General features: G+C 39.5%; 37 protein-coding genes and 1 pseudogene (1 of these 38 running past the window's edge). 1 reads left to right on the forward strand and 37 read right to left on the reverse strand.

The annotated features are described in order from the left end of the window. Positions 1-846: 846 nt before the first annotated feature. The 23 genes from ACRD6K_RS03795 to ACRD6K_RS03905 form a co-directional block, all read right to left on the reverse strand. Entirely contained in the window at positions 847-1,572 is a 726-nt protein-coding gene (locus ACRD6K_RS03795; RefSeq protein WP_430972143.1) for a P-loop NTPase family protein, read from the reverse strand. After that, positions 1,496-2,548, reverse strand: a complete 1,053-nt coding sequence (locus ACRD6K_RS03800; protein ID WP_430972144.1) for a hypothetical protein — start codon at positions 2,546-2,548, stop codon at positions 1,496-1,498. The genes ACRD6K_RS03795 and ACRD6K_RS03800 overlap by 77 nt, the downstream gene beginning before the upstream one ends. Then, complete coding sequence (locus tag ACRD6K_RS03805) at positions 2,548-2,841, reverse strand: helix-turn-helix domain-containing protein (RefSeq protein WP_430972145.1); 294 nt, start codon at positions 2,839-2,841, stop codon at positions 2,548-2,550. The genes ACRD6K_RS03800 and ACRD6K_RS03805 overlap by 1 nt, the downstream gene beginning before the upstream one ends. A gap of 240 nt (positions 2,842-3,081) precedes the next feature. Then, positions 3,082-3,330 carry a hypothetical protein gene (locus tag ACRD6K_RS03810; RefSeq protein WP_430972146.1) on the reverse strand — a complete coding sequence of 83 codons (249 nt, stop codon included), beginning with the start codon at positions 3,328-3,330 and terminating at the stop codon, positions 3,082-3,084. Between the two features lie 33 nt (positions 3,331-3,363). Further along, positions 3,364-4,200: an RteC domain-containing protein gene (locus ACRD6K_RS03815; RefSeq protein WP_430972147.1), complete on the reverse strand. Its 837-nt coding sequence runs from the start codon at positions 4,198-4,200 to the stop codon at positions 3,364-3,366. Positions 4,201-4,612: 412 nt separating this feature from the next. After that, complete coding sequence (locus ACRD6K_RS03820) at positions 4,613-7,180, reverse strand: alpha-N-acetylglucosaminidase (protein WP_299578006.1); 2,568 nt, start codon at positions 7,178-7,180, stop codon at positions 4,613-4,615. Between the two features lie 52 nt (positions 7,181-7,232). Continuing rightward, positions 7,233-8,354 (reverse strand): acyltransferase family protein, encoded by a 1,122-nt coding sequence (locus ACRD6K_RS03825; protein WP_430972148.1) that lies wholly within the window; start codon positions 8,352-8,354, stop codon positions 7,233-7,235. Between the two features lie 132 nt (positions 8,355-8,486). After that, a complete protein-coding gene (locus ACRD6K_RS03830) occupies positions 8,487-10,139 on the reverse strand; it encodes an alpha-N-acetylglucosaminidase TIM-barrel domain-containing protein (RefSeq protein WP_430972149.1) in 1,653 nt (550 codons plus the stop codon). Positions 10,140-10,297: 158 nt separating this feature from the next. Continuing rightward, positions 10,298-11,017 (reverse strand): DUF4998 domain-containing protein, encoded by a 720-nt coding sequence (locus ACRD6K_RS03835; protein WP_430972150.1) that lies wholly within the window; start codon positions 11,015-11,017, stop codon positions 10,298-10,300. Positions 11,018-11,032: 15 nt separating this feature from the next. Next, positions 11,033-12,232, reverse strand: a complete 1,200-nt coding sequence (locus ACRD6K_RS03840; RefSeq protein ID WP_430972151.1) for a DUF5000 domain-containing lipoprotein — start codon at positions 12,230-12,232, stop codon at positions 11,033-11,035. A gap of 52 nt (positions 12,233-12,284) precedes the next feature. Beyond that, positions 12,285-14,186 carry a RagB/SusD family nutrient uptake outer membrane protein gene (locus tag ACRD6K_RS03845; RefSeq protein ID WP_430972152.1) on the reverse strand — a complete coding sequence of 634 codons (1,902 nt, stop codon included), beginning with the start codon at positions 14,184-14,186 and terminating at the stop codon, positions 12,285-12,287. A gap of 19 nt (positions 14,187-14,205) precedes the next feature. Continuing rightward, entirely contained in the window at positions 14,206-17,643 is a 3,438-nt protein-coding gene (locus ACRD6K_RS03850) for a TonB-dependent receptor (RefSeq protein WP_430972153.1), read from the reverse strand. A gap of 86 nt (positions 17,644-17,729) precedes the next feature. Further along, entirely contained in the window at positions 17,730-18,887 is a 1,158-nt protein-coding gene (locus ACRD6K_RS03855; RefSeq protein ID WP_430972154.1) for a FecR family protein, read from the reverse strand. Positions 18,888-18,954: 67 nt separating this feature from the next. Continuing rightward, positions 18,955-19,509: an RNA polymerase sigma factor gene (locus tag ACRD6K_RS03860; RefSeq protein WP_430972155.1), complete on the reverse strand. Its 555-nt coding sequence runs from the start codon at positions 19,507-19,509 to the stop codon at positions 18,955-18,957. Between the two features lie 209 nt (positions 19,510-19,718). Then, positions 19,719-20,414, reverse strand: coding sequence for a vitamin B12 dependent-methionine synthase activation domain-containing protein (locus tag ACRD6K_RS03865; RefSeq protein WP_430972156.1), 696 nt, complete (start codon positions 20,412-20,414; stop codon positions 19,719-19,721). After that, positions 20,401-21,294: a CobW family GTP-binding protein gene (locus ACRD6K_RS03870; protein WP_430972157.1), complete on the reverse strand. Its 894-nt coding sequence runs from the start codon at positions 21,292-21,294 to the stop codon at positions 20,401-20,403. Before ACRD6K_RS03870 ends, ACRD6K_RS03865 begins: the two co-directional genes overlap by 14 nt. Next, positions 21,294-22,640, reverse strand: a complete 1,347-nt coding sequence (locus tag ACRD6K_RS03875) for a uroporphyrinogen decarboxylase family protein (protein ID WP_430972158.1) — start codon at positions 22,638-22,640, stop codon at positions 21,294-21,296. Before ACRD6K_RS03875 ends, ACRD6K_RS03870 begins: the two co-directional genes overlap by 1 nt. 3 nt (positions 22,641-22,643) lie before the next feature. Further along, entirely contained in the window at positions 22,644-23,312 is a 669-nt protein-coding gene (locus ACRD6K_RS03880) for a corrinoid protein (RefSeq protein WP_430972159.1), read from the reverse strand. A gap of 487 nt (positions 23,313-23,799) precedes the next feature. After that, on the reverse strand, positions 23,800-24,825 hold the full coding sequence (locus ACRD6K_RS03885; RefSeq protein WP_299577995.1) for a uroporphyrinogen decarboxylase family protein: 1,026 nt from the start codon (positions 24,823-24,825) through the stop codon (positions 23,800-23,802). Between the two features lie 26 nt (positions 24,826-24,851). Then, positions 24,852-26,243 carry a hypothetical protein gene (locus tag ACRD6K_RS03890; RefSeq protein ID WP_430972160.1) on the reverse strand — a complete coding sequence of 464 codons (1,392 nt, stop codon included), beginning with the start codon at positions 26,241-26,243 and terminating at the stop codon, positions 24,852-24,854. 42 nt (positions 26,244-26,285) lie between these two features. Continuing rightward, on the reverse strand, positions 26,286-27,638 hold the full coding sequence (locus ACRD6K_RS03895; RefSeq protein WP_430972161.1) for a sugar porter family MFS transporter: 1,353 nt from the start codon (positions 27,636-27,638) through the stop codon (positions 26,286-26,288). Beyond that, positions 27,635-31,183 carry a glycoside hydrolase family 38 N-terminal domain-containing protein gene (locus tag ACRD6K_RS03900; RefSeq protein WP_430972162.1) on the reverse strand — a complete coding sequence of 1,183 codons (3,549 nt, stop codon included), beginning with the start codon at positions 31,181-31,183 and terminating at the stop codon, positions 27,635-27,637. The genes ACRD6K_RS03895 and ACRD6K_RS03900 overlap by 4 nt, the downstream gene beginning before the upstream one ends. Further along, positions 31,180-32,454, reverse strand: a complete 1,275-nt coding sequence (locus ACRD6K_RS03905; protein WP_430972163.1) for an AGE family epimerase/isomerase — start codon at positions 32,452-32,454, stop codon at positions 31,180-31,182. The genes ACRD6K_RS03900 and ACRD6K_RS03905 overlap by 4 nt, the downstream gene beginning before the upstream one ends. 88 nt (positions 32,455-32,542) lie before the next feature. On the opposite strand from ACRD6K_RS03905, the gene ACRD6K_RS03910 reads away from it, so the two are divergent. Further along, a complete protein-coding gene (locus ACRD6K_RS03910) occupies positions 32,543-33,448 on the forward strand; it encodes an AraC family transcriptional regulator (RefSeq protein ID WP_299577990.1) in 906 nt (301 codons plus the stop codon). A 647-nt stretch (positions 33,449-34,095) separates the two neighbouring features. Here the strand turns inward: ACRD6K_RS03910 and ACRD6K_RS03915 are convergent. The 14 genes and pseudogenes from ACRD6K_RS03915 to ACRD6K_RS03980 all read right to left on the reverse strand — a co-directional run. Further along, positions 34,096-34,988: pseudogene (locus tag ACRD6K_RS03915) on the reverse strand (hypothetical protein). Positions 34,989-34,991: 3 nt separating this feature from the next. After that, on the reverse strand, positions 34,992-35,216 hold the full coding sequence (locus ACRD6K_RS03920; protein WP_488621822.1) for a hypothetical protein: 225 nt from the start codon (positions 35,214-35,216) through the stop codon (positions 34,992-34,994). Positions 35,217-35,355: 139 nt separating this feature from the next. Next, a complete protein-coding gene (locus tag ACRD6K_RS03925) occupies positions 35,356-36,027 on the reverse strand; it encodes a glycoside hydrolase domain-containing protein (RefSeq protein WP_299577989.1) in 672 nt (223 codons plus the stop codon). A gap of 668 nt (positions 36,028-36,695) precedes the next feature. Further along, positions 36,696-39,116 (reverse strand): glycosyl hydrolase family 95 catalytic domain-containing protein, encoded by a 2,421-nt coding sequence (locus tag ACRD6K_RS03930; RefSeq protein ID WP_430972164.1) that lies wholly within the window; start codon positions 39,114-39,116, stop codon positions 36,696-36,698. A gap of 33 nt (positions 39,117-39,149) precedes the next feature. After that, the gene (locus ACRD6K_RS03935; protein WP_430972165.1) at positions 39,150-40,319 is read right to left on the reverse strand and encodes an IS4 family transposase; all 1,170 of its coding nucleotides are present in this window, start codon (positions 40,317-40,319) and stop codon (positions 39,150-39,152) included. A gap of 143 nt (positions 40,320-40,462) precedes the next feature. Further along, complete coding sequence (locus tag ACRD6K_RS03940) at positions 40,463-43,669, reverse strand: sugar-binding domain-containing protein (protein ID WP_430972166.1); 3,207 nt, start codon at positions 43,667-43,669, stop codon at positions 40,463-40,465. A 6-nt stretch (positions 43,670-43,675) separates the two neighbouring features. Then, positions 43,676-46,141: a glycoside hydrolase family 95 protein gene (locus ACRD6K_RS03945; protein ID WP_430972167.1), complete on the reverse strand. Its 2,466-nt coding sequence runs from the start codon at positions 46,139-46,141 to the stop codon at positions 43,676-43,678. A gap of 107 nt (positions 46,142-46,248) precedes the next feature. After that, the gene (locus ACRD6K_RS03950) at positions 46,249-47,112 is read right to left on the reverse strand and encodes an alkaline phosphatase family protein (protein WP_430972168.1); all 864 of its coding nucleotides are present in this window, start codon (positions 47,110-47,112) and stop codon (positions 46,249-46,251) included. A gap of 15 nt (positions 47,113-47,127) precedes the next feature. Next, the gene (locus tag ACRD6K_RS03955; protein WP_430972169.1) at positions 47,128-49,476 is read right to left on the reverse strand and encodes a glycoside hydrolase family 95 protein; all 2,349 of its coding nucleotides are present in this window, start codon (positions 49,474-49,476) and stop codon (positions 47,128-47,130) included. Positions 49,477-49,496: 20 nt separating this feature from the next. After that, positions 49,497-52,658, reverse strand: coding sequence for a beta-galactosidase, LacZ type (lacZ, locus tag ACRD6K_RS03960; protein ID WP_430972170.1), 3,162 nt, complete (start codon positions 52,656-52,658; stop codon positions 49,497-49,499). Positions 52,659-52,668: 10 nt separating this feature from the next. Continuing rightward, positions 52,669-54,261, reverse strand: coding sequence for a beta-N-acetylhexosaminidase (locus ACRD6K_RS03965; protein ID WP_430972171.1), 1,593 nt, complete (start codon positions 54,259-54,261; stop codon positions 52,669-52,671). Positions 54,262-54,453: 192 nt separating this feature from the next. Further along, the gene (locus tag ACRD6K_RS03970) at positions 54,454-55,617 is read right to left on the reverse strand and encodes a uroporphyrinogen decarboxylase family protein (RefSeq protein WP_430972172.1); all 1,164 of its coding nucleotides are present in this window, start codon (positions 55,615-55,617) and stop codon (positions 54,454-54,456) included. Between the two features lie 9 nt (positions 55,618-55,626). Then, a complete protein-coding gene (locus ACRD6K_RS03975) occupies positions 55,627-57,297 on the reverse strand; it encodes an alpha-L-fucosidase (protein WP_430972173.1) in 1,671 nt (556 codons plus the stop codon). A gap of 98 nt (positions 57,298-57,395) precedes the next feature. Continuing rightward, on the reverse strand, positions 57,396-57,671 hold the 3' end of the coding sequence (locus ACRD6K_RS03980) for a glycoside hydrolase family 95 protein (protein ID WP_430972174.1). It continues 2,124 nt past the right edge of the window; the window shows 276 of its 2,400 coding nt (coding positions 2,125-2,400); the start codon falls outside the window, past its right edge; the stop codon is at positions 57,396-57,398.

The raw sequence follows: 57,671 nt of genomic DNA on the forward strand, positions 1-57,671 counted from the left end.
TCACCGCAACAAAGGTTGGAAAGCAGGCGCTGACTTTTTGTACAGTCTTTGTCAGGTGGGGTGTTTTATATGGTTAAGCAAAAAACAGGGAGCGCTTTTATTTTCAGGCTCTTTGAATGGATTTGCTCGTCCCAAGGTTCTTATGGGGGAATAAACCCTTCTTTAATGGGGTATTTTATTGGATTTTGAAATGCTCACAAACCATTACCTCAAAGAAAGAAAAAAGGCAAAAAAAGAAAGAAAGCCCATTGCTCAGCCGGTCGGGGCAAAAGTGCAAGGCTGGACCACCTAACCGAAAATAAGCCTCCTTAGCAGCTCGAAAAACAATAAAGGCAAGGTGGGCCACTTGCTCTGGCCTTGCAGTTTGCTTAGCGCAGGACTTCGGGAGACCGGTTAAATTGGCTTTCCTTTTGGTTTTGGCTGATTGGAAATTTCAAAGGACAAATTATTGAAGTGGGCAGGCTAAAGGCAAGTGTCGCCCGGGCGTGGAGCGAAGCGAAACAAACGGGGCGACTCTTGCCGTGGGGTGCAAACCGGCTTCGGAGTGAAGGTGAGCGAAACAGCGACTGGTTTCGTGCGCGGCAGCGAGCGGATAAAGGAAGCGGTTGAGCGAGCCTGAGCGATGGTTCCGGTGCACGGGAAAACCTTTAAAGTAGGATCATACACTCTAAAAAATCAAGGGATAAAACCTGTTAAAAGCAGAAAGTTGCCTGCGTGTGAGAACAGAGCGGTTCGTCAGGCATTGTCCTGACGCTGCTTGTTGAACCCAGGCAGGCCGCTTTCACTGGCAGCCCGAGGCTTGTTCCCGAAGTGCATAGCAAACGAAGTGAACGGGCCGCAGGGGCATCATACCCGTTTGTCTTTCGCTGCTTTATCAAAGGCGACCAGGTTAAACATTTCGCGCATCCGGGAACGAATCCGGTTCCCGTAAATCGCTTCCAGTTCCGAGGCCGAAAGGTTGGTTGTCAAATGAGTCAGCATACGTTTGGCAACAAACAGGTCGTAGCGGGCCAGCAGGATTTCCGCCATCACATTGCATTCGTTTCCGAAGTGTTTGGGGGTTTGTTCCAGGCCCAGGTCGTCAAAACAGTACACCTGGGGCACGGGCACCCCACCAATCCGAAAATACGATCCCTTGCTGTAATGATTGATCACCGAATACCCGTTTTTTTCAAACTCAAAGCTGATTTCCCGGGTGGGCTTGACCATAAACTGTTTTTCGCGCGGACAAAAATAGCTGATCAGCCTGGCCAGCGAACTCTTTCCGCAACCAATTGGTCCCGAAATCAACAAGCCTTTCCTCAGGTTGAGACCCAGTCTTTCTGCATTCTCCTTGTCTCCAATGGCATAGATCAACAGTTTGTAGATCAGGTTCAGATCTGCGGGAGCAATGGCAAAATTATCCCCGAATAACATTTTCCCTTTTTCTTCCATCCAGAGCACACTTTTCTGAAAATTGAAATGGAATACCCCACCTTTAAACGCTGCAATTTGCTCATAAGGGCTCTGAATAATCCTTGTCGGTTGCGATGCTGAAGCGGCCTGCGCCGATTTGATTGAATGGTCTTTCATGATTTTTTTGTGTTTGGCTGTTTAACATCCATTTCCGGGCAAGGGCTTGCCAGGAAACAATTCGTTGCGCATTTCCGGTTTTCCATCCCAGGGACAGGTAACGGGAATAAAACTGTTGGGCTTCAATTGGCGGGAATCGATTTTGCTCAAAGAAATGTAACACTTCCGAAAAATCTGGAATTCCGGACTCTTCTTCTGTTTCCAGATTCTTCCCGGGTCTCCAATTTTCCATGTTCACTTTTTCTAGTCGATTTTCACTTCTATGATTTTCGACCCTCTTTTGATTCTCTTCTTGTTTATTCTTGTTTGTATTCTTTATAAGAAGTGTATCACTTGCTGTATCAATTCCGGTATCAGCTTGTATACCGGTAAAATGATCCTGGGGATTGGAGGTATCCTTTGCAGTATCCAATTTGCGACTGGTAGTCCTGCCACTAACATTTGTAGTATTGGCTGAAGTATCTTTTTTGATATCGCCTATAATACCAGTCTTTCCTGCGGTATTAACTGATGCATTTCGTGCAGTCTTCGAATTGGTACTGGTATCGTCTGCTGTCTTCCCTGTCGTATCAGTTTTAAGCTTGGTGGCAGAACTGGTATCTCCTGTTGTATCTTTTCCGGTATCTTCTGCAGTCCCGGCGTTGATACTGGTACCAAAATCAGCATCAGCAGGAGAGTCAGTTGTCTGATCAAACCGAATGCAACGGACTTCGCTGCCCCGGTGCAGGTTGGAGGATGATTTGTAGTGAATGTAGCCCCAGTCGGTTAGTTCTTTCATGCAGCGGGCATAGGTATTGGCAGAACCAATCCGGGCCTGCTCCATCATGTCCGCCCGTGAAATTACAAACTGGTCTTGAAACCGGCAGGCATTCCATTGCCAAAACAAGGCCAGGTACAGGCTGATGTGGTAGGATGACAGGCGTTTATCCCCGGCCAGCCGCTCAAAGAAACCGTTTAGATGCCGGAGGTAATTCATTACCGTTGCCCCAATCGAATGAGCGACTGGCTTTTGTTCTTTTCCAGAATCTTGTAGATATCCTGAGCATCGTAGTACAAAACACCTCCCATTTTGGTAAAGGGAAGCGTACCGTTTACCCGCATATTTTGAAGGGTTCCCGGGGAAATACCCAACAACTTACGGACTTCGCCCGAACGAAGCCACTTCTTGGAAGGCAGCCCCTGGTTTTCTTTGAACAGTTTTTTAAGCTCGTCGAATAATTCGATTTTGAACTCAAGAAGATCGTCGGTGGTTAAAATTTCTGATGGCATAACGTTTACTTTTGAATGATTCATTATTATCAGTCGTTTCTCTCGCTTGGTAAGGCCCAAATAAGTTGGGTTTTACACTCGCTAAATCGAAACGATCATTTTGATTTCATTCAAAATTGCAGCCTTCAGCATTAATTTGTTATCAATGGCTTGTCAGGTGAGGTGTTTTTTATCGTAAAGTAGAATCAAGACATGTGTGGTTTTCAGGTGAATCGGGAAATAGTCCGAAACTAAAATATATCACGAAGACACAGCCATTCCTTTTCTTTTCCTTTCACGATAGTGCTGTACACATTCCCGGTGAAATTCCCTCATCCGATCCAGTTCTTCCTGCTCAATGCTTTCAATTTGCAAAATCTGCTCCCGTTCATTGTTGAGCTCATAGTAAGCGCGAAAAGGACAATCTTCCAAGGGTTTGCCCATGGGGCAGCCAGAAAAGGCATTAATCAAATCAACATTTTTACGAACTTTTGGTGTTTCGATTGACATGGCATTTAGCTTTTTGAACGTTAATATTCTGATTTATTCGTTATCCTCATCCAGGCGTTGCTGAAGCACCGAGCGTAAAAAATCCAAAAACTTGGTACGATCAATTTTTCGTTGCTGGATTTCAGCATGGAAACGGTAAATATCCTTACTCAGCTCCACCCCAAATAACTGTCCGAACATTTCCGCAAGTTCCCGAATCGTTGTTTTTCCTCCATTGACCATTTTCGCATAATGCAAGGCATAGATCAACTCTGCCAAGTCAATCTTTTTACCACACCATAGGTAGCTTGAATTGGCCCCATTGACTTTGTTATTGCCAGGGTTTTCGAGTTTCTCGATTTCTTTACTGAGGTAATCCAGCAGCATTTCGTTGGCCATAATCACCGAAAAGGTATGGTCGTGCCAGGTAAAAAAAGCTTCATCCAATAGCTCTCTGCTGTCTCTCAACTCCAGGGGAATTTCAGCGTTTGATCGTAGAAAATACTGCTCATCCAAATGCTTATAGCCACAACGGTAATACTGTACTTTCAGATGACGCTTCTCCATGAACTCATTGATTTTGTAAAGGCAGTTCTGAAGGTACCGTTTGGTTAACATGACATCGGCGTTTCTGCGTTTACTTTCAATCTCGAAAACCAATTGATAATACAGTAACCGTCCATAGGCCGCAGGCTTGATTTCCTTGAAAAACAGAATCTCCGATTCGCGATCGGGGAATCCCTTTACCACAACCAATTTGCGCAATTTCTCCAAAGCAATCTTGCAATGTCCAATGGCATACTCCACCTGATCAATAACATTAGTTGAGACGGCCTCTATCTTTGACAACTCCATTTTCAGTTCAAAGATGATATCCCAATACATCTCCATAGTATAAAATTTAATTGTGTTAATATTCTGGATCTTCCCAAAACCAACCCATTAACAAATTAAATTTCAGATTTTCAGGATGCTACTTTGATAAGCTATTTCTATCGCAATATAATTAATTTGTCAAAATTAAATCCCGAGAGCAAAAGCTTCCTCTCGGGATTTTCTTCAAAAGTGAAAATATAAGCAATAAATATTTCACATTCCTTATTTAATTCATAGGAATACTACTCTAGTAGCCTACTTATCTGTTCAGTACAATTCATAAGTCAAACAACTATTAACCGATGCTTAATCTTTAGTCGTATTCAATTATTACTCTAAGATTAAAAAAATCAACCTAACTTTCCGCTCATTTCATGGAATGAACTTTACTTCCCATTTTGTCAAATATTGCACTTTCAAATAGGATCTACTCATCACTATCTAATATCAAAATAACCCTACCACTGACTTTCCCCCCATCCTCTGCAGCTGAAAGGGAAACCCGTAAAACAAGACCGTTATTTGCTTTTGTGTCATTGGGAACATCCAGCACATATTGTGGTGACAAATTATGTCCAACTGACTCGATATGGTTGTCACTTGCAATAACTTTTCCATCGGCAACCAATTCCACAATTTGAATTCTACTGGTTTGACTCCCCTTGATATATTCGAATTTAACACCTTTTATTTGTGAAATATATTCTCTTTTTATAGCCCATTCTTTTGTAATCCAATTTTCTGACAATTCACTAGAGGTCCAGTCGCCAATAATTCGGTCACTAATTTCTGGTATTACAGGTATGGGTTTATTAATCGCATTTTTTACCAGTTCTTGTGCTGCCTCAAGCGGATTTGAAAAAGGTTCGATTTCGCTAACTCCTTTTTTTAACACCCAAGCATCTTCAAATGCCCGTTTATCAAAGGGTTTGTTCTCTCTTAAACATTTTAAATTTAGCGCCATTCTATCGCGGTAGTAATCGCGAATTAAACCACCCCACATACGGGCTGCATAATCGTTTACCCCCGATTTTATTTTGGGTGCACCCCAAACCGTTACAATCCTTCTCGCATCGAGTTCGTATTTGTCCTGCACCTCAGGATTATTGCTATGCGAGCGTGCAAAGTTAATCCAGCGTTCAAGGTTTAATGTTGGATGATCTTCAAGCAATCTATCAGCATCGGTAAGTAATTGTAAAGCCCATGCACCCGCTTCGTCACGAATCTCGGGCTGAAATGACTGGTGCGCATTGTAGGCATATCCAAACCAATCTTCTGCTTTGTGGCAAAGTGCCGTTGCTGCGAATTCCATTGCATCAGCCTTGTAGAGTTCTGAATCTTTTAACTCGTCGGCACACGAAAGAAATTTTTCAATGGCTTCTAAAACACGTGGATCCTTATTTATTGTTCCCTGAAACCACAATCCATGAGATTGAAAACCAAAGCGTGGATGGTCGGTCATCGTACCATAACTTGTTTTGCGTAACAATTGCCATGCTTCAGCCATTGCTTCAGGACAAGCTCCATAACGTGCTTTTGAATAATCAATATACCAGGTATCAAGATCTATTTCTTCTTTTCGCCAAGCCATATCGGCAACCAATTCGAACGTAACATCGTTATTTTCTATTCCTTCAGGAGCAAATCCAAAACCAGAAAGATTTTTTCGGTAAGGAGAATTTAACATCTCAATTGGATTTGTCGCATAATAATCGTGTACACCCGTGTGACCGGTTTTCCCTCCGCTGTTCAGCATAAATCCATAAATCCAGGGTTTATTGTTGTAGCCCTCGAAAACATCGTAATTATACCCGTTTTTATAGGCTATGCCGTTGTATTCGTAAGCATAATCCAAAATTACCAATTTGTCGTCCGGGATTCGGCTAAAAAGAGCATTGGTAGTTTCTTTATTCCAGATATTACGTTGGTAAGTAAACATCCAACCTTGCACAACCCAAACTGCATCGGGGTTAGCTGCTCTTAACGATTCATAAATAGCACTTCCATAGTCTGACAAAAGTTCGGTTACCGGCTGATCTGTTTTTGGTAGATCTAATTCGTTAAAACTATCAGCAAGAAAATATTTACATTTCCCAAATTCCTTTTCCCATTCTTCAATAAAAAGCTTTCCTATTTTGTTAAACAATGGGGTTCCCGGGCTTAAAAGATAACCATGATATTTCTGAGGAAGTCCTCCCCAACTTACTTCTAGTAATTTATTATCAGGATAAACTTCGGTAATTCCTTTCGGGACAAAACCAGCAAAAGCCGGAACGATAGGACTCATCCCGAGTTCTTTCATTCGGCTTAGTATTTTATGCTGAAGTGCAATTTGATCTTCGTGCCACTCATCAGACAGTACATCGCCATCAAGGCCGTTTATATTTCCCATGCGTTGCCATGGCAACAATGAAGGCCCCGTATAAAATGCATCGATTTGCTCCTTCTTCAGTCCAAGTTTTTTCCAAACCCGGGTTGCAATTGCTTCATTCGCCACCAATGCCAACGGGAAATTCATTCCATGCAGGGCCATCCAGTCAATCTCTTTCTCCCATCGGTTCCAATCCCAATAAGGAGTTGAATAACCAAATGCACAAACATTTAGATAGTAACGATTTTTATATGGAGTAGAGAAACTCGTTTTATCCACTTCCGGCCAGGCTTCTGGAGTGTCAAGACGTGTTCCATTCCAGGTAACCATACCAAGTTTATTATCGCGAATATACTGATAAACACCGCGACTAAGCGCAACCGGGCTTGAGCCACTTATTGAAACTTTACCGTTTTGAGCTTCAATTTCAAAAACATCTCGGTTATCTTTTTCTGGAATCTCATACAGTTTTATTCCTTTTAGTTTGTCGCCAAACGTTCGTTCTAGGACTCCACTTACAGCCTCTTCTATTGCTAAATCATTTTTGCTTTTTGCTTCCTGACTCTTTCCTGAGTAGGGAATCATCAAAATTATTAAGAGGATGATTAGATAATTATTTCTCATTTTATATTTTTGTTTTAATTGCATACAAATAAGTTGACATAAACAGTAACTATCACACTTTTACAAAAGTTTTTTTCTTGTACATCCAGTACATAATAAAATAAACAACTGCAAGAGAAATTATTGAACTTAAAACAGGATAAAAACTTCCTGTCCATTTTTCCAGTCCAAAAATAAATATTGGTCCTATCTTCTGAAAAGGTAGCAGATAACTTGCCATATAAACAGCAATGCTGTTCATTCCAATAACTCTTAGCCAGAACGCCCAGCGCTGGTATCCCTTTACATCGATGAGGTAATAAAAAACCGAAATTAGCAGAAAGCTTAATCCGGATGAGTGAAGTATGAATGAGGCGCTCCAAAGGCGTTTTATAATGGGGTACCAAATATTTAGAACCTGCCCGGCGGTAACCATACAAGCTCCAAGAATTGCAAGTATTACTGTTTTATGAATCATTGAGTTTTGTGAATGAACCAAACGCATTTTAATTTTTTCTGCCCTAATAATTGTGCTTGCAAAAACACCGGTCATTACAGTGGCAACAAAACCCAGAGAACTTAATACCCATGTGTAATCTGCTGTAGGATCATCAAATTTGCCAAGCACCAGTTTGTCGAGATATTTTGCAGGATTTATTTCATGTGTACACAAACCGGCTTCATAACCAGGAACCGGAACAAACTGCATAATGCCCCAATAAATTCCTACCAATCCAAAGGTGAAAATTAATTGTGCTTTTATTTTTAGTCTTGAATAAATTAGTGTACTAAAAAAATAACCGATTGCAATAGCTTGAAGGGTATCATGGATAAGAAACATGTTATCCGGATCGAATGCCAACAGGTTACATTGGCAGACCATTCCGAGAATAAATAATATTATAGCCCTTTTAAAAGAATGAATGTAAATGGTTATCCGGGATTCTCCCATCGATATTCTCTTGTTAAAAGAAAATGGAATTGACATGCCAACCATAAATAAGAATAATGGCATGATTAAATCATAAAAATGGAATCCTTCCCAGCTTTTATGGAAGGTTTGTTGAGCCAATACATTAAACACTTTCCAATCGGTTGCTTTGGCCAGGTTTCTGATAACAAATTCTCCTCCAATAATCCAAAGCATATCAAAACCACGAAGGGCATCCAGCGATTTTAGTCTTTCTGATTTCATTATTTAGTTTCTTTTTCACTGTTCTTGCAAAATCATATTTTAAGCCAAAGTCGAAAGATAAACTCGCTATCCGTTTTCATCTTTTAATATTATCTGGCAATAGACTAAATCGCTTATATCATTCCTCATAACTCATTTCAATTTATTTTTATTTTGCAAATTCTCTGGATATAATATATCGGTCTTCTGATTCCAGTCGTTCCAAGGCGTATCCACCCAAGCCCTTTCCCATGCTTTAGAATCGAATGTTTCTTCCTTTTTTTGTGCGATATACCAAGCTTCCCAACGAGGAAGATAGTAATCGGCAACCATCCCTCTCCAGGTTTTAGCAGCATATTCAGACAGATAACTTCCCCAATAGGAGATTAACCGTTTAGCATCGGCTTCGAAGTAATCGCACTGTTCCTTATTTTCGCCCCAAGACCGTGCAAGGTTTATCCATCGTTCTAAACGAAAAAGAGAATGACCGGCAAAAAGACTATCGAGCAGTTTCATTTCATTCGAAAACTCGAACCAAATTTGGTCAGCCTCCTTAAATCGTTTTTGCTCTACTCTTTCCTTGAACTGAGCCAGAATAGAGTCAGCTTTTGCTCCCCTAACATAAGCTTCTAATTCTATTAAATCATTTTTATATAGTTCGTTTTCATGCAGTTCTTCATAATTTTCGTTGAACAGGATTAAGGCTGAATCAACTTTTGCGTTTTGGACAGGGCTTTTTCGTATTCCGATATACCCACTATTATCATGACGCCCCTGATAACGATTTAAATGGCTTGCTTCCCTATTGTAAACAGACTCGCAGAGCAAGTTCCAGGCTTTTTCCAAACTTTCAGAAACTAAACCATACCTGGCAGCGCAATATCCTTTGAGCCATTCTGAGTAATTAATTGGCTGCTCACTCCACATGGCATCGGAAACAAGTTCATAAATGACTTCGTTATTTTCTGTTCCCTCAGGGGAATATCCAAAAGCAACCAGCTTGCCAACGTCATTCCTTTGTTTTATTTCAGGAATTATACTCCCATACTTTGTTAACCATCCCCCTAATTGAGAATTCCCTCCCCAATTAGGAATAACGCTATACATCCATGACTTACCATAAAAATTATTTGTTCTGGAAAATTGTGGCTGTGATTCGGCAAACAAATCCAATACCATCATTTTATCGTTAGGAATACGGATAAAAAAAGCTTCCATCCTGTCTTCTGTCCAAAAATCTTTATCCATTAAAAACATCCACCCCATCATTAACCAGGTGCCTTCAGGTTCTGCCGTTGTAATTGACTCATAAATTGTTTTTCCGTATAGGGCAAGTTCTTCCAATTTAGCTTCTTCCGTTTCTCCGGTTACCGGAGGCAACATTTCATTAAAAGCATCCGCAAGAAAAAACGAGGCCTTTCCATATTGCTTAGTCCATTCTTTGATGAAAGCATTCCCAATTTTCTGAAAATATGGGGATAGTGGGTGAAGGATCTGACTTGTATAAGGAGCTTTAAACTTAGCCCAAACATCAATTTTTCTTATACTGGCATCAGGGAACTTAGATTTGAAACCAGGTGGAACAAACCCTGCGAAAGAAGGAGCAACCGGATTTATTCCCAATGCATGCATTTTTGCTATTATTTTTTTCTGCAATTCAACTGTTTTAGGAAAGAAATTTTTGGGAACTGGTCCGCTGTGTTTATAAATGTTTCCCATGCGGAACCAGGGGAAATAGGCAGGTCCGGTAAAATACTCTTCTAATTCTTTATTTGTATAGCCCATTTGCTTCCACACTTTATCCATCCCAATTCAGAACTAGAGAATAATTCTGAACGTTCTTATGTTATTTGATAAGAGGGCTTAGTTATAAATAGCTAAACCCTCTTATTTCATCAGCTAGTCTTCAGAGGCTGTGTCATAATTTTGTAAAGACAAACAAGCCTAACAGACAGGTAGTTCCCTTACCTTGAGCGACTTGCAGTCAAGTCCACTGTTGTCCACTCAGTATAGAACGTATCTATTGCCGCTGGTTGTGGTAAAAATGCAGTTCTGGTCATAATCTCTTTATCAGAATCAATTTCAACTATAGATGTTCTATTTTCTGTAATAGGAACATTTATAGTAAGATTCTCTCCTAATCTATTAAAATATCTAATTTCGGAAAGAATTGCACCAGAGCCATAACTTAACCACTCTATATGGAGTGAAGAATTAATATCTAAAGAAGTATTTTTAATTGCTCTTGGCTGTATTTGTAATCTATAGCGATTGCCAAAAACAGCGCCATATACAATACTCTTTATTGATCTGTTAGCTTTTTCATCTTTGCAATACAAATTAAAAGCGTAGTCACCTTCATCAAGCCCGTCCAAAATATATTCCATTTTTGTAGTGTCTGATAGTGTGGGTGTAGCAACCTGAAATGAATCAGCTCCATTGTTGTAATAGCCAATAATTGATTTTTCTCGATACCCGTTTATTATCGTCCAGGATAATTTTAATCGGCCTTCTCCTGCATAACTTTTTACATCTACTGGTTTGGAAAGATATATGGTCTCTCTTTCTTCTATGTATTCTTTATGAGTATCATCCATATCACTGAAAATATTATCAATATAATTACAGGATGAAATTGTAAGCCCAATAAGAAGGATTACAATGTATCTAATTTTTACTATCATATCTTCTAAATTATTCTATTTAACTTTTTGTCCATATATTTCGGAATAACCAACAGCTCCATTTTTATTCCCAATTAGCCAGGGACTAATCAACTCAATTCTTAAGTATCTATATGGCTCAGCATCAATTGGCATTTCAAATTCAAAGCCCGAATTAGCAAAATCAATATCCTCCTGAGTAACATATCTCGAATCGTCAGATCGCCCAGCCGGCAAACCAGATGGTTTATGGGTTTCACACTCTTTTAAAAGCGTCCAGCTATCCCACGATCCATCAGAATTTGGATCATTTGACCCATATATATTGAAATTTTTATAGTTAAAATTGTAGTACAAGAAATAGTTGTACGGAACTCCCCAGTTATAGTGCCAAAGTTTAAAGCGGCTCAGCTTTACTATTTGCCCCAGATCAATTGTATATGACATCGGCAAGCCATCAGTAGCACCAATTGAAATACTTCCAACATTCGAATTCCACATATTCGCAAAATCATTTTGCCATGTGTCTCCGGGTAATTGAATCTGCTGGAATTTGTCACTTTCAATTAGCTCTTCATAAAGCGGTTTAAATTCCTGAGTAATTGTATCCGAATAATTTTCCCACCGATCTCGAACAACAATACCAAAACGCCTAGTTATAGTATCTTGACCTCGAAGGGAGTATTCTCCTGCTTTCGTCGAAGTATATACTGCATCCAATACCTGCCAAGTGGTTTTAGTTGAATCTTCAGCGATAAGAAGTAAAGCAACGGGGGATTCGGTTGGATTCGACCATATATACTTAACCCCCCCGAAGTCAGCAAACATCTTAATACTCTCTTCTATGAGTTTTACGGGAGGCTTTACAGGAGAAATTGTAACCTTAACGGCTTCTGATCGATTTTCTCCCCTGTCAATAGAATATACGTCAATAATATATTCTTTGGCATCACCAAAGCCTTCAATTTTTACTGAATTCGAAAAATTAGAGATTCTCTTTACTTTAATATCTCCATTAGATAGAGTATAAACTAACTCAACTCCAAGCAAGTCTTCATCAGCAGGGAGATCAAACTTTAAAATAGCACCACCGGGAATATTTTCGACATTAGTTATTGTTACCTTTCCAGGTGCAACTCCATCTGATTCCATAGGTCCTAACACCTTCTCTTGACAAGAGAATAATGATTGTGCAATTAGTATTACACACAGAATATATTTATATAAAAAATTCATTTCAAAAAGATTATTTGTTTATTATTTGCATTGAGGATAACGAACACAACAATTACCAGCCAATAGTTTGGACCATATTTTCATTAATCGTAAGAATATACTCTCTAATTGGCCAAAGATAATCTTTAGGTGTATGGTGTGGTGTAAACAAAACAGTCTCTTGATAAAAGTCAGCGGCATCTGTGCCATTTACATTCCATCCTTTTATGGGTTTATTCATATATAGGTCTTGTTTTAGCCAACGATTAAGATCCCAAAATCTTTGTCCTTCAAATGCCAGTTCATTTAATCTCTCCTGGTGAATAATTTCTCTGAGTCCATCTTTATTTGATGGCTTATCCGGATTAATCGAGCTGGAAGACCAACTGAAAACAATGCCATTCAATCCTACATGTTCTCTAACTTCATCTATTGCTTCGTATACATCCGGCGAGGGACCGCTGAATTCATTCAACGCCTCTGCATAATATAGATAAAGGTCAGATAAGCGAATAATTGGGAAGGCATAATCTTCCCTGCTGTAGCTGGAAATACCGGCTGTATTGTTGGGATGGACTAATTTCTTTGCATAGTACCCAGTTTTAGATGATCTTTCACCGTAGAAACTTGAAACTTCACCCATATATCCTTGCACAACCCATGAATCAGCTTCAATTGTTCGACCTTGTCCAAACCAGATTCCACGATTAAAACCAAGTGAAGCATAAAAACGAGGTTCTCTGTCGAAATGGAGCTGTATGGTACTCTCTCCTTCTTTGATATAATATTTCTCGTCTTCGGAAGCTGTTCTTAATTTCATTATATCCACATCCTGCCAATCAACATCTTCATCAATTGGAACCCCATTTTGAGAGTAGAACTGTTTTGCTATTCGTAAGGTGGGAGCCATAAAAAGATTAATATGTCCCCCCTTTTTTGTTTTCGGATCAAGATAAGCCTGGCAATAGTTTTGTATAGAAGAAGCTCTGCCTATGGAGGCTCCCCATATAATTCCTTTATTCCAATTGTCCGATACAGCACCTCTAATTGTCATTTTTAGTTGTGTCTCGGCGGAAAGCGCAGCTAATGAATAGTCTCTTTCATAAAACGAATGTCCCGCCTGCAATGCAATATCGATAGCTTCTTTACAGGCCTGTGCTGCTACCTTCCACTTATTTACATCATATGCCCCAAAGAGTGCTTCTCCATCTCTATTCTTAAAATTCTGATACATAGAATTTCCATTAAACTGAGGGCTGGCTGCGGTAATAAGTACTCGAGCTTTAACAGCAAGAACAATTGGCTGAGTTATGCGCCCCATCTCCTCAATCGTGTTTTGTATTGAGAGAGGAAGTAGTTCAGAAATATCATCTAGTTCCTGTACAATAAAATCAATGCATTTATCAAAAGGCTCTCTTTTATAGACAAGATCTTCAGGTGAAGTACTTACAGGGAGATTATTATCAACAATATCAATAGCACCATACATGCGTAACATCCAGAAATGATAATATGCCCTTAAAAACCGAGCCTCTGCTTTCCATCTGCTTTTTTCCATGTCTGTCATATCATATACTTGGTCAATCTCTTCAAGAAATGTATTACAACAGCGAATACCTTTATAAAGATTTTTTCCGCCATTTCGACCTTCGTAATAATCTACGTAAGGATTGTTTGAATTTTGCGTTCCTCTAGCAATGCGAAAAGAAGCAGGAGCAGATATTTCCGGGTGAGCAAATATTTCTTCGTATGTCCAAAATTCGTCTCCTGCCATAAACGCAGGATTTGCATAGACATCTCCATAAGCAGGCAGATATGAATAGCATGTAAAGAGATACTTTTCTGCATTTGCCCTATTCGTAAATGCATTTTCAATCGTTGCGACATTATCTGGGACAATATCTAAATAATTGCAGGATTGATATAACGCACCAATAATAGTTATTGCTATTATGTAAAGTGTTTTTTTTGCCATAATTGTTATTTTTTTGTGTTTAGAATGATAGTTGCAAGCCAAGGTTAAACACTTTCTGGATAGGATACCCAAGTCCGTTACTCCCCATTTCCGGATCCCAAAGCTTAAAATTACTAATAGTATAAAGGTTTGTTCCACTAACATATAGCCTGAACTGTTCTGCGCCTATCTTGTTGCATAATTTTTGAGGTAACGAGTAACCTGCTTCAACTGATTTTAAGCGTAGGAATGAACCATTCTGCATATACCAAGTACTTACCTGTGTATTATTTTCAACAATATGATTAGCCAATCTTGGCCATAATGCATAAGGATTTTGATTTTCTTCAGTCCATACGTTATTTGCATATACCGACAACAGGGCATTATTACTGGCAATGGAGCCATTGCCGTCAACATCTACAAATGGAGCAGTTGCCCGTGGGTCTATCCAGAAGGAAGATCTGGCTGATCCCTGTAAAAAACAAGAGATATCAAGATTTTTCCATCCTGAAGAAAATCCAAATCCATAAATAATTTCAGGAACATTAGGGTATCCTAATGGAACCTGATCTTTAAAGTCAATAACATCATCGCCATTAATATCTTTATACTTAATATCTCCGGCTGCATACTCGCCAAATTGTTTTGGAGAGTTTGCCACTTCATTATCATCAATAAATAGCCTCTCTGCTATATATCCCCATCTTTGCCCCAATGGCTGGTCAACTCTTGACAACCATGGCGTTTTACTATAGTCAGGCTCTTCGTAAAATTTAAATTTTCCACTGGCATAGACAAAATTTCCTCTAACTGATAACCATGTGTGGTCATTAAAGTAATTCTGATAATCGAAAGACATATCAATTCCCTCACTATAAGCTTCTCCTACATTGGCTCTTACCTTTGCTTCAAGTCCCATTTCGACAGGGATATAACTTCTATCCATTAGAATGTTACTTCGGTCTTCCCTAAAGACATCAACCAGTAAATTAATTTTTTCAAATAGCCCAATCTCAACGCCGATATTTAGTTTCCGGGCAGTCTCCCAAGTGATATCATTATTCTTGTATCTATTTATTGATACTCCCGTTTTACTATAAGCAAAACGCTCTCCAAATGATGCTCCTCCTGAATTCATATTAACCTGCGACAGGTAAAAGAATCTATCAGAAGCGTCGCCAATAGCATCATTACCAACAAGCCCATATGTTCCTTTGAGTTTCAGGTTGGAGACAACTTTTTTCAAGTCCTGCCACATGGGTTCATTGGAAATAATCCATGCAATTCCTGCTGATGGAAAGAAACCAAAACGTTGTTCTTCAGAAAAACGCTCTGATCCATTATATCCAAAGTTAAATTCTCCAAAATAGCGTCTATCAAAAGAATAAGTAAAACGTCCAGATACTCCCATGTTTCTGTATGGAAGAGACTGCTGCAATCCTCCTGCATTAGCCTGAAGGCTTTGCCTCATCGTACCTACGACCAGCCCGTTGATATTATGTTTTTCTCCAAATATTCGATCGTATATAAGAGCTGCCTCTCCATAAAATACTGAAGTTACATTCTTTTCCCCTTCGTTATAACCGAGGTATTCAGTTCCAGTTTCAGGATTTATTGGATCTAATGCGTACTTGTTTTTTGTTTTGTCATAACTTCTTATCTGGTAATAGTATGGATTATAAAATCTTGATACATCAAAAAATGAGTATCTGGCAGTATTCCCCATTGCTCTTGCGGATAATCCTTCTGTTATTCCTGATAAATTCTGCTTAACCTCTATTTGTGCAATAATATTGGCTCTACTATATTCTTTATACCCCTTTACCATATCTGCATATGGGTTGATATAATTCCCAGATCCGTAATTACCAAACAGTATATGGTTCGAATAACTGTTTGCCTCGTCGGGCTCATAAAAAGCAGGGAACAGTACTGGATTGCTTCTCATCACCTTATTATATAGTCCGCTACCGCCATCAATAGGACCAGTGTAGTCATCAAAAGAAGAATTAAACCGAATTGCTGTCTCAGTGCTTTTTGTAATATTTATATTAATATTAGAGCGCAATTGAATTTTTTGAAGATTGATATTACTGTTAAAGTTATTTCGCTTATCAACATTCAGCATGCCATTATCTTGAGCATATGTCCCTGCAACGTAGTAACGAGCAACCTTACCTCCTCCACTAACATTGAAGTTTAATCGTGAGTTAACTGTATTCTCTTTAAACAAGACTCTGTACCAGTCCGTTACTGGATACACGTTCGGATTTGTACCTGCGATTGTATTATTAACCTTTTTTTCAGGGTACGGAAGAAAACCTAAAGGATCTCTTGTCCTGACAGCTTCATTATGTAGCTTCATATATGTTATTGGGTCAGCAAGCTCTACCTCCTGAACAGGAGAAGATACTGATCGCTCAAATCTTAAAGAGACTTTTGCTTTACCCTCCTTGCCTTCTTTGGTCGTTACGTATATAACTCCATTTGCCCCCCTTGCTCCATAAAGCGCTGTTGCAGTCGCATCTTTCATAATTGAAAAACTAGCAATATCATCCGGCTGCATACGGGCTAAATCATTCGATGACATTTCAACCCCATCAATCAGAATAAGAGGTGATTTTGCGTAACCAAAAGTTGTTACCCCACGAACAAAGAACTCTGCATTATCCTGCCCCGGCTCTCCGCTACGTTGATAAGAAATAATACCGGAGATCTTACCCGCCATTGCGGTTGTCAAGTTACTCGACGGGACTTTTAGCTCAGAAACATCTACTGTTGAAATTGAAGACAATACACTTTCCTTTTTTTGTTTTCCAAAAGCGACAACAGTTACCTCATCCAATTCATCAGTTTTAGAATGCATAATAAGGTTGATCTCCTTGCTATCCAATACTGAGATTGTTTGATCTTCCATCCCGATAAAAGAAAACCGAAGCTTATCTGTTGGTAAAACAGAAATCTCAAATTTCCCATTGACATCTGTGATTACTCCTCGAGTTTCCCCCATCACAACCACTGTTACACCCGGCAATGGAGCTCCGGTTTCATCCAAAACCTTTCCAATTACTTTCTTTTCCTGAGTTTCTTCTGTGACCGATTGCATTGGTTCTGGATTTTTTCTTTCTCTAAGAACCACGGTCTGATTTATGACCTCATAACTATAGCCGGCCAATATAATATACTCTTCTAGAAATTCCTCAATCCTAATGTTGGTTACATTAACATCAATCTTTCTTTCATTCACAAATAAATCCGATCTGTAAATAAATGAGAAATCACTTTGCTCCTCGAAAAGCTTAAACACATCTTCGATTCTTGTGTTTTCTATCTTCAATGAAAGTTTCGTATTTTGAGAATAGATACTTGCATTCGACTGAATTACAAACACAAAAAGGAATAAGAATAGAAATTTCATACGCAGTAACATGACCTTGCATTGCCTGTAAGGCAAAACATTCCAGTTTTTTTTCATAGTTTTGATTTGAGTTTTTAAACAGTTAGTTAAAACTTGCTTTTAAACAAGCCAAGCGGTAGGTATTAGCGGTACCTATCGCTTTTTTAATAAATAATTACATTTTTTTCATCTACTTTAATTTTTACTTCATTAGTCCTTTCAATTATGGTTAATATATCTTCAAATTTATCTGTACGCTTAAGTTTGCCACTAAACTTAAGATTTCTAGCTTCGTTTGTTTTAAATAAATATGTAAAATCATACCACCTCGACAAAACTGAGATCATTGTTTCAAGCGTTTCCTCCTCAAATATATAATTCCCATCTTTCCAGGCTGTTACTTTCCTCAAACTCACTTCTTCAATCGAATAGTTATGACCAAACCTATTCACAACACACTGATATCCCGGCTCCAGAGCTACATTCTCATCTGATTCATTAATTCTTATTCTTACCGAGCCATTAACCAGAGTAGTTTTCGATTCACTTTCATCTGGATAAGAACTAATATTAAATGAAGTTCCCAGAACCTCTATGATCTGACCATTAATTTTAACTCTAAATGGTTTTTCAGAGTTATGCTTTACCTCAAAATAGGCTTCGCCAATTAACTCAACCACACGCTCATGTTCGCCAAACTGCAAAGGATAGGTCAAAATTGTTTCTGAATTCAACCAAACCTTGGTCCCGTCCGAGAGAGAGAGAAAAAACTCACCTCCTCTCGGAATATTTAAAGTATTATACTTTATTTTCCGAGATTTCGACTGATAAGAAGTTGTAGATTTTTCTTTTTCATAGCTTAATTCCGATCCAGAATTGGAAATAATGGTCCCATTCTCCTTTAACTCGACATTATAGGATTCACCAAGATTGTGTTTTGAACCATCTGACAAAATCAAAGTTGCTTTAGTCTTTCCGGGGCCAATCCGAACATTCTTTTTGGCGACAGACTCAAATTGCACAACTTTCGAAAGAAGAAACCCAGCAGCAACAATTCCAATAAAAAAGGCTGCAACCCGACCAACACGAAGTATTTTAGGGACCACAAATATTCTATAGGCAACCTTTTTCTTGGCTTTTTCGACATTAATCTCATCATCATTATATGTCGACCCCGATTTAAAAAAATAAAAAAGTTTGTGATAGTAATCTTTATTTCTTGAACTTTTATTTATCCAAGCATCTAATTGCTCATCTTGCTTAGCAGATATAACTTGATGCACTTTATTCCAGACAATGCCAATATCAAAAAGGTCTTTCATCCCAGTAATGTCAATTTATATTATCAGGACACGACCCATTATAAAAGGTTGACAAGAAATTACAAAATCATAAAAAGAATTTAATACTTGTCGATTTAAGGAGCTTCTCCTTAAGGATCGTTCTTGCCCTGAATAATTGGGTTTTTACGGCACCATCAGTAATATTTAAATCCGCTGCAATTTCTTTTATCTTCTTCCCCCCATAATATTTCTCACAGAAAATTTCAGCCATCTGAGGTGGAAGGACATTAACAACTTCCCTGATTAAATCAAAAATATCAGAATCAATGCAATCAGATCCAGCCTCAGAATTTATCAAAGATTCGATGTACAGAACCTCATGCCTATCCCTAACCCCTCTGTCTCGTATCTCATTCAGACACAAATTCTTAATGGACTTAAAAAAATAAGCCTTGAGAGATATTTTGATATCAATATTCTCTGAACTAGTCCAAAACATCACAAAAAAAGATTGAACAAGATCTTCACTTGCATGAAGATTTTGAAGGTACCCTTCAGAAAATTTTACCAAAACAGGATAATATTGCAAGAAAAGAAGCTCAAATACATCTCTGTTCCCTTTCCTTATTTCATTTATCAATATCTTATCTTCAATATTCATATGCTCAATGTGCAAAATTCAAGGAAAAATCAGACATTCATGCTTTTATCTATTTAGGAGACTATAACAGGAAGCATAATCATTAACTAAATCCAATAATAATCCAACGAAAAAAAAATCACTCACCCCTATAAATATTCAATTCTATACGCAATGCTACAAATATTGATACCTCAATCTTCAAGTTCGTCAACCCATGGGCATGACAACTACTTCTTGTAAAAACAATTCTTCATTTGGCACAAGTCACATTGGTACTCCCGAAAGTGTACATCCTTTCCAATGCCAATCACTCCACTAATTGATTTGACTGGATTCATTAGTGATGAAGGTGTCAAACTTACTCCGCTAGGACTACCTCCAAGCAAGCGAAAGAGTTTGTGCTGATCAGACACGTCCCAGTGGCAATACCCGGGACTGTAGCGATTGGTAATGTTACAACCATCCTTTTTAACCCTTTGCCTGATCAGTTGCTGCAGCTTATCTCCCACTGCTTCGGCAATGGCGCCTCCCAAAATATCATAAACATAGCCCAAAACAGGGTCTTCTCCCTTGAGCATGGAAACAGCTTTATTACTCAGTGTAGCCCCGGCAGTGCAAACAAAAAAAGCCAGTTTTTCTGCGCCTTCAAGTTCTTTACGTATCGTTCTTCCTACTTTAAACTCAAGGTGGTTAGCCAAAATTGAAGATCTCCGGCCCACAAGTTCAACTTCCTCAATAATCTGGTAAGTGCCTCCAATATCTTTCAGATGGCTGCAATCCCGTATGGCCTCCTCCAGGTAACTCCCAAAAGGCTCAGGCAAACGATCCGAACTATAGCCCAATAGCTTAATGATCTGATCTCGATCAATAACGAGGTCTATAAAATGAAATTTGAGTTCAGTTGCTGTTTTAACAATGTTCATCGTATATGATTTGAAGATTTTCCTTTCCCTTAAATGCTCCAATCAGCACCAATTCTCCAGACCCCTTAAATGAGGGCACCTCCTGAAAAGTAAACTCTAAAAAAACGCCCTGTACAAAGATAGCTTGTCCATTTTTAAGTTTCAGAAAACCCTTAGTGCGAATACAATCCTTTTTTATTCGATCGATAAATCGGCTTAACTGCTCAAGATGAATCCCTCGATGACCTCGAATAACAACGGACTCCACATCAGGCCTTCCTAAGGCACCTTTCTGATCATCAGGAAACAGGTTTAGTGCCTTTTTGAAACCAGAAGTAGACACACGTCCATATTCTCCTTTCAACTGGCGGGCAAAAGGATTGACATGTCTAATCCAAGTTGCAATTTCTTCGGTGTCATTTCCAACAAGATCCGTTTTATTGATAATGATGGTATCGGCGCAACGCAAATGATGCTCCATTCGCAACCTTAGCGATGGCATCCGCTTAAAGTTTAAGGCATCAACCAAACACCACACATGCTCCAGGTAGATTTTCCCTTTCAACTGTGACGATTGGAAAATCTGCCCTACCCCTGTCGGATCGGATAATCCAGAGGCTTCCATGATCAACATATCGGGTTGATATTTTTCGACGAATTCATTCAAAGACTTGATAAACGAACCCAGAAGACACACACAAAAAACCGAACCATTATTAATCTCCAACACCTGATAACTTGCATCCTGTTGAAATTTTCTTCCATCAATATTGATGGAAGAAAATTCATTCTGAATAATTGCGATATTACTCTTTGAATCCGAATTTTTAAGATAATGATGTAGGAATGATGTTTTACCACTTCCTAAAAAGCCGGTTATTAAATGCAAAGGAATGCTCATTAGCCCATGACATTTTTTATGGCTTTCACTATTTCCGATTTCCGAGGAATCTGGCTGATAAATTCAGCTTTCCCATTAATACAGGTTGTTGGGACATTCTGCACACCAAGAGCCATCATCATCCGGATACCATCCACATCCTTGATTTTATGCTCGTTCACTTCTACATTCCCCGCAAACTCGCTCGCCGCCTTCCTAACAGCTTCAACCATATACTGGCAAGGAGCACAGGAAGCTGAATCGAGCGTGATAATATCAACAACTACCTTTCCTTCAATCCAATGCCCTTCCAGGTTAAGGGGCTCCAGCGATGAGACATGTTCCATCTCACGGGTTACCTGCCGGGCATATTCATTATGAACCTGCTCGGATACTGCCTGCAAATTGGCAATGGGAGTATCCATTGGCAGGTCGCAACCTGGCGCCAAGATAAAACCTTTTGTTCCTCCCAAGTCCAGACAATCCACCGCTTCTTTTTTCGAATCCAATTCATTACCCAAAAGCAACACACTGGTCAACTTCAGGTTTCCACCAAAGCTAATCCCTTTCTTTAGTGCAATTTCTTTGACATAATCCAGTGGAATGTTCTCGTCTATTGAAATATTATCTGGACGACAGTCAAACATCACTTCAATATTTTGCTGTGCATGTCCGCATACAAAAAACGAACTGTATTTTTTCTTTGCCCGAACAAAATCAAATATCTGACTTACATAAGGGCTAACAAAAGTTTCAAACGACATGGGATCAATCTGACTGGTCATCGGATCCACCACGGCGATAACATCGCAGCCAGCATCCAATAGCATCTCCGAGTGTTTAATTCCCACCTGAGTACAAAAATCCATCAATTCATTCACGTAATCCGGATCTTCAAATAATTTCATGAAGATTTCAGTGCCTAAAAGATGTAAGGCTAAGGTGAATGGCCCGGTGATTAATCCATACAGTGCGACGTCAGGGTATTTTTCCCGAAGTTCACGTGTAGCTTCCAACACAATCGGGAAACGTCCATCCGATTTTTCAGGAAGACTCAATGAACTCAGCTCAACGCCATCGGCTAAAGGATGCGACACCACTGCAGGCGGATTCTCTTTACTCCAAACCAACTTGCATCCCAATATCTCAGCTTCAATCTGCAGGTCGAATACCACCGGAATACCATCCGGCTGATACAATTCAACGGCCTTACTAATTCCGTCAACCACCCGGTCAGCCGATTTGAGATATTCTTCGGCATCAACACCAACCAGTTTTCCACCATGCACGCCAACAAAGGGAACCCAAGGGATCCGGTCGACTTCTTCCATTCGGAAAACTTTTTCAATACGCTCCAATCCATTCATAACTTAGGCAACTTTAGTATTCAAAAACTCAACAACTCCCTGTGGATCTGCCGAATAATTATCTGCTCCAATTTTATTGCAAAAATCGTTGTTCACGGGGGCACCACCAATGGTAACTAACGTATCGGGAAGCGCCTGTTTTATCTCTTGGGTTATTTTCTCCATATTGACCATCGTCGTAGTTAGCAAAGCTGACAATCCAACCACTGCCCCCGGATTCTCACGTAAGGCTGCAATAAATTTAGCTGCATCGACATCGGTTCCCAGATCTATTACCTTGTAGCCGCTTCCTTCAACCATCATAGCTACCAAATTCTTTCCGATATCATGCAAATCGCCCAAAACAGTTCCAATAATGAATGTTCCTTTTTGTTTGGCAGCCCCTGACAGAAAGTGAGGCTTTAAATGGAGCATGGCCGTCCCCATCGCTTTGGCCGACATCAAAACCTGAGGTACAAAAACTTTATTTTCGCGGAATTTAACTCCTACTCTTTCCATCCCGGGCATCAGTCCCTGAGTCAAAACATTTTGAGGGTTTATTCCTTGCGCAAGGGCTTTTGCAGTCAGCTCATCGGCACCTTCCTGTTCTTTCATTTGAGGAGGAAATGGGGATGCAAGGTTTATTTTTCCGAATTCAATGCAGTCGGATAATTTAGATAATATGTCACTCATAATATTCAGATTTAGTTTTTATTTACAATAGTCGTAACATTAAACAACTCAAAAAAAGTACGATCTTTGAAAAAGATGTAAAATCTTACTTTGCTAAAAATCATTGTTGTCCGGCAACCCGGAATATTTTTAATTGTTCCTTTTCAATTTAATGATTCACAATATTCTTATTTTTTATTTTCAAAAGTAAGTCCCATCTATTTCGAGAATTTCAAATAGTATTTCAAACAGATTAAGAAGAACTTGCAGCCCAACATGCTGATTACTTTGAGAAAGAGCAAACTGAAGCTAAAATTAAGCTTTTTATAAAATGGTATCCATCATCATCAGACAGCAACTGAAAAACTACATTAATATATATCCTTCCCTCGAAAATCCAGAGAAAACATTTATTATGTCAATAATAAGATGAATACAAATATCAACATTTGAAATTCCATTTTGTATTTAAACAACTTCATAATAAACCTCCAATAAAACTATATTATCAAAAGCAATATTCTCTTGCTGTTTGAATCATTCTTCTTAAGTTTTCTTCTGGGGTATTCGAAGGGATCGCACAACCTGCATTCAGAATAAACCGATTGGTTTTCGAGAAGATATTCATCAATTCGATGGTTTTCTTTTCAACCAATTCAGGGCTTCCCATTGCCAGCACCGAACTTGGATCGATATTTCCAATGAAACAAGCATCGTCATGAAATACTTCAAATGCCTTATTCACATTGGTTTTGTAGTCAAGCTCGAATGCATCGGCACCAGTTTTAAACATGGCTTCAATAATCGGCTCGGTATCTCCACAAATGTGCAGAGTGTAAGGCAACTTGCATTCGTGAGCAACATCTACCACCCGTTTTTCAAAAGGCATGGCAAACATTTCATACATCTCAGGGGAAATCATTTCCGGACCGGCAGGACTATCACCATTCGATACCATGTCGCAGCCTGTTTGAGCCATCAGGCGAATAAACTGACAACTAATGTCGGAGCAATATTCCAGTAGTTCCTGAATCATTTCGGATTCTTCCATCAGCATGTCCAGCATCCAATTCTGGCTACCACGCATCATGCTAGCGAGTGAAAAAGGAGCTTGATCGCAATTGCCGCGCACGAATATCTCATTACCGAAATGTTGCTTGATCAAACTTACCGCTTCGAGCCAGTTTTGCACATAGCGATAATTTTCAATATTGACCTTTTTCAACGATTTCACTTCGCTTAAATCATTCAGGTTTCCAATGGCAGACCTTGCTGGTTCGTGCTCCGGAAAGTCAATCGGCACACCCACTGCTCCAGCTAACGTAACGGTATCCAAATCAACCAAAACTCCATCAAATTGATATTTTTCAACCGATTTAATAAAAGTGTCAGATACAACTTTGGGATTTTCCCGATAAGTTGCCATGCTCACTCCGGCCTCTTCAGCCGCCATCATAAAATTATGCAGCATTACCGGTGTTTTATCCGGCTTTTCTCCCTTTAGAGCTGCCTGTATTCGTTCATATCCGTTCATTCGTAAAAATTATTAAATTATATTTCTCATAGCAACTTAATAGCTGCTCCCAGAGCATCCATTCCTATTGATTGGCAAACTCCGAATTTGTTTTGTTCTTTCATCTTCTTCAAATCCCACTCAATAACATCGTCTGCCAGTCCCCATTGTTCACGGAATTGTTCAATGTATATCCGATCATTTTCAGCATTTGTAAACTCTGGTTGAAATTGATTGTTAGACTCATCGCGGGTTTGCCAGATGGCCTCAGTCGTTGCCAGAATATTTTCGGAAAGATCAACACCAAGCAAAGCTCTTTCTTCCGGTGATCCGATGTAGCGCATCATAATGCCTCGTCCGGCCAAATAATCGTTTCCGTGAGCTGGACCAAAACTTGATAAACATGGGGCTTCACGGATAATTCCATCTTTCTTGCTAACCAGAGCTGTATTAATTCCTTCTCCAAGCAACTGGATAAGCGCGCGAATATTTTTTTCATATGTGAGTACGTCAAAAGTTGCATCGATATTATTTGCGGCAATCCATGCTGACAGCTCTTTTCGTACCGCCAGCATGTCGGTCAGTGCACCAATCAACATCCCCTGATCACCAGTCCAAACCCAGCCTTTAGCCCAAGGCGGGTGAATTTTTTCCATATAATCCGACCCCTCAAATTCAGCCATCGGGCGCTCTTGCACCAACGCTCCTTCGCTGCTAAGCTTTTTCAGATACTGATATTCTTCCAGTTTAAACCATTCATCGAACCACAACCATTGACGGTAAGCCATATCGAGGTATTTTTCGTTGTCACTGATATCTTCAGTCAGGCTTAAACGATAAATGCGCGATGAGAGCAAGAACAACAACACATTGGTTACTGTATTTTTCACCCCTTTGCTCACCCCTTTGGCATCGCCATTACGGCATCCATGAGGAACAGGCAAAGCGGTTGTTGTATGATCATAGGCATTCTTTTTTTTATATTCCCAACACAAATCAGTTGAAAGTTTCAGGTATTTCTCTGCAAGTTCTAACTCACCCATTTTCTGAAGGTGTTTACGAGCATTCAGCCCCATTAGTCCCCACCAGCCAAAATCGTCGGCCCACAAGTCACCCGGATCAAAACGGTTAAAAAAGGTCAGATTCTCTTCCAGCATTTCTTTTACCTTCAGTTGCATTTCTTGAGATTTTGGTGCTTCAGGCCAACGTTGCAGCACAGCATCAACAAAGGAGAGGCAGGCATCGAAGGTATTTCCCCGTTTCCAAAAATCGTTGAAGTTCCATATTTCAGAAAAACGATCGAAAGCTGCAAATGCTTTGATCTTTAGTTCTTCTTCGAGATTACTGTTATCTAAACTTTTGCAAGCTGTTAGCAGATCGGAGCCAATCATAAGTGTAGCAAAAGTTCCGGTTAATTTTATAAAATTTCGTCTTTCCATCGTTTATTTTTTTGAAGGATAAAAGATTCAAGTTTTGAATTATCAGCAAAGTACTTCTTTTTCAATTTGCTCAAGCGTTTTCCCTTTGGTTTCAATCAGGTTTCTTTTCAGATAGAAAAATCCGATCAGGGAAACTACTGCTAAAAAGATAAAGGCATAGCTCATGCCCAGCTGCTGGGCAGCCAGTGTGGAACCGAATAATCCGATAACCACAGGAAACAAGAAATTAAGAGTAGCACTAACCATCCAGTTAGCAAATGACCCCATAGATGCTCCCCTTGCACGTATAATGTTCGGGAACATTTCGGAAAGCAACACCCAAACGACCACTCCCTGCGAGGCAGCAAAGAATGCAATATAACCAACCAATAAAGCCACTAACCAATATCCGGAAATATTGCCTGAAAGCAGTCCGTAGCCAAACAAGCCAAGCACAACGACCATTCCCATCTGACCAAAAAGCAAAAGCTTTTTTCGTCCTACCTTATCAATCACCAACATGGCAATTAGTGTAAAGATTAGGTTTGTTGCCCCCAAAATAACACTTTGTGCCATTGAACTGTCGGCAGAGAAACCTGCAATCCGAAATATCTGTGATGAATAGTAAAATACCACACCAATCCCTGTAAGTTGATTGAATATGCCAACAAAAATTCCGATGAAAATAATTTTCCGATAAGGCTTTTTGAATAGCTGAATTCGCTTTCCTGTATTTTCGTTATGAATTGATTCCTTAATTTCGCGAATGGTTTGTTCGGTATCAATTTCGTGCATCGAAAGCTCTTCAATAATTGCCCGGGCTTCGCCAATGCGCCCTTTTTTCACCAGCCAACGAGGACTCTTCTTGATAAAAAGAAGCATCATAAAAAATGCCACTGCAGGAAAAGCACCGCTAAAAAGCATCCAGCGCCAGTTGTTCTCTCCTATATTCAGCAACATATAATTGGAGATGAGCGAGAGCAAAATTCCAACGACAATAGCTAGCTGAAAGGTGGAGGCCAGCATGCCCCGGTGCTTTGGAGGTGCAATTTCTGAAATATAAACGGTGCACAAAACCGACGAAGCTCCAATAGCCAGCCCCCCAATAAAACGAGAGATGATAAACATACTGATACTGGACGCGAGACCACATCCGGCAGATGAAATAAAAAACAAAACGGCCATGATTTGCAACAAGCGTTTAGCTCCAAAAATATCGCCTGGTTTGCCAATCAAGATGGTTCCCAAAATGCAGCCAATTAAAGCCGAACTAACGGTCCATCCCTGCAAGGAGGGGCTGAGTTCAAAATAATTAACCAGATCGACCATTGCCCCATTAATAATCACAGTATCGTATCCAAATAGCAACCCACCCAATGCCGCAGCAAATGTGGAAATCAGAAGACTTTTATTCATTTTATTTCGTAGTTTATTTTGAAGGTTTCAATCGCATGGTGTCCCAACTTCAGATGTAGTCGGTTGTTTTGCACCGGAAGTCTTTCACCTTCTGTTTCAATCAAATTGGTCGTTTTTGCTTGGCTTATTTTTTTGAAGCTTTCAAGATCAACTGTTTTATCGGTTCCTTCCATTTCCGCGATCCGGATAACAACATCATTGCTGTCTTCAGCTTTTTTTACTGTCGAAACCAGTACGTTCTTCGAGTTGATTTGGAAAAAGCTCAACGACTCGGGCAGGCTTGCACCGGCATATGAGTGATCAACCCATACAGCTTTCAACGTTTCGTTTGCAGCACGACCAAAGTTTGCACCATTTTCCCAGCCGGGTTTGTGCGAAGTAATGGAAAACTTAAACGAGTGATTCCCGGTTTGCAGATATTCATTGCCTTCCCAATGGCAACTTCTTCTTGATGCAAACAATATTGGTTGCAAAATCTGATTTGCAAGAGGCTTATCGGTGGGATCAATCCAGTCGGCCACTGCTACCGATGAGCTCAGGGTTACCCCAAACCGGGCGTTGCTAGCGCTGATCCAGTTTTCGATGCCACGTGGGTGAATCGTTTTACAAATGGTTGTATAACGTTCGCCGGCTGCTCCTTCAATCTCGTCTTCACCCACTATAACCACGCCAAAGGGCACTTCGTAAGCCACTTGGCCATCGGTCATGTTTAGCGGCAAAGCCATACGGAATTCGCGGTACAACACACCTTCCCAATTCAATATTTGAGTTTCGAAATCAATACGTTTTTGTTGATTAAAAACGACAATTCGCTGTTCGACTACCGCATGCCGTATTTTTTGGCGGTACTTATAGGTAGTCGAAACCGCGCCGCTTTCTTCAATCTCCCAATTGGTTTTGTAGTTTCCGGTTTTATCGAATCCCAGCATGTCGGGTTTTTGAACATCAATAAATTCGCCGGCGCCATTGCCTTCCGAGTGCATGGTGAAAATTTCACCAGCTACAAATTTATCAGAATTGACCAGCTCCTGATTCAGATCTTTATCAAAAATAGAAGCAAGGCCACCATTAGCAAAGCGAAGTTTGTAAAAACGGTTTTCTACTTCCGGAGAAAAGACCAATGTTTGAGTCGCTAATTCTTCTGTATTATTTTTCAGATAGAAGGTTTTGTAACCTATAGAAGGAACTTCTTCGGCAATAAAATTTAGAGTGGCCGATTGGATCGATCCATCCGAATAGTTTTTCACATTTATTAACTGAAGATCAATCTCCTTGCCGTGTGTATCCTGAAGTTGAAGTCCCAAAGCTTGCGATTTTGCAAAACGCACTTCAATCGAAACCGGATCCGTTCGGTCGGTATTCATGCTGTTAAATACTACCAAAGGACGGCCCATCGTGCTTTCTGTTTTTATTTTCGCAGCCAATTCGTTCAAACTTCTATCCACAATTCTTAAAGCCTCAGCTTTGGCAAATTCATATTTCTGATGGAAATAAGCATCGGTAATATCCCCTTGCTTGCCGCCCCATCCGTGGTCGGGATAAATTTTGGCTTCCCAGGCATTGCGCAATTCCGTTTCCGGGTAATTGACGAACGAGCCATCAACCAGCGCATTGGCAGTGGCAAATTTTTCGGCCATAGTTAGCAAAATATCACCCTCACGACTTGCTTTCAGTGCTTTTTGATGCCCGGGACCATGAATATAAAGCCACACATTGGGGCGTTCACCACTAATGCTTCCAAGTTTTGGTTTTTGAGCCATCAAAGCATCAAAGAACTCGGGCGCTGATGCAATCTTTATCGAGGGAAGCTGTACCGGAACATACTTCCCTTTTTCATTTTGAAGTTCTTTTATATTCGACCAGTTGCGCACTAAACTGCTGTGATCAACTGCCGGACTCATGTCGTTATCCGACAATAAAGGAATTACCGGACTTTTTGTTTTCAGGCTGTAATATTTTTCCCAGTCGAGAGAGCTATTTGCCAGAAACTGTGCCGACTCGTGAAAATCGCGTTGCAGTGCTGAAAAAGCATTTCCGTAATGTCCAGGAGTAAATGTTGTAACAAAAGATCCATCGGGACTATACCAATTGAACAAACCACGCTCGTGGCGGCTAATCATCATGTATTTGGTGCCTGCTTTGCGCATCATCTGCATCATTTGCGGAGTGCGTCCTGGCACATCTTCGTTCCAATAAACAGTTGCATCGTAATTAAACTGATCTTTCAGCCATTTGGCTCCAAAATAAAACTGACGTGCCAGTGCTTCGCCCGAGTACATCTCTTCATAAGGCTGAATGTAGGTTGAGCCACAGGAAATACGCCCGTCAGCAAGCATCTGCCTGACCAACTCCTTCTTTTCAGGATGCCGCTCAACAAATTCTTTCAGCATCAGCACATCTTCCACATCGAAGCGGTAACTTTTGTCTTTCTGTCCCATCTCGAAAAGCGGAGCTAACAACATAGTGTCGCGCTCGATGATACATTTCTCGGGCGAATCCATCCAGGCAATATCCTGGTGGCTCGAGTTCATAAGCAATATTTGTCCATCTCCCAAGCTCGACTTCGAGAGTTTCAGCAAATCGGAAACGGTATTGGGTTTGTAATTTCGGCGCGCAGTCATCAGTGTCTTGCCGCCATAGGTTTTACTTTCGTTCAGTAAAACAGCTTTTGCCAGCAAGCGAGTCGATTTGAAATCTTTTCCCAGCGTATCAAGCTTAAACACTTCGCCCATTGGGTCATTCAACGCAAAAGCTTTATTTTTTGCAGAAAGCGGGAGAGTTAATTCGCCAATGGCAAAACCTTCCTTTTCGCTTAGTTGAATCGTTTTTGTTTTCTTATCAGAACGATACTGAAGAGTTTTGCCGGCAAGCGTGAAGGGGGCTTTTAACTGTGCCGTAAGCTTTTTTGCGTTTTCACGCAGCTCGATCTCCATCCAAACATCGTACTCAATCGAGTTCTGCAGAAATGAAAGAGCATCGGTGGCCTGATAAACAATGATCCATGTATTGTCTTTGTGTGCCCGTCCTTCTATTTTAATCGTTTGGGCGGCTCCCTTTCTCAACCAATCGGTTGGGGCAATCATCGACATGTAACCGTGCGCATCGTTGCTGTGGTCGGTTTCGAGGGTGATATACGAAAGTGTTCCGCCATCGGCAGTTTCCAGTTTCCAGTTTTTTTGTCCCGATGAAGTTATTTCAAAGCGTTTTTCTCCGTTTACATACACATCGAAAATGTGCTTGTTCGATGTTAAATCGATAGCCGCAATCCATAAAAAACCGGTGCTTTTTTTATTCCAGTTTTCCGGCACAACAGCGGTTTCCCATTCAATGCCCATTTCCCCATCGGTGCAACGGGTAATCAATGATGCAGATACATCGTTACGAAAACTGTGATAAGTAAACTCGTTACCTCCGATGTTTTTCTGAAAGCCCTCGAACCAGTTGCTTGATTCGGTTGCCAATTTTTTCAGTGAATCATCCTGCGCTTTCAGTTGAAAGCCAGTCAATAAAATAATTAGTGTAACGACAATGTGGTTTAGTTTCATGATTGAGGTTTTTGTTTACTGCTTATCATCTTTTCAATTCTCGAAATCAGTTCCATCATAGCCCGCCCATTGTGGTATGGGCACTTCCATGGATCAATTTTCCAATCGTTCCGGTAATATGGCGAAGGATCGTCTTTCGGCTCAATAAGATACGGAATTCCCATACGATTTACCTTGGTGAACCACTCTCCGTTTTCGTGATCAATGATATACTTATCGATAAAGTTCCAACTCAATTTGAGCTTGTCCCAATATTTTTTATCCGAAGTCAACTCCAGCCCGTTCATAAAGGCCACCACTGTTTCGGCTTGCGGCCACCAGTGCTTGTTGGTACGTACGTGGCTGCCAAAGCGAGTCGATTCCAGAAATAATCCGCCATCCTTATCCACTCCCACGCGATCAACACGATTCAGCATTTTTACTGAAAGTGGTTTCATCTTTTCAATAATTTCCTGATCACCCAAAATCTCAGCAGCTTCCCACAGCAACCACGAAGCTTCAATGTCGTGCCCGAATGAGCAAATTGCTTTCGAAGATTCTGTTTCGTTAAACGCTTCATCAAAGAAAATTCCCAGATGCCCGTCTGGTCGGATAATTTTTTCGATGAACAATACCAATAGTTCTTTTAGTCGTTTTTCGACTAACTCATCTTTGCAAATTTTATAGCAGGCGGCGTAAGCTTCCATGATGTGCAGGTGCGTATTCATCGACCGTGGCTCGTTATTATCGGCCATCCGGTTTTCGGAATACACTTGCCAATCGCAGGTGAAGGCCTCAAGGTAGCCTAGTTGTTGTTGATCTTTGGCTTTTTCTTCCAAAAAAGAGAAATAGACTTTTATTTTTTGAAGAAGGTCATCCGATGGGGCAAATTCGTAATACTTGCTCAAAGCATATAAAACAAATGCTTGCGCATAAGTGTGCTTAATGGTATCGAGTGGTTTATTTTCAGAATCAATACTCATGAAATATCCACCATACTGCGAGTCTGCAAAATCATTTTTCAGAACCTGATATGCACGGTGAGCAACATTAGCATACTCTTCATTTCCAAAATCTTTAGCAGCTTCTGCAAATGTCCAAAGGATGCGGGCATTCAATACGCATGATTTGGGAGCATTGAGAATCGGATTTCCATTCAAGTCGGTTGCACCGTAAAAACCGTCTCCATCAGCTTCAAGACCAAACTTTATCCAAAAAGATAAAATATTGTGATGCAGCTCGTTTTGAAATGCTTTTTGGAGGGTACGCATTTCAGGAATTAGTTTATTCATGGTTTTTTTAGTAAGAATTAAAAACAAAGAAATCGTTTTGCAAAATCAAAAAATACTATAATTTTACACTGAAAGATATTATACAAACATGCACTTTTTCTATTCACGAACTGACAGTGACGCAGCAGGATTTGAACTTCTGCGGGAGTTTCCGTTTATCAACGACTTTGGTTTTGAAGAATACAAAGACATTCGTCAAAAACCATTGCAAATGCATTATAATGAAGGAATCGAATTGTGTTATGTCACCAAAGGAAGATACGAATGGATTGTTGGGGAGCAAAAATATTTGCTTCTTCCAGGCAATGGTTTTGTAACCTGTCCGTGGGAAAAACACGGTAGTCCACGCGAAGCTCTTGATTTGGGAGAAATATTCTGGATGGTTATCAAACCTGAAACTTTCACCGAAAACGGACAGTTTTATCTGGGTAACTGGTCACGTTTTTCTGATTGCGAAAATCAAGTAGTTGGAAATGTGCTTTCTCAAAATCCGAAGCACATAATTCAGAAAGCCCAACTATTTAAACAGCTTTTTATACAACTGCAACAAGAGCTTGAAACAAAAGAATTCGGGTATTACCAGCGAGTTTGCAATTTAGTTGAGGAATTTCTGATCAACACAGTGCGCATCATCCAAAACCGCGATAGTCTTTGGATAGAGAACCGCAAGTGGTTTTCAAATTTCGATGCCATGCTAAAAAGTAAGCTTGCCAAAAAATGGACCTTACAGGAAATGGCCTGCATGAATAAGGTAGGTATTACCACATTAACCCAGCTTGTAAAAGAACACACGGGCTACACGCCTGCCAATTATTTAATTTACATACGACTAGAAAAGGCAAAGCAACTATTAACAGATCCGGTGCGCACACTGACCAGTATAGCTCTGGATTGCGGTTTTTATTCATCGCAGCACTTCTCATCCACTTTTTCGAAATGGGAAGGAGTTACACCAAGTGTATTCCGCATGAAAAATCTAAGCAAACAACTTTAAGCTGTCGAAAATTTAGATGAGAAAAGTAAAATCGATATACACAACGCGGCTTACCAGACAGCCTTTATCTCTGACCTTGTAGTGCATAGCATCAATGGTAGACAATCATGTAAAGCGATTCAAATGGGCGGCTTTGTCACGCTTTAACCTGTAGAATGATACGGTCGGCTATCTCGTTTAATGTAGAATTTGAGATGTCGAAATCGTAAATCTCTTTGATTTCATTGGAGATGTACAGAAAACTCATCCCAGCCCTATAATCCAATTATTATAGGGGCATGGTTTTTTACCAGTTTCGGTTCCAAGCAGCACTAGCGTTCTTGTGTTGTCGTAATTTCAATTTCTTTCGAATCAGTTTTGAGTGTTTTGCTTTTTTTCATTACGATTATTGTCTAATAAATGCTCCCAATCTCCCAAATGGGAACTCATCTCCCCACCAAGAGCACTTTCAATAAACTCTTTCAGTAATAGGTGCAAAAATACCATCTTTTCCAGTTAGAGATTGCCCATTGCGTAACTGCCCTAGGGCTTTGTCACTCATCGCTTCAAATTCTACGCTTTCCATAATTTCTCTATCGGCACTAAATTAATATTATTAAACAGAGCTTATTTTACAGTCTCGATACTTGGCTAAACATTCAGGTTCCTTATGCATATCCACAAATCATGGCTATTTTTTCATCATTTTTTTTTATAAACACTCGATTTCTTTTTGCAACTCCAAGCTGATCAATCCCTTCGTATTTGCAGTTACAATTTCCTCTGTTGTACTTATTGGCATGATGCACATTCATCATATTTCTGCCATTAACTACTACCTCTTTGCGTGGCTTGGGATTGTGTTCATATTTATATTTCCATTGATCGTTCGGGTTATATGGTTCCGCAGGACTAACAATCAAAGCAAACTTATTAGTCACTTCTTCTCCTTCTTGCATCGGCCGGTAGCCGCTGTAAGCCGTTGCCTCAACAGTTTCATTTTTCGTATCAATTCTAAAACCGCCATTTACCCCATTGTACCATGACCTGGGGTGATTAAGTTGATACAAATTCAGCAATGATCCATGATATGAACCTCCGCACAGTTCACAGTGCAAACTTCCTTTCGCATTTCCTAACCAAAAACTTTCTTCTTCCCTGCGCCATATCGATTTACCAAATTCAGGAGTATAGCCCTCCATTCTTCCCATACCTATCATATATTCTGCAATATCTTTTCGATACGGAATCTCCAACCTGATGTCTTGCAGGTGTATATTCTTTTTTGCTGTAACAATACAATCGTAACTAAGCCTTCCGTCAAATTCCATTGCCCCCTTACAAGTTAATCTAAGGCTTTCATTCTCTGAAATAGCTTCACAGGCAACAATTCCATTTTCCCTTTTGTGTACTGAAACGATTTAGAGTCCAAATTAAGAACCTTATTGTTTGATTCGATGGTAAACTGAATTGCACCATCCAGTGCATCATTTTCCCATGCCAATACTTTTTCTGGTAATCCTGCCTGGTTTAATTCTATATCCCGGGCAAGACATGACAATTTTCATTCCTTTACAGAAATATTTGTACATGGTGTCACCGGTTCATCGTAAATACCTATTGTTGAATTCAGCCACCTTTCCCCTGAATGCCTGCATGTTTCGCCATCACCTCTGTTAGTCAAAATAGAATTCTCTACTTCAAGATTAATTTCAACCTGTTTACTCTTCAAACCATCGGCTTCCACTGTAAAAATGCCTTTATAATTTCCCGGAATAGCTTCTTCCAAAATGTCAATTCCAATCCATAGCGATTGAACTTTCCCTTTTCCAACATTAACTGTAAGTACAAAAGGGTTCGCTCAATATCTACCCCATGTTTATTAAAACAGGTCATTGAAGATGCAGGTATTCGATCACCGGAATCAATTACCAGTTCAGAAAATTTACTTTCAGATCTTTTAACGAAACCTTAGAAGCATAAACACCAGACTGTAAGGCATAATATTCATTTCTGCAGTCCGTTCCCCTGAACCTTAAAGACGGTTGGCTTTGCAGCCAAATTAATGGCAAAGCATCCAACATTTTAATTGGACGGATACGATCTTCCCGAAACACAAGATAGGGTTCATCGTATTTACTGACATATTTTTGAATTTCATCTTTCAAAGCAGGAACCTCCATAGGATAAAAAAAGTGAAATTCGGATCTAGCCTGAATAACATCAACACTACATTTTGGCAGATCATCAAGTTGTAGCTCTCCACCTGTTAATCCTGTTCTGTTAAGCCATTCTTTTTCTGGTTCTTTTTCTTTTGTCAAATATTTCCTTGCACTAAAATCTTTGTATTCCGGAGTGTAAGGCAAATGATAGAGATGATAAGTCCCAGGTTGTGTTATAGGCCCAAAAGCAATTCGACATCTTTCGTTATTTACCTCATGTCGGTATATATTGGTTATTGTATCACCGGTAACTGCATTCGCTATAATAAATTGCCTGTCTTCTAGATTTTTATCATGCTTGCGCCATAACAAATTAAGGGCAACAATATCTCTAGGTTTTGCAATTCTGCACGATGATTTCCAAACGGCTCTTACCATTCTATGGCGGGAACGGTATATTTTACCTGTGCTGTGAATTATGCAGCAAAAAACACCACACCTACAAAAAGCATAATAAAAAAATTAAAGGCTATTTTAGTTTTTTCCATACTATATTATTTAGTTAATGAAGCAACTCCGTCCTTCAATGAGTATTCCAGAAAACAAACTCCATTACTAAACAATCACCAAAGTCTTAATTCAATAAGGGTCATTTTTGGCCTTGAGGCTAGTTTACTCAGAAAAATTGGCAAGAAAGAATAACAAACGACATTGATATTATCATAATTTATTTCGATCACTATTTTTCGACGCTAATCGTTAGATATATTCCCATACAATGATATGATGCATTTTCTTTTAATACATCACACAAATCAGCTCAAGAAATGCACAAATCCTACTTTCTAAAATACTAAGCTCTCGATTTTATTTTAATCCTAAACATGCATTAAAAGATCTATTTACTTTGAAACTGCTTCAATACAATTTGTTCCACTAACTTTCTTTTACTCACAAGAAGGGTGCAATGCCTCGTTCCGTAAAGTTCTTTTCTAATTGCACTTTAAGATTATTTATCTCATATATTGCAAGTAACAAGATGAAAATCAAAATGCATTTCATTGTCTAAATGTATTAATTATTTAAACAAACCGTAAGTAAACAAGCTATAGTTTTACAATAAGCTTTTCTGAGCCTAAAGTGTATTGTTTCCCATTTATTTCAATGTTATTGAAGTTCAGGCATTCAGGCAAACGAACCTCAATTTCCTGTTTAATTTCGGATTTAATATTCAAACTTACTTTTCCTTTGTTTACATCCCAGACAAGTTCCTCAACCTGCATTTGTCCACGTAAAAGCACATTTTCAAGAGAACCTTTTTCCCACTCTTTAGGCAATGCTGGTAAAACATCTAATTTTCCATCCCAGGCAAATATCAAAGAATTATTGATCACATCAGGAATTGTACCGACGGGATCAAACCCATAACCTTTGTTATCCGGCCAGTAGGAAATCATAAAACTCGGAAATACATATTTTTTCGCAACAAGTCTTGATAGTACTTCGTGAACAACATCAGCCCGCCCTAAACGTGCTGCACATTGTGCCTGATTAATAATTCCATGGGTGATGTGATTACTATCCGGGTTTTTCCAATTATTTAGAAATCCTTTTTTCTTTCCTTCAAAGGCTTTTTCAGAAGCTGCCCATAAAACAGGGTCACTTTCTTTGTCAAATTCACAAAACTGATAAAGTGGCAATAAGTGAGAATGGTGACGTTGGTTGTAATTCTCCGTTGTACCTTCGTAAGCCCACTCCTGCAATTCCCCTTTTTCATTGATTTGGTAATCCGGCAGTTTCTTCAACATTGCTTTCCATTTCGGCAAGTTGTTGTTTTCAATGTTAAGTAGCTCACAAGATTCGACAAGGTTACTCAAAACAGATTTTAATACCGAAATATCGAAGGTAGAGTTAGCATAAAGCAAATGATCCTGCTCAGGCGAATATGAAATCCAAAAGGTATATTTCCCATTTTCGTCTTCTGTACCTTTTAGCAAATCCTCGTAGAATAATGCATTTTCTTTAAGTAAAGGCACCACTCTTTCTTTCAGAAAATCCTTATCTCCGGTAAAGCGATAATAATCATAAAAAAAGTGCAGCATCCAGCCCATTGTACCAATCGATTGTTCGCCGGGCCATCGTCCCCAATGCAAGAACAAGTTTGTGTTTGAAGCCCTTGGATTGGAAACAATTCCTCGGCAGCCAAATAATTTTTGGGCGTTTAAACGGCTATCCACCAACCATGACTCAATTAACTTGAAGTAACCTTCCATCAGTTCGGGCATATTGCAACTCATTATGGATTGAATTTCGAGTTGAATATTTGAATCGAGGGTATAGTCCCCACTCCACTCTGGCTTCCAGGTACCGGTCCAAATCCCCTGCAGGTTTGCCGGATTTTTGCCGGTGCTACAAATAATTAAATACCGGCATGCATCGTATAGCTTTTGTGTCAAAGCCGGTGTTATTGTCCCATTCTCAGCTGCCGAGTTTAGCATCTCTTGAGATGTAGATTGCGTTTCACCTAAATTTAATTTCACCCGCGAGAACAATTCGCCATGTGCTTTTGCATGTGGTTTTAACAACCTCTTGTAATCCATGGCCAATTCATCCAAATACGCTTCCATGTCAGCCAACTTGTTTTCAGGATATCCATTCACAAAATCGGGATGCTTTGGTGAAAAAGCCCAAACTTCACTTTGCGACTCCGGAAGTGGTGCACGCCATGGTTCTACCTGCATGACAATTAACACCTTATCTGCGGCATTAACTTTTATTTCATTGTTCTTAGCCGTAACGTTTCCCCCTGTTGGAATAAAACGGACAAGGTTGTCGTACCCCCCTTTCCCTTTTACATAGGTAACATGTGCCTTTATCTCGGTATCCGTTGCTGTCATTTCAACATCAATCAACTCATGTGCCATTTTCATTGAAAAATTACCTCCCACTTTTCCTTTGGGACCGGTTAATTCCAATACCACCACATTATCGGGGCGGGAAATAAACATTTTCCGCTCCCAATGTCCTGCTTCGTTGTCCCATGATGCTTTTAGTTCGCCTGTTTCGAAATTCTCGGTCAATTTATAGTTTTTAGCTTCACCATAATCACCAAACTGATCAATGTGAAAGGTAAAAGCCGGATGGAAGGGGTCAGTCCACGAAATCTTTTGATTGGCCGTTTCCAGCATCATTTGGTGAGCAACCGAAGGTCCATTTTTGCCTGCTTGCAGGGCGGCCTTTTTTATTTCAGGCATTGAAGCAGAAAGGTCTTTTACAAACTCTTTAGTACCAAGCGTAAGGAACAGTTCGCAATGGTTAACAACAATGGTCTCATGGTATGGATCGCCATACATCATGGCTCCCATTATCCCGTTACCGGTAAGCATTGCTTCTTCCCAGCGGGTAGCCGGCTGGTTTGTTATTGCACCATTGAAATTTTTCTGGGCAAAACTTCCTATCTGAATAAAAAGAATTAATGCCAATAAAAACAATTGTTTTAATTCCGTTGTTTTTTTTTCTTTCATCATTATATTTTTAAATTATATCTCATTAGCGGGCACTTAAAACCCGCTGATTATTAATTGTTTATTTTTTAGTTCTTTGACATTTTTGTAATCGTATTTCGTAAGCACTTCTTTTACAGGAGTTTTGTCGAGTAGAGATATGCTTAGGATTTGTAGGATTTCGTAGATTGAGCGGTCAACTTTCAATCTGTTACCAATTATGGCAACAAGACAGTATGCGATGATCGCACAATACATTTGGATTTTCACAGCATTAAGAGTTGTTCCCCAAAAGGATTTTATCTTCAGATGCTGTTTCATCCACTTGAAAAACAGTTCTACTTCCCAACGTTTCTTATACAGATAAGCTATCTCGGTAGGTTTAAGTTCCATGTTGTTGGTAAGGAAAATTAGTTCCTTATCTGATTCACAATCATAGTATTTTACTCTCCTAAGCTTCTCTGGATAATCTCTGCTTGGGTAGTAAGTTTCCAGCTTGCCGATTTGATCATATCTCACGCCGGTTGCTTTGTCAACTGGGTTTGAATACATCCGTTTAAATCGCATGTTATCTTTTGCCCGTGTAACAAAGAAAGCCCGCTGCTGGTGAAGACGATGCAGTCTTTTAAAATCAATGTAAGCTTTGTCGATCACATAAAAGCTTCCAGGCTCATATGAGATTAAATCAAGTGCATTGACATCGTGCATTTTGGCATTTGAGATGTATAGGAACGCAGGTATTGATGTTTTCACATCATACAAAGTGTGCAGTTTAATGCCACCTTTTGTTTTCCTAAACTCAGCCCACCAAAATACACTCAGGCAAAGATCTATTGTTGATGAATCAAATGCATAAACATTGCCGTCAACGTTGATCTCAAAATCTGATTTGTAGCAGCTTTTGCGTGCTTCCTCTATGAGAACATAAGCAAAATCTTCAAAAATTTTATAGCTACGTTTTTCATTGGCTTTGCCAAGGTTTCTCCGAGTTACTGTTGAACCAAATCCGAGATGATAATATTTGGATTTATGAGCTTCGAGACTTAAGAGCAGATCTCTCATACTGTCTCTTGAGGTAAGCTGTCCAAATACCATACATAGCATTTGATACCAACATGTAAAAGTTCTTACATACTTATTCCCGTTGTGTTTGCTGACAATTCTGTCAAATACACGTCTGGGTAAAAAATCTGTAAGTTGTGCGAAGATATATTTGCCTTGATTCATGGATAATTGCTTGTTTGCATGCAAAAATCCGTATTTTCAATTCAAATCGTCACGCTATCAAAAATCGCTACAAGTACGACTAACAAAGAATTTCAAAGAACGATTATTAATTTTTAATACCCACTAGTGATTATATCTGTTTCCTAATCGCCTAAAATCCAATTTAATTCTTTCAAACTTACCATTCTGTTACTTGTACCAGGAACCATTTCAATCCGGATAAGCCCACCTTTTTTCCCTTCCTGAATCGTAAAACCATTGTCCCAACTTTTCGCCTGAAACTTTGATTTTAAGGCTCCATTGCCGGCAATTACAACATCACCTATATCCTGTTTATCATTGAAAATATAAATTTCAAATTTCCCGGGGTTAAAGTTCTCATTGGTTAAAAATTCACATCCTTTAATGTATCTTGGTTCCTGCAATTCAATCTCAATAATAATTTTTTCACCATCCTTTTTGATTGTTTGCCAAAACGTTTTTTCATCACCATCGAAAGCATAAATAATGGGCGATTCGGAGTTTTCGTTAGTAGCCGTTATTTTCTTGTACCTCACCTTCGATCTATCTTCACCATCAAAAAAAGCTTCTTTTATACCTTTTGCTTCGGAAGGATTAAATTCAGGTGAATTCATATAATTCAGGATACTGTACTTTAACTGGCGTGCAACCGGTCGTTCATCCAGATCAGATAAAATATCGAATGTGGAAACCAATAGTTTGCCTTTGCCAATTTTTGTTTCAACAATTGCACCTAACTTGTCATTGCGCTCGGCATGGTCGATTACCTGAAGAATTGGCTGATAACCTTTGGCAGTTTGGTTCAACCGGACCGCGGGGGCATATTTACATAATTCCCACCACTGCCAATTAGTATGAAAGTCAGTTGGGAAATCAGCAAAAACAGGATGATTGGGATTACATAGAAGCCCCATGGTTTTTACCTGATAGTTAAACAAAATAGTTGACCAGAAGGGAGTTGTAAATTGGGTCCGTTCGGCATCAAAACCTTTGTCCGGCACGAGTAAGACTGTTGCCCCGTTCTCAATTTTTTCAAGTAATTCAGGACTTGCCCCTGTCGCAATTACAATTTCTTTTTGATTGTCCTCTTCTATATTTTCCGGATAAACCCAAATGTCGTAGTTATTCTCAATTTGCAAGCCGGGCGCAGCAAGCCTGACCTCCAGTTTGGCGGCTTTTCTGATATCATTTAAAGGAAATAAAACGTTTCCTATTGAAACAACTTCACCTTGTTCAACAATTGATTTATTCAGCTTCCCCTTAAATAATTCTTTGCCTGAATCCAACACCTTCCATTCAACTTCCAAATTGTTTAATACTGAATTGCTATAATTTGGAACTACCAATTCTGCTTTAAATGTTTCATTGTTCAGCCAGGTACGTTTTGGCATTTCCAAAAGCAAAGTAATATTATTGTTCGATTGTTTGAATTCATCGGCTGTAATAAAACCTTTTGGCTCCCAAAATGCATTCAACATCCCAATCAATGCACTTCCCTGCGCCTGGTAATCACGTAAATCAAGTAATTGATAACCTCCCATTCCGGGGGTCCGGAGCAAGCGTTCCATTTCTTCGCGGTACAACAATGCCGACAATTTACCTGAAGCCATTAAAAAATCGTTTGCTTGTTCGCCCATGCCTTTTTGTTGCAAGCGGCCACGAAAAACTTCCATATTCCGTGGGGCCCAGACACCTGTATATTTTTCAATTTCAGTAAAATCGGGATACACCAGCCACTGTCCTACCTCGTGGCTAATAATAGGCCACTGGTTATAAGGCGATTGAAGCGTATTACTAAAATCATTAACAGTGTTCGGTTTTTCAACTTCGAAAAATGGATGCATTCTACGCCAAAATACTTTACCATTATTTTTACCCCAATGGGCAACCTGAAAATCATCTCCTTTTAATCGTTCGGGCGAAGCCATTGCTCCTAAATTGGCATTGCTGGCATACAAATGCCTTGGGTCGTGGTCTTTTCCCCAGGCTACCCATTTTTCCAGTACTTTGGGGTCGCCCCGTAATTCATTTCCCATACACATGAATACAAACGAAGGATGGTTTCCGTAGGTATCAAGTAATTTCTTTAATTCTTCAAAAAGGAAAGCATCCCTTTCTGGATCGGTCCCTACCAATGTCCCTTCCCAGTCCTGTGAAAACAGCGTTAGCTCAGGTTGCAGGTAAATACCCAGTTCATCGGCCGCCTCGAAAGCTGCCTTTGGGGGGCACCATGAGTGAAAACGCCAATGGTTTAATCCATGTGCCTTCCCTATCTTGAATATACGTAGCCACTCAGTTTTATCCATAGGTGCATATCCGGTTAAAGGCGAACTTCCTCCGTCATGTTGCCCACGCATAAATATTTTGTTCCCATTTACCAAAAAACGGCCATTAACAGCTTCAATATCGCGAAGCCCAAAACGAATGTGTTCTGTATCGCTATTACCTGCAAAACCGGCCTTTACCTCAAGAGTGTAAAGGTTAGGCTGAAATTCATCCCATGGCAACAGTTTTTTATTGAGCGCAATTATTGTTTCAAAATCCTGATTGTCTTTATCCACAATGTAATCCATGTCCTGAAAAAGGATTACATTTCCGTCTTTGTCTGTTATGGCAAATTCCAGATTTCCTTTTAAATGCTTGTCACCCGTATTTATCGCTTTCCCTTTTATCCTTAACTCTTGCTTTTTAAACGAAGGGTATAGTTGGATATCTTTTAAGTACGTCTTATCCTTTGCTATCAGTTTTATTTCTCCCACAACACCGTTCCATATAGTTTGCATGCCGGGCGAATAGCCATGGCTCCAGGAACCTAAATGCACATAAGGTGAATTGTCAACAAGCAATGAAATCGTGTTTTGTCCGGTTTTTAAATCGCTGCCTATTTCAAACTTATGAGGTGTATTTAGGCTGTGGTTTTCACCAACAAATTTGCCATTTACCCAAACTTTGGTTTGCCACATGCACCTCTCCATGAAAAGCATGATAGTTTTACCTTCCCAATCAGCGGGCATCTCAATATTTTTTTGATACCAAGCTTTCCCAATATACCTGTATTTCCTTGCCAGTTGCCAAATTTCGGGGTCACCGGTATATAAGTTTGTACCATTAATATGCTTCTCACCCAATTGAGCTTCGTCTGTTGTTCCGGGGAGTTTCATTTGCAAAGGAAGGTTTTTGTTAAACCATTCCTCTTTTTCTCCCAATCCTAACGAATCGAGTGCGAGTTGCCAATTACCTGAAAGGTCGATGGTTTTAGGTTGGGCTAATATCCAGAAACATTGACACACAAGAATTAATATTATTCCAATCGTTTTACGTGATTTCATCTCTCATTATTTATAATCATCTAGAAATAGGCTGTGGCTTCCACCTTTTTTAATATCCAATTCAATAATCTTTTCCTTATATCTCACCTTGCAGTTTTCTCCTTGCTTTGAAAAAATAACAGCTTTCGTTAGCTCATTATCCTCCCATTTTATATCCACTTCAAATCCATTTCGAACACATAATCCCTTTACTTCTCCTGTTGGATATTTTGTTGGCAATGCTGGCAATAAAACAATTTCTCCAGAATGGCTTTGTAACAACATTTCGGCAATAGATGCCATAATCCCAAGATTTCCATCAATTTCCCATAAACCACGAAAATTAGAGGTCAGGTTTGGAAACACAGCCCAGCTAAAATGGTTATCAAAGACTTTTTGAAGCATTTCTCCGTTTTCTAATCGTGCCCAAAACTTTGCGGCAAAACTGCCAGTCCAGCTTCCACATTCATTTTGTTCCCATGGTTTTCGGTGTTCCAGTGTTTTAATAAACGCTTCTGCCAATTCAGGTGTTCCACGTGGTGTAATCTGACTTCCCACTGCCAGCCCCCAACCATGAGCTAACTGCCCACTATTTGCATATGCTGATTCCCAATCGTCTTTCCATTCTTGCAAACGTCCGGTAGTCGGGCTTATTCTCATAGGCAGTAATTCCTTTAAATAACCTTCCAATTTCACATCAAATTCAGAGTCATTCTCAAGTACTCTAATAGCCTGTCTACAATTCTGAAAAAGATCTCGAATAATTTGCATGTCTTGAGTTGCACCAACACAAGCCCATCCTATTGTACCATCAGGTTTCCGGAAATGGTTTTCAAAAGATTCCGAAGGATTAGTAACCCAAAAGCCATCTTGGTCTCGTTGCAAATTATCCATATAAAACATAGCTGCCCCTTTTAATACGGGATACACTTCTGTTAGGTATTTCTTATCAAGCGTAAATTCATAATGTTCCCAAAGATGGTGACAAAGCCAGGCACTCCCCACTTGGTAGATAGCCCATAATCCGTTTCCGCCAACAGGTGAGGTTGTTCGCCAGATATCGGCATTATGATGTGCAATCCAACCACCTGCACCATACATATTTTTAGCTGTACGCTCACCATCAATCGTAAGCTCTTTAGTAAGCTCAATTAATGGTAAGTGAAGTTCTGAGAGGTTGGTAATTTCTACGCCCCAGTAATTAATTTGGGCATTACAATTAAGTGTCCAGTTTGCACTCCATGCAGGTTGTAACAATCTACTCCATATTCCCTGTAAATGTGCAGGCTGAGCATGTTTTGCCTGTCTGGAGCTGGAAATTAACAAGTAACGTCCAAAATTAAAATATAGAGTAGTTAAGCCAGGGTCGGTTCCTGGTTTGTATTTTTTAATGCGTTGATTTATGGGTAGGTTTGCGGCCTCACTTTCACCCAAATTAAGTTTTACCCTACTATACAATTCAGAATAATCGCTGATATGATTCTCCTTAAGTTCAGCATAATCCACATTCCGCAATTCTGAAATTTTTTGATTTGAAATCGATTCGTAATCTTTCCCTTGGGTAACCGGGTTTTTGTCGAAACCATTAAAGCTTGTGGCTGCCGTTAAAATCAAATCAACTTCATCAGCATTTTCCACTACTAATTCCTTGTTATTTTTATTAACCTGCCCTCCTTTGTTACGAACCAGTAAATTCATTTGGAAACGCATTCCATGTCCTTCTTCGTACACCGGTGGCTTTTCACCAAGATAATGAGGGTAAGCATGTTTGGGTGCATTTCCCTTTAAAATTACCTGATTGCCATCAACACTTACCTGATGGTTTAACAAACTTGTTAGTGATGTAGAGAAATTCAGTTGTCCTTTTTTGCTGGATGTGAATTTAACAACAATTACTTTGTCAGGGTAAGAAGAAAATACTTCCTTTTTGTACTGAACGCCACCAATCGAATAGTTAATATTTACCAAACCTGTTTCTAAATCAAGTTGACGAATATAATTTTCTGCTTTCTCTTGTGAATTTGTGTTTATTACCAAATCGCCCATGGGCATGTAACATTCATTGTATTCGCCAAGCATTGTTGAGTTAATCAATCTTTCTGCCTCTTTGGTTTTATCGTCATTGAGTAACTGACGAATTTTAGGCAAATGTTTAATGGCTTCGTAATTCTGTAAATCGCGCGGACCGCCCGACCAAAGTGTTTCTTCATTAATTTTTATGGTATCCGATTCTACTCCACCATACACCATCCCACCAAGGGTTCCGTTACCAATAGGGATGGCTTCGTTCCAGTTTTGAGCAGGACTATCAAACCAAATTCCTGCACGATTAGTTTTAACATTCGGTTCTCTTAAACAAGAAATATTTAAGAACGTGACACATAAACATAACAATAAAGCTTTTATTTGTTCGAATTTATTTATTTTAAATAGCTCTCCGTTGAACTCTCTCTCAAATCTTTCCCCATGCATATTTTGTAATGTGTTCTTCATTTGTCATTATTTTACAGCAGATTTGTCTATTTGATAGACAGTTATTTTTTATTCAACTAAATCCAATAATCCTTTTTGCATAAGATTCGACACTTGTAAATCTGCTATTACCTGATACCAATTACCTTCCCATCCAAGTTCCAATCTTCTTCGCTCTCAATCCCTAAATGTTCTAACGCTGTCACTGCAACATCAACTACATTTACTTGTTGTTTGATCTTACCTTTTTGGACATCGTTCCCATTTGCAATAAAGAAAATTGTTGTATGCTCAGGAATATCCTTTCCGTGTCCCTTTTTACTTCCTCCATGATCTGTTGACACCAAGATCAGCCAATTCTCTTTTTTTATAAGTTCTCTTCTCTTAATGGCCGTTATCATGCTTCCAACTAACTCATCAGCTTTTTCTATCGCTTTCAAATATTCTGAACTTTCGGGAACATAATCGTACCTATGTCCTGCTCCGTCTACCTCATCCAATTGAACAAATACAGCATCAGGATTATCATTTTGAAGTAAATCCACTACTCTTTGCGTTACTTTCTCATCCGACAAAAGGTAATTAACAATATCAGCATCTCCTTTCTGTAGTATTTTATGGATTGGAGACCAATTAACAATTGAATAAAGCTTCAAATCCGGTTTCTGCTCTTTCACTCTACGATAAAAATGCGGATACTCCCCTATATTTGGATCCTTATACTCGTTAGTAAGCACATTATGTTTTTCATGCCAGACACCTGTTAACATTGCAGTCCAACATATTCCACTGCTACTGATAGGATCTGTTTGGGCAGAAAAGGAATAAGCTCCGTTTTCCCATATCTTATCTAAATTTGGAGTCTTTGCAGCCAGCAAACCATCAGGTCGACAGCCATCAATACCAATTATTAGAACTTTATTTTGAGCCTGTAAGAAAGAGCCTGCATTTAATGCAATAGCTAACAGAACTAATCGAATTGTCAGTCTCATTATTGCTAGTACTATTTAATTAATAATAATATTTCCATTTTCAGGGATCTCAAATTCTACGACATCGTTCTCAAGCCTATACTTAGACATTACTCCTGGATTCCCTGTTATTTTTGCCCAAACCAATACTCCATCCCTCCAGTCCATATCTACTATAAAACCGCCACGTGCTTTCAATCCTTTAACATGCCCATTTTTCCATGCAGTTGGTAAGGCAGGGAGCAATTCTAAAGTTCCAGTGTGCGACTGCAAAAGCATCTCAGCAATTCCAGCACACCCCCCCATATTCCCATCTAACTGAAACGGGGGATGAGCACAAAGCAGGTTTGAATAGCTACCGCCCCCGCTCATCATATCTGTTCCCTTTTGCCCCGTCGGACGTAGTAAACGTTTAAACAGTTTATAAGCACGATCGCCATCTTTTAATCTTGCCCAAAAATTCACTTTCCAGGCCAGCGACCAGCCAGTTCCACTATCGCCACGAGCATTCAGACTCACTTTTGCAGCCTCTGACAGGTCAGGTGTGTTTTTGGTTGTAATTTGTTTCCCGGGATGAAGAGCGTACAAATGTGAAACATGCCGATGATTGTTATTTGGGTCGTCAACATCCTTTTTCCACTCTTGCAACTGTCCCCATCTTCCAATAGTTGGCGGTAAAATCTTATCTCTTACTTTTATTGCCTGTCGTTTAAATTCATCGTCAATACCTAAAACATTACATGCTTCAATGCAATTGTTTAATAAATCCCATGCTATTTGATGATCCATTGATGCTCCAAGCGATATTCCACCGTGTTCGGGCGAATAAGATGGTGACGATACCAAATATCCGTTTTCATCTTCAACCAGATAGTCTAGCCAAAAGAGAGCGGCTTCTTTCATTAGCGGAAATCCGGTTTCTTCCAAAAACTGTTTATCACGTGTAAAATCGTAGTGTTCCCAAACGTGCTGGCACAACCAGGCTGCTCCGCCTGGGAAAAATCCCCATGGAAATCCCCACCCCGGCGCTGTATAGCCAAATGGGTTATTCATTGTATTGACAATCCAGCCACGTGAATTAAAAAATTCCTTTGCAGAAATTTTCCCGGGTTCAACTAAACTCTCCATATAATCAAATAGCGGAAGGTGGCACTCGTCTAAATTGGCAACCTCTGCAGGCCAGTACAACATTTGCTGGTTAATGTTCATGTGGTAATCGCAGGCCCAGGGTGGATTGGTGCTGTTGTTCCATTTTCCCTGTAAATTTAAAGGCATGGTTCCGAGGCGTGAGGCGGCTATCATCAGATAACGGCTATACTGAAAATAAATTTGTTCCAACCCCGGATCGGGCGTTCCGCTAGCATATTCTGTTAAACGTCGATCGATAGGAATATTGTCGCGGGAGTTATCTCCCAGGTTCAACTCAACACGTTCAAATAAATTTTTATAATCCTTCTGGTGTATTGTTTTAATTTCATTAAAAGACTTTCGTTCCAACTTCTGTAAAGCGATTTTATTGTTGTCCAGAAAATCGTTTCCTGTGTATTCCGGGAATTGCAAGGTATAATCTGTTGCAGCTACATGGTAAAGGTTCAGATATCTTGCTCCAGACACATTTATTTTTTCATTTTCAAAAATCACATTCCCATCGGTATCAACCTTTAAACAGGTTTCAAACTGCATTCTGTTATCTTCAACTTCACCTTGAAAAGAATAGACAGAGTTGAAAAAAGTTTCCTTATTCTTTTTGTGGGGTGAACTATACGCAATTGAGTAATTTGTTTTCGCAGAACTCTCGAAACGATAGGCCATGGCTTTTGCGGGATAGCTGCCTAAATAGGTTCGGAAGTATCGTTCTCCATCCATTTCATATGAAACTCGCCCTTCTCCGCTGGTCAAGTCAAGTTCACGTTTGTAATTGACCGGCGTACCTGTGTGTTCAATCTCAACAAAAAGATCGCCCATCGTTTGCTGGGCGCCATAATCACCAAACATGGCCCCCTCTTTCTTTTTATGAATTACGCCTGTTAGCTCCCGGCTAGCTAACCCGTGCGCTTCGTTTGTTTTTCCTTCATCAAGTAAATTTCGTACTTTTGCAAGGTTTTTCCAAGCTTCAGGCCGATTACCATAATTGTAATCTGGATTAGAGCGCGGGCCACCGCTCCATAGCGTACCTTCAGTAAACTGAATCTGTTCTTTTTCAACTCCACCAAAAAACATAGCCCCCATGTAACCATTTCCAACAGGCAAAGCTTCGGTCATCCATTCATTAGCCGGTTTATCGTACCATAGCACCAGATGTTTATCTTTTGTTCTTTTGGATGAGCAAGAGAACATTGATGCTATTGAAAAGAACAAAATCAATCTAAATGTATCGTTTTTCATATATGTAAATTGTTTAGCGATTAATTTTCCGATGGTTTCAAAATAAATCCAAACGCATAAGGTTTATTGCCATCAATCGTATATTTTTCATGTGTTCGTGCCCCCCATGAATCGTCACCTCCAACTCCATGAATTTTATAGTCAATATTGATGTTAATGAAATCACGACGGGATATTTCATAGTTGTGTTTAGCTGCTTCCAAATCACTTTCAAGGTATGGCCATGCCCGGAATGAAAAGGGCTTTATGCCATTTATTCTAATTCCTTCTCCCGATTCGCTTGTAAACTGAGCAAAGCGTGTGTCGCAGCGATTGCTATTGTCTTGCGGAGAAATGTATGGTGTTATAAAATCATCCAATGCTGATTTATACAGCCCTAACAATGCCCCATTCTTCCGGTCGGGATAATTCTCCTGCGGCCCTCTTCCGTACCATTCTATCCGGGAATAATGTTTTGGGATTGCCATGCGAAACCCAAACTTTGGCATTAGCTGGTTTGAATTGCCTGTTGGATTATAATCGCAGTTTACCTGCAGTTCCCCACTTGCTGAAACCGTATATATTAAATCATAGTTGGCTTCAATTTTATCCAGTTGAATTGCAAACGTTACAACAACTTGATTGTCTTCTTTATCCTCAACTATATTCACCTTTAAAACTTTCCTATTTCGAGCAGCTTCTTTCCAACCGCCCAAGCGAAGCACATAATTGTTCTTTTCCTGATTATCGTTGGGTGGCTTCCAAAAATAGGGTTCAAGCGGCTTAACTATATACTCTTTGTTATTGAAGACGTACCCCGTTAAAGCACCATTTTGCGAATCAATGCTTACTTTAACGTTCTCGCCTTTTATTTCAATTAATTTATCATGTTGCGAAAGCTTTAATATATGTTCATTTCCCACCAATTTGGGAGTAATATATTCGCTTAAAATAAATTGTTCTTTGGCGACCACAAAACCTTGTTCTGCCCAAGCAACCTTTTTTGCTAAGCATGCAAAAATGTTTAGCGTGTATTCGCCTTTTTCATTATTCAGTTCCGGTAAGTCTATGTCCTTTATAATTGATTTATCAGGCGTAACATTTAAATATCCTAATTTTCCTTTCGAGATTTCCTTCCCGTTTAAGGCAAGTTCCCATTCAAAATTAAACTCATTCAGATTAATAAAATCATATAGGTTTGTAATTATCACGGACGGTTTTTCGGCATCAGGCCATTCAAACTTTATTGATTGATGGATTTTTTGCGCCTCGTAATAATGCGGATTAGGTTTACGGTCGGGTGAAATTAACCCGTTTATGCAAAATTCTGCATCATTTGGCGAATCCCCAAAATCGCCTCCAGTGGCAAAAAATTCATTATCATTCAATTCCAACTGTTGCGGGTTTTCAGGATATTTTAAAGGCGAACCATCAATTGGTTTCGCAATTCCCTGATCAACCCAGTCCCAAATTGCGCCTCCGGCAAAGCGGTCAAAATCGTAAATTACATCCCAGTATTCTTTTAAATTACCAAGAGAATTTCCCATGGCGTGGGCATATTCGCGCATAATTATTGGACGGTCGAGATGGTCTTCAACCATTGTTCGTACCTTATCAGGATGGATGTATGAAAAGTCGTACATATCGGAAGCATCCATATCGCTGTCGCAAAATACCACGGCATTGGAAATAATTTGGCGGATACTTTCAGCCATAGCTTTCATATTTTGTCCACGACCTCCTTCATTGCCCAACGACCAGATTATTACACTTGGGTGGTTTTTATCACGTTCAACCATTGAAACAGCTCGGTCAACATGGGCTTTTTTCCATTCGGGATTATCTCCTAAAATTTTATTCCCGATGTTGTAGCCATGCGACTCCTGGTTGGCTTCGTCCATCAGATAAATACCATATTCATCACAGAGTTTATACCATTGTATGCGATTAGGATAGTGGCTGGTGCGTACAAAATTAATGTTGCATTGCTTTAACAATTTTATATCGGCAAGCATGGTTTCGTTGTCAACATATCGTCCGGTCCGTGGGTGGTGTTCGTGGCGGTTAACACCTTTTAGCTTTACCAATTGTCCGTTAATTTTAAACAGGTTCCCGTCTATTTCAACTTCCCTGAAACCAAACTTCCACGGAATATTTTCAATTACATTTCCATGTAAATCTTTTAACTGAAACAAGACGGTATATAAGTTTGGTGTTTCAGCATTCCAGTGAAGTGGTTTTTTTACCAACATTTTCAGTCTCATATCTTTCTCCTCTTCCGAAGAAAGTTCAGGTAGCTGTGCTTGCAAAATGGTATTGCTTTGCTGAATTATATTTTTATTGGCATCGAAAACTGTTGCCTGTACCTTTAAGCCTTTTGCAATTTCATTCGATGCATTTTTAAGCTTTACATCAATTGCTAACTCTGCATCCTCATAATTTTCATCAAAATCAGTTGTAATCTTAAAATCGCGGATATGTGTTCTGTTTCTGGCCACCAGGGTAACATCGCGGTATATACCACTCAGCCGCCACATATCCTGACATTCGAGGTAACTACCGTCTGACCACCGATACACTTCAACGGCCAGGTCGTTCTCTCCGGTTTTTACAAATTCTGTAACATTGAAAGTTGCCGGGGTCATACTTCCCTGACTATAGCCAACCTTTTTACCATTAATCCATAAATAAAAAGCAGACTTAACGCCATCAAACCGAATGAATAACTCTTTTCCGTTCCATTCCTGTGAAACTGCAAATTTGCGTTTATAACTTCCCACCGGGTTTCTCAGCTTGAAACCAGTATATTCTTCCGGTGGTTCCAGTGTAACTTTAGGTTGCTCCCGTTTAAAAGGATATTTAATGTTTGTATAGATTGGGATTCCGTACCCTTGCATCTGCCAATTACCTGGAACCTGTATTTCATCCCAGCCTGAAATATCAAAATCAGATTTATAAAAATCATGCGGCCTTTCTTCAGGATTTGCTACCCAATTATATTTCCATTTTCCATTTAGCGATATCTCCGTATCTGGCTGAAGAAAACCGATAGCATCATTAAAATTTGAATATGATGAAAATGATGCAGTAACAGGTTCTTTGTTAATACCAGTTACTGCTGGATTTTCCCAGTCATTAATGGGTTGAGCTATTGAGCAGAAACAAAGCAGTACAAACAAGATAAAAACTGAAGATTTTAACATTTCTGAAATATTACTGTTTAAATGGTATTTTCAATTCTGACGGGAACCTAAAATTAACTCCCATTTTTTTAAATCGTTCCAGCTGTGGATAAAGCCTCTTTTGAAAGGATTCCCAACTCCTGTTTTCCATTTCCGACCAACCGGCTTCGACCAGTGCAAAAGCCCTTGGCCAGGTCATATAAAAAGCACGGTCTATATTTTTAACATATTCTCCCCATAAGGTAGCTTCCACTCCAATAATGTGAGCTTGTTTTGCTTCTTCCAATCCATAGCCGGGGTCAAACGCATAAACTTTTTCAAGATTGAGTATAGGCATCCAATTACAGGTTTCTTCCCCTTTCCATTGCGGATAATCGAAATAGGCATGTTCTCCCGGACTACAAATCAATTCATAACCCAACTCGCGGGATTTTCTGATTACCTCATCCGAAAGCCCTAACCGCCATGAGTACATGGTACTGTTTTGGGGATATCCGGGAACATCCAGCTCATACCAAATCAGTGGCTTTTTATTGTATTTTGCAAATATTTCATTCACCCTTTCGAAAAAGTAACTCATTAATTCCTGAGGTTTCGAAATAGCCAGTTCCTTCATCTTCATCTTACATTTTGGACACTCTTTCCAATGGTCAAGTGGAGCTTCATCGCCTCCTATATGGAACTTATCGGAAGGGAATATTTCGGACAGTTCACCAAATACATCATCTAAAAATTCAAAAACCTGCTCATTTCCACCACAAAGCAAATCTTTTGAAACCCCGGGAACAGTCATTACTTTATATTCTCCCTCAAAACAGGTCAGTTCCGGATACGCAGCCACCGCGGCCAAATTATGACCCGGCACGTCTATTTCAGGAATTATGGTAATCTTTCTATCCTTTGCATAAGCAACCAACTCCTTCAATTCTTCCTGCTTGTAAAACCCTGAATGAGGTATTCCATCTCCTTCTGTTTGCGGACGGAATGAACCAATTTCTGTCAGCTTTGGATATTTTTTAATTTCAACACGCCATCCCTGGTCATCAGAAAGGTGAAGGTGCAGGTGGTTGAACTTATACATGGCCATTACATCGATGTATTTCTTCACATCATCAACAGGTAAAAAATGACGAGCCGGGTCAAGCATCAAGGCACGGTACTTAAATCTCGGCTTATCATCTATTTTAACGCAAGGAATCCGAACCGTTTTATGACCATCGTCTGCATTGTCTATAATCTGCGATAAAGTTTGAATGCCATAAAATAAGCCAGTACGGTCAATAGCTGAAATAATTATCTGTTTATCACCAATTGAAAGAGAATAGCCTTCTGAATCACCATTTCCTTGTGTGCATTTCAGTACAATCTGATTTTCTGCTTCTGTCTCATTTTTGACTAACTTTAAATTTGTCCCGATGACCCATTTTATCTGCTTGTTCAAATTCGCCACCTCAAACGATAAATCAACTTCTGACTGTGTTGCAATTGTGCTGTATTCTGAAAGCGAGTAATAGCCATCATTAACGTTGATACTTGAAGGCTGTGGAATAATTGCCAGTTCACTTTGCTGCCCCATTAAATGCAGGGTCAAGAATATCATTATTGTAGTAAATATGCTTTTCATTCGATGAATATATTTATACATACACTATTGTTATGTTTTATTCATTATGTTTAATTTGTGTAGCCCTGAATATTACACGTGTTACTTTTAATATTATATAAAGCCACATCATGGGATATGACTCTTAGTATCCTTTAATACTTTCCAGGTTTATTTAACTTACTATTCATTGACTTCTGAATTACAAATGATTCAAATAGTTTCATCAAATTCCTTTAAGTGCAAAGGATATTTTCCATGTTCTCGCACCAGCTTCACAATGTAATCGTAGCTTTGACCTGACACATCACTTGACACCGAATGGTCGGACTGAAAAATATATCCACCACCTTTGGCTGCATTCAATTTAAATAACACTTCTTTACGAATTTGCTCTTTATCATCTGTTTCCCAAACCTGGATATTATTATTGCCACAGTAGCCTATTTTATTGCCATGTTTCTTTTTTAGCTCCACTGCATCCATGTTTGCTTTTACTTCAAGTGGATTATAAGCATCCAGTCCCATTTCAATAAAATCTTCAAAAATCAGCTCTACATTTCCACATCCGTGATAAATAACGGGCAGGTTATTTTTATGGCACTCTTCTATCATTGCTTTTACCCAGGGTTTGAAATACATTCTCCAGTATTCCGGGTCGAACAACATGGTTTGTTTGTATGCCACATCTCCCCATATTACCATTCCGTCGAGTAAACCATCAGCAGCTTTAATCTGAGCTTTCATACAATCGAGGTAAAATTGCCCAATCCGGTTTATTTGCACCCCGAACTGATCAGAGTACATTCCCATCCAGAAGAGTGTGTTTTCCTGACCCAATAATCTGGTTAAACACTCTGAGCATTCTATTATACTTCCATAAACCGGGAAATCCGGATGTAACTTTTTTACCGTATCGATCCAGGCCGGTGAGTTACGCTCAAAGCCATCTCCAACTCCGGCGATTTGATTGTCGCCAGCTTCAAAATATCTTCTCTTGTCATATGGATCATCAAATTCAAATTTTTCCAGTTTTTCAATGGTATCAACTTCCCACGAAATGAATTCAGGCATAGGAAAGTCAAATTTTTTTCGCATGGTTGTTCGGAACCCGGTTTTAACGATTACCTCCAAACCATCTTCTTTTATTGTTTCGAACGATTGTATTTTCGGGTCCATATTTGGCATGGTTACAATCCAATCCAAATCGTAATAAGTGTATGGACTTGCATCATCAGGCAGGTTTAATTCTTTTCGCCAACGCTTTACAAAACTTCCCCAAAAGAAATCGCTAATAGGCACACGATCTGGCTCTTGATGACTTAAGGCCATATTCATCCGGGTTAATTTTCCCAAACATTTATTTGATCGTTCCATACTAATAACTTAATTTATTTGCAGTGGTTTAAACTCAACTACTCCATTGCATGCTTGCTCAATATGAATGATAAATTCAACATATAAATCAGCTTCACCTGTAATTTGAGCCGTCTGGTTGATTTGTATTTTATTGTCTTTAATCTGCACAAACTCTTGCATGGCTTTATTTCCATCGTAAAACATGGCAGCATTTTCCACCCTTACATTTTGTTTCATTTCCGGCAAAACGGTTAAAACATATTGGCCCGGAACATTTATTTTATCACCGAGATTAATTTTCAATTCAAGTTTGTTATTGTTCACATCCGTTTTTTTCCACGAAACAACCGTTTGTGGATTCGACCAAACATGCATGCTTTGTTTTTTGGGAGGAATAAAGTTGCTGACATGATAAACGGAAAATGACCGGATAAGAGGTTCCGCAGCTGCCTTCGTAACCACCAAACGAAGTCGCTCAACTTCAACATCATCGAAATAATCAATCTTTTTACGGCCAACTGAAATTCCTTTGGTTAGCTCAAGCCATTTTCCATCCGAATAACCTTCAATACGATATTCACGGATACGCTCCCCTTCGCGATAATCTTCCATAACAACAGCATGGTTAATGCGGGTCGGTTTATCCAACTGCAATACAAGCTCATTTCCCTTTTGAGAATTGATTTCAGCAATGGGATTGGAAAAACGACGATTGATTTCGTCGCCAAATTCTTTATAGCGTTTCATGTCTCCTTCAACAATTAAGCCGGTGGTATCAGGAGAAGCATTTAACAAGAATACACTTCCATATCCAACCGACTTATAATAGCAATCCATCAACTCATCAACCGTTTTCCGTTTTTTTACTTTCTCGGGCGACCAAAACCAATAATGGTCGTATAGCGTTGTGTTTGTTTCAAGCGGGGCCCATACATCTCCATTCGGAGTACCATGAATTTGAGTAGAAACCCCTGTTTTCAGGTCTTCCCTTCTGACGGTATTCCATGCGGGGTAAAACAGCTTTCCCGATTCGGTACCAGGCCAGCGCAATGTAGCGTGTGGCCCCTGAAATACAACCGAATTTGCGGCATATTGCTCCATTATATCCGAAACATCAATAACACAACTGCCATCGAACCAAACTTCCAGCATCTCTCCGTAGTTTGAAAGCACTTCAGTAAGTTGTGTTCTAAAAACCTTGTTGTACGCTTCCTGCTTTGCCGGATCTTTAGTTTTTCCTCCACTTCCAATCATTGCTCCCCAGGTACGATCTCCGGGATAGATATAAACCCCAAGGTTCAAGCCATATTTTTTGCACGACTCAGCGATTTCCTTCAACACATCGCCTCTGCCATTTTTGTAGGGTGTATCTTTTATTCCGTAATTGGTAGTTTCGGTTTGCCACCAACAAAAACCACCCGAATGTTTAGCAACAAATATGATTTGTTTTGCGCCAAAAGCCAACGCTGCTTCGCACCACTGATCGGTATTCAGTTTTGTAGGATTAATCCTGTCTAATGATACAGAATTGTCATTCTGTTCCACCTCCGACCAGGTTGTTGGTGCAAAATGCAGAAACATTAGTCGCTCCTGTTCTTGCCATTTGTATTGTACATCTGTAGGTTTGGGAAGACTTTGCCCGAACACAAAAAATATCGGAGATAAAAGAAAAACTCCAAACAAAAAAAATCGAATCATACTGATAATGTTTTATATTTTTATTTTAAACTTTCTTATTAGGATTTTTCATCACTACTGAAGGAAATGCTGATCCTTTTCAGTTTCATCTTCTAAATTTATTTGACCTCAAAAACCGTTTTTTCATTTGTATTCAGATGAAGAATCTCCTTTGCTCCTTTATACTTTACAATAACCTTGTTTTGCCACTTCGACAAGATATGGGCAGACACCAACTCGCCATTGTGCCATTTTATATCAACTTCAAAACCACCTTGGGCTTTTAATCCGTTTACTTCCCCTATTGGCCATTCAGATGGTAAAGCTGGCAGCAAATGAACCGTTCCATCATGACTTTGTATTAACATTTCTGCAATTCCAGCGGTGGTACCAAA

This window comes from Sunxiuqinia rutila (assembly GCF_050589705.1).
GTDB classification, from domain to species: Bacteria; Bacteroidota; Bacteroidia; order Bacteroidales; family Prolixibacteraceae; genus Sunxiuqinia; species Sunxiuqinia rutila.

Excerpts from the sequence above, each read along its gene's own strand:
- ACRD6K_RS03795 (WP_430972143.1), bottom strand. The coding sequence starts at position 1,572 with ATGAAAGACCATTCAATCAAATCGGCGCAGGCCGCTTCAGCATCGCAA.
- ACRD6K_RS03800 (WP_430972144.1), bottom strand. The coding sequence starts at position 2,548 with ATGAATTACCTCCGGCATCTAAACGGTTTCTTTGAGCGGCTGGCCGGG.
- ACRD6K_RS03805 (WP_430972145.1), bottom strand. The coding sequence starts at position 2,841 with ATGCCATCAGAAATTTTAACCACCGACGATCTTCTTGAGTTCAAAATC.
- ACRD6K_RS03810 (WP_430972146.1), bottom strand. The coding sequence starts at position 3,330 with ATGTCAATCGAAACACCAAAAGTTCGTAAAAATGTTGATTTGATTAAT.
- ACRD6K_RS03815 (WP_430972147.1), bottom strand. The coding sequence starts at position 4,200 with ATGGAGATGTATTGGGATATCATCTTTGAACTGAAAATGGAGTTGTCA.
- ACRD6K_RS03820 (WP_299578006.1), bottom strand. The coding sequence starts at position 7,180 with ATGAGAAATAATTATCTAATCATCCTCTTAATAATTTTGATGATTCCC.
- ACRD6K_RS03825 (WP_430972148.1), bottom strand. The coding sequence starts at position 8,354 with ATGAAATCAGAAAGACTAAAATCGCTGGATGCCCTTCGTGGTTTTGAT.
- ACRD6K_RS03830 (WP_430972149.1), bottom strand. The coding sequence starts at position 10,139 with ATGGATAAAGTGTGGAAGCAAATGGGCTATACAAATAAAGAATTAGAA.
- ACRD6K_RS03835 (WP_430972150.1), bottom strand. The coding sequence starts at position 11,017 with ATGATAGTAAAAATTAGATACATTGTAATCCTTCTTATTGGGCTTACA.
- ACRD6K_RS03840 (WP_430972151.1), bottom strand. The coding sequence starts at position 12,232 with ATGAATTTTTTATATAAATATATTCTGTGTGTAATACTAATTGCACAA.
- ACRD6K_RS03845 (WP_430972152.1), bottom strand. The coding sequence starts at position 14,186 with ATGGCAAAAAAAACACTTTACATAATAGCAATAACTATTATTGGTGCG.
- ACRD6K_RS03850 (WP_430972153.1), bottom strand. The coding sequence starts at position 17,643 with ATGAAAAAAAACTGGAATGTTTTGCCTTACAGGCAATGCAAGGTCATG.
- ACRD6K_RS03855 (WP_430972154.1), bottom strand. The coding sequence starts at position 18,887 with ATGAAAGACCTTTTTGATATTGGCATTGTCTGGAATAAAGTGCATCAA.
- ACRD6K_RS03860 (WP_430972155.1), bottom strand. The coding sequence starts at position 19,509 with ATGAATATTGAAGATAAGATATTGATAAATGAAATAAGGAAAGGGAAC.
- ACRD6K_RS03865 (WP_430972156.1), bottom strand. The coding sequence starts at position 20,414 with ATGAACATTGTTAAAACAGCAACTGAACTCAAATTTCATTTTATAGAC.
- ACRD6K_RS03870 (WP_430972157.1), bottom strand. The coding sequence starts at position 21,294 with ATGAGCATTCCTTTGCATTTAATAACCGGCTTTTTAGGAAGTGGTAAA.
- ACRD6K_RS03875 (WP_430972158.1), bottom strand. The coding sequence starts at position 22,640 with ATGAATGGATTGGAGCGTATTGAAAAAGTTTTCCGAATGGAAGAAGTC.
- ACRD6K_RS03880 (WP_430972159.1), bottom strand. The coding sequence starts at position 23,312 with ATGAGTGACATATTATCTAAATTATCCGACTGCATTGAATTCGGAAAA.
- ACRD6K_RS03885 (WP_299577995.1), bottom strand. The coding sequence starts at position 24,825 with ATGAACGGATATGAACGAATACAGGCAGCTCTAAAGGGAGAAAAGCCG.
- ACRD6K_RS03890 (WP_430972160.1), bottom strand. The coding sequence starts at position 26,243 with ATGGAAAGACGAAATTTTATAAAATTAACCGGAACTTTTGCTACACTT.
- ACRD6K_RS03895 (WP_430972161.1), bottom strand. The coding sequence starts at position 27,638 with ATGAATAAAAGTCTTCTGATTTCCACATTTGCTGCGGCATTGGGTGGG.
- ACRD6K_RS03900 (WP_430972162.1), bottom strand. The coding sequence starts at position 31,183 with ATGAAACTAAACCACATTGTCGTTACACTAATTATTTTATTGACTGGC.
- ACRD6K_RS03905 (WP_430972163.1), bottom strand. The coding sequence starts at position 32,454 with ATGAATAAACTAATTCCTGAAATGCGTACCCTCCAAAAAGCATTTCAA.
- ACRD6K_RS03910 (WP_299577990.1), top strand. The coding sequence starts at position 32,543 with ATGCACTTTTTCTATTCACGAACTGACAGTGACGCAGCAGGATTTGAA.
- ACRD6K_RS03925 (WP_299577989.1), bottom strand. The coding sequence starts at position 36,027 with ATGGTAAGAGCCGTTTGGAAATCATCGTGCAGAATTGCAAAACCTAGA.
- ACRD6K_RS03930 (WP_430972164.1), bottom strand. The coding sequence starts at position 39,116 with ATGATGAAAGAAAAAAAAACAACGGAATTAAAACAATTGTTTTTATTG.
- ACRD6K_RS03935 (WP_430972165.1), bottom strand. The coding sequence starts at position 40,319 with ATGAATCAAGGCAAATATATCTTCGCACAACTTACAGATTTTTTACCC.
- ACRD6K_RS03940 (WP_430972166.1), bottom strand. The coding sequence starts at position 43,669 with ATGAAATCACGTAAAACGATTGGAATAATATTAATTCTTGTGTGTCAA.
- ACRD6K_RS03945 (WP_430972167.1), bottom strand. The coding sequence starts at position 46,141 with ATGAAGAACACATTACAAAATATGCATGGGGAAAGATTTGAGAGAGAG.
- ACRD6K_RS03950 (WP_430972168.1), bottom strand. The coding sequence starts at position 47,112 with ATGAGACTGACAATTCGATTAGTTCTGTTAGCTATTGCATTAAATGCA.
- ACRD6K_RS03955 (WP_430972169.1), bottom strand. The coding sequence starts at position 49,476 with ATGAAAAACGATACATTTAGATTGATTTTGTTCTTTTCAATAGCATCA.
- lacZ (WP_430972170.1), bottom strand. The coding sequence starts at position 52,658 with ATGTTAAAATCTTCAGTTTTTATCTTGTTTGTACTGCTTTGTTTCTGC.
- ACRD6K_RS03965 (WP_430972171.1), bottom strand. The coding sequence starts at position 54,261 with ATGAAAAGCATATTTACTACAATAATGATATTCTTGACCCTGCATTTA.
- ACRD6K_RS03970 (WP_430972172.1), bottom strand. The coding sequence starts at position 55,617 with ATGGAACGATCAAATAAATGTTTGGGAAAATTAACCCGGATGAATATG.
- ACRD6K_RS03975 (WP_430972173.1), bottom strand. The coding sequence starts at position 57,297 with ATGATTCGATTTTTTTTGTTTGGAGTTTTTCTTTTATCTCCGATATTT.